General features: G+C 65.7%; 49 protein-coding genes and 5 pseudogenes (1 of these 54 cut by a window edge). 34 read left to right on the top strand and 20 right to left on the bottom strand.

Annotation, left to right across the window (positions count from 1 at the left end; all coding sequences use genetic code 11):
• Positions 1–1,265: the 5' portion of an MFS transporter gene (locus AB0M45_RS29965; RefSeq protein WP_364336092.1), read on the bottom strand. The gene continues 91 nt to the left of window position 1, outside the view; only the first 1,265 of its 1,356 coding nucleotides appear in the window; its start codon is at positions 1,263–1,265; its stop codon lies beyond the left edge, outside the window.
• Positions 1,266–1,530: 265 nt separating this feature from the next.
• Here AB0M45_RS29965 and AB0M45_RS29960 point away from each other — a divergent pair, with 265 nt between their 5' ends.
• The 3 genes from AB0M45_RS29960 to AB0M45_RS29950 all read left to right on the top strand — a co-directional run bounded on the left by AB0M45_RS29960 (position 1,531) and on the right by AB0M45_RS29950 (position 4,191).
• The gene (locus tag AB0M45_RS29960; protein ID WP_364336090.1) at positions 1,531–3,207 is read left to right on the top strand and encodes a cutinase family protein; all 1,677 of its coding nucleotides are present in this window, start codon (positions 1,531–1,533) and stop codon (positions 3,205–3,207) included.
• Between the two features lie 191 nt (positions 3,208–3,398).
• Positions 3,399–3,770, top strand: coding sequence for a hypothetical protein (locus AB0M45_RS29955; RefSeq protein ID WP_364336088.1), 372 nt, complete (start codon positions 3,399–3,401; stop codon positions 3,768–3,770).
• Positions 3,754–4,191, top strand: coding sequence for a MerR family transcriptional regulator (locus AB0M45_RS29950; protein WP_364336119.1), 438 nt, complete (start codon positions 3,754–3,756; stop codon positions 4,189–4,191). Before AB0M45_RS29955 ends, AB0M45_RS29950 begins: the two co-directional genes overlap by 17 nt.
• Before the next feature lie 126 nt (positions 4,192–4,317).
• Here AB0M45_RS29950 and AB0M45_RS29945 read toward each other — a convergent pair whose 3' ends face one another.
• Complete coding sequence (locus AB0M45_RS29945) at positions 4,318–5,412, bottom strand: lipase family protein (protein WP_364336086.1); 1,095 nt, start codon at positions 5,410–5,412, stop codon at positions 4,318–4,320.
• 370 nt (positions 5,413–5,782) lie between these two features.
• On the opposite strand from AB0M45_RS29945, the gene AB0M45_RS29940 reads away from it, so the two are divergent.
• The 3 genes from AB0M45_RS29940 (at position 5,783) to AB0M45_RS29930 (ending at position 8,683) form a co-directional block, all read left to right on the top strand.
• Positions 5,783–6,619: an SDR family oxidoreductase gene (locus AB0M45_RS29940; protein ID WP_364336084.1), complete on the top strand. Its 837-nt coding sequence runs from the start codon at positions 5,783–5,785 to the stop codon at positions 6,617–6,619.
• Between the two features lie 85 nt (positions 6,620–6,704).
• A complete protein-coding gene (locus tag AB0M45_RS29935; RefSeq protein ID WP_364336082.1) occupies positions 6,705–7,754 on the top strand; it encodes a 3-oxoacyl-[acyl-carrier-protein] synthase III C-terminal domain-containing protein in 1,050 nt (349 codons plus the stop codon).
• Positions 7,755–7,756: 2 nt separating this feature from the next.
• Positions 7,757–8,683 (top strand): hypothetical protein, encoded by a 927-nt coding sequence (locus AB0M45_RS29930; protein ID WP_364336080.1) that lies wholly within the window; start codon positions 7,757–7,759, stop codon positions 8,681–8,683.
• Positions 8,684–8,752: 69 nt separating this feature from the next.
• On the opposite strand, the gene AB0M45_RS29925 is transcribed toward AB0M45_RS29930, so the two are convergent.
• Complete coding sequence (locus AB0M45_RS29925; RefSeq protein WP_364336078.1) at positions 8,753–10,102, bottom strand: family 1 glycosylhydrolase; 1,350 nt, start codon at positions 10,100–10,102, stop codon at positions 8,753–8,755.
• A gap of 106 nt (positions 10,103–10,208) precedes the next feature.
• Positions 10,209–11,189 (bottom strand): AraC family transcriptional regulator, encoded by a 981-nt coding sequence (locus tag AB0M45_RS29920; RefSeq protein ID WP_364336076.1) that lies wholly within the window; start codon positions 11,187–11,189, stop codon positions 10,209–10,211.
• A 119-nt stretch (positions 11,190–11,308) separates the two neighbouring features.
• On the opposite strand from AB0M45_RS29920, the gene AB0M45_RS29915 reads away from it, so the two are divergent.
• Positions 11,309–12,085 (top strand): MBL fold metallo-hydrolase, encoded by a 777-nt coding sequence (locus AB0M45_RS29915; protein ID WP_364336074.1) that lies wholly within the window; start codon positions 11,309–11,311, stop codon positions 12,083–12,085.
• A gap of 208 nt (positions 12,086–12,293) precedes the next feature.
• Entirely contained in the window at positions 12,294–13,517 is a 1,224-nt protein-coding gene (locus AB0M45_RS29910) for a cytochrome P450 (RefSeq protein ID WP_364336072.1), read from the top strand.
• On the opposite strand, the gene AB0M45_RS29905 is transcribed toward AB0M45_RS29910, so the two are convergent.
• A complete protein-coding gene (locus tag AB0M45_RS29905) occupies positions 13,448–14,200 on the bottom strand; it encodes a TIGR02206 family membrane protein (RefSeq protein ID WP_364336070.1) in 753 nt (250 codons plus the stop codon). The two genes, AB0M45_RS29910 and AB0M45_RS29905, sit on opposite strands and share 70 nt — an antisense overlap.
• Before the next feature lie 263 nt (positions 14,201–14,463).
• Between AB0M45_RS29905 and AB0M45_RS29900 the strand changes: the two genes are divergently transcribed.
• Positions 14,464–15,525 (top strand): glycerophosphodiester phosphodiesterase family protein, encoded by a 1,062-nt coding sequence (locus tag AB0M45_RS29900; RefSeq protein ID WP_364336068.1) that lies wholly within the window; start codon positions 14,464–14,466, stop codon positions 15,523–15,525.
• A gap of 10 nt (positions 15,526–15,535) precedes the next feature.
• Here AB0M45_RS29900 and AB0M45_RS29895 read toward each other — a convergent pair whose 3' ends face one another.
• From AB0M45_RS29895 to AB0M45_RS29870, 6 genes and pseudogenes are all read right to left on the bottom strand, one after another.
• Positions 15,536–16,786, bottom strand: a complete 1,251-nt coding sequence (locus AB0M45_RS29895; RefSeq protein WP_364336066.1) for a cytochrome P450 — start codon at positions 16,784–16,786, stop codon at positions 15,536–15,538.
• Between the two features lie 216 nt (positions 16,787–17,002).
• Positions 17,003–18,772 (bottom strand): acyl-CoA dehydrogenase, encoded by a 1,770-nt coding sequence (locus AB0M45_RS29890; RefSeq protein WP_364336064.1) that lies wholly within the window; start codon positions 18,770–18,772, stop codon positions 17,003–17,005.
• A 946-nt stretch (positions 18,773–19,718) separates the two neighbouring features.
• Positions 19,719–20,123: pseudogene (locus AB0M45_RS29885) on the bottom strand (LLM class flavin-dependent oxidoreductase); the annotation flags it as partial.
• A gap of 11 nt (positions 20,124–20,134) precedes the next feature.
• Positions 20,135–21,348 (bottom strand): annotated as a pseudogene (locus AB0M45_RS29880) (LLM class flavin-dependent oxidoreductase).
• 629 nt (positions 21,349–21,977) lie between these two features.
• Positions 21,978–22,226 (bottom strand): annotated as a pseudogene (locus tag AB0M45_RS29875) (DUF4158 domain-containing protein); the annotation flags it as partial.
• A gap of 195 nt (positions 22,227–22,421) precedes the next feature.
• Positions 22,422–23,270, bottom strand: coding sequence for a helix-turn-helix transcriptional regulator (locus tag AB0M45_RS29870; RefSeq protein WP_364336062.1), 849 nt, complete (start codon positions 23,268–23,270; stop codon positions 22,422–22,424).
• Between the two features lie 138 nt (positions 23,271–23,408).
• Here AB0M45_RS29870 and AB0M45_RS29865 point away from each other — a divergent pair, with 138 nt between their 5' ends.
• From AB0M45_RS29865 to AB0M45_RS29850, 4 genes are all read left to right on the top strand, one after another.
• Positions 23,409–24,188, top strand: coding sequence for an NAD(P)H-dependent oxidoreductase (locus AB0M45_RS29865; protein WP_364336060.1), 780 nt, complete (start codon positions 23,409–23,411; stop codon positions 24,186–24,188).
• Between the two features lie 1,052 nt (positions 24,189–25,240).
• Positions 25,241–27,691 carry an excinuclease ABC subunit UvrA gene (locus AB0M45_RS29860; RefSeq protein WP_364336058.1) on the top strand — a complete coding sequence of 817 codons (2,451 nt, stop codon included), beginning with the start codon at positions 25,241–25,243 and terminating at the stop codon, positions 27,689–27,691.
• Positions 27,692–27,729: 38 nt separating this feature from the next.
• Positions 27,730–28,206 carry a helix-turn-helix transcriptional regulator gene (locus AB0M45_RS29855; protein ID WP_364336056.1) on the top strand — a complete coding sequence of 159 codons (477 nt, stop codon included), beginning with the start codon at positions 27,730–27,732 and terminating at the stop codon, positions 28,204–28,206.
• A 5-nt stretch (positions 28,207–28,211) separates the two neighbouring features.
• Positions 28,212–28,622 carry a VOC family protein gene (locus AB0M45_RS29850; protein ID WP_364336054.1) on the top strand — a complete coding sequence of 137 codons (411 nt, stop codon included), beginning with the start codon at positions 28,212–28,214 and terminating at the stop codon, positions 28,620–28,622.
• Between the two features lie 49 nt (positions 28,623–28,671).
• On the opposite strand, the gene AB0M45_RS29845 is transcribed toward AB0M45_RS29850, so the two are convergent.
• The gene (locus AB0M45_RS29845; protein ID WP_364336052.1) at positions 28,672–29,625 is read right to left on the bottom strand and encodes an AraC family transcriptional regulator; all 954 of its coding nucleotides are present in this window, start codon (positions 29,623–29,625) and stop codon (positions 28,672–28,674) included.
• A 129-nt stretch (positions 29,626–29,754) separates the two neighbouring features.
• Here AB0M45_RS29845 and AB0M45_RS29840 point away from each other — a divergent pair, with 129 nt between their 5' ends.
• Together AB0M45_RS29840 and AB0M45_RS29835 are read left to right on the top strand one after the other, a co-directional pair.
• Positions 29,755–30,825, top strand: a complete 1,071-nt coding sequence (locus tag AB0M45_RS29840) for a saccharopine dehydrogenase NADP-binding domain-containing protein (protein WP_364336050.1) — start codon at positions 29,755–29,757, stop codon at positions 30,823–30,825.
• Between the two features lie 32 nt (positions 30,826–30,857).
• Entirely contained in the window at positions 30,858–31,430 is a 573-nt protein-coding gene (locus AB0M45_RS29835) for a 3'-5' exonuclease (protein ID WP_364336048.1), read from the top strand.
• Positions 31,431–31,534: 104 nt separating this feature from the next.
• On the opposite strand, the gene AB0M45_RS29830 is transcribed toward AB0M45_RS29835, so the two are convergent.
• The gene (locus tag AB0M45_RS29830) at positions 31,535–32,155 is read right to left on the bottom strand and encodes a TetR/AcrR family transcriptional regulator (protein ID WP_364336046.1); all 621 of its coding nucleotides are present in this window, start codon (positions 32,153–32,155) and stop codon (positions 31,535–31,537) included.
• Between the two features lie 255 nt (positions 32,156–32,410).
• On the opposite strand from AB0M45_RS29830, the gene AB0M45_RS29825 reads away from it, so the two are divergent.
• From AB0M45_RS29825 to AB0M45_RS29815, 3 genes and pseudogenes are all read left to right on the top strand, one after another.
• Positions 32,411–33,337, top strand: a complete 927-nt coding sequence (locus AB0M45_RS29825) for a metal-dependent hydrolase (RefSeq protein ID WP_364336044.1) — start codon at positions 32,411–32,413, stop codon at positions 33,335–33,337.
• 8 nt (positions 33,338–33,345) lie between these two features.
• Positions 33,346–34,506: a hypothetical protein gene (locus AB0M45_RS29820; RefSeq protein ID WP_364336042.1), complete on the top strand. Its 1,161-nt coding sequence runs from the start codon at positions 33,346–33,348 to the stop codon at positions 34,504–34,506.
• A gap of 361 nt (positions 34,507–34,867) precedes the next feature.
• Positions 34,868–35,104, top strand: a pseudogene (locus tag AB0M45_RS29815) (class I SAM-dependent methyltransferase); the annotation flags it as partial.
• Between the two features lie 251 nt (positions 35,105–35,355).
• On the opposite strand, the gene AB0M45_RS29810 reads toward AB0M45_RS29815, so the two are convergent.
• From AB0M45_RS29810 to AB0M45_RS29800, 3 genes are read right to left on the bottom strand one after another with little or no spacing between them, the layout of a single operon-like run.
• A complete protein-coding gene (locus AB0M45_RS29810) occupies positions 35,356–35,706 on the bottom strand; it encodes a DUF3703 domain-containing protein (RefSeq protein WP_364336040.1) in 351 nt (116 codons plus the stop codon).
• Between the two features lie 25 nt (positions 35,707–35,731).
• The gene (locus AB0M45_RS29805; protein ID WP_364336038.1) at positions 35,732–36,442 is read right to left on the bottom strand and encodes a cation transporter; all 711 of its coding nucleotides are present in this window, start codon (positions 36,440–36,442) and stop codon (positions 35,732–35,734) included.
• Positions 36,442–36,777 carry a metalloregulator ArsR/SmtB family transcription factor gene (locus AB0M45_RS29800; RefSeq protein ID WP_364336036.1) on the bottom strand — a complete coding sequence of 112 codons (336 nt, stop codon included), beginning with the start codon at positions 36,775–36,777 and terminating at the stop codon, positions 36,442–36,444. The genes AB0M45_RS29805 and AB0M45_RS29800 overlap by 1 nt, the downstream gene beginning before the upstream one ends.
• 236 nt (positions 36,778–37,013) lie before the next feature.
• On the opposite strand from AB0M45_RS29800, the gene AB0M45_RS29795 reads away from it, so the two are divergent.
• The gene (locus tag AB0M45_RS29795) at positions 37,014–37,262 is read left to right on the top strand and encodes a hypothetical protein (RefSeq protein ID WP_364336034.1); all 249 of its coding nucleotides are present in this window, start codon (positions 37,014–37,016) and stop codon (positions 37,260–37,262) included.
• Positions 37,263–37,589: 327 nt separating this feature from the next.
• Positions 37,590–39,326, top strand: coding sequence for a polyprenyl synthetase family protein (locus tag AB0M45_RS29790; protein ID WP_364336032.1), 1,737 nt, complete (start codon positions 37,590–37,592; stop codon positions 39,324–39,326).
• 340 nt (positions 39,327–39,666) lie between these two features.
• Here AB0M45_RS29790 and AB0M45_RS29785 read toward each other — a convergent pair whose 3' ends face one another.
• Both AB0M45_RS29785 and AB0M45_RS29780 read right to left on the bottom strand, forming a co-directional pair.
• Positions 39,667–39,819: a hypothetical protein gene (locus tag AB0M45_RS29785; RefSeq protein ID WP_364336030.1), complete on the bottom strand. Its 153-nt coding sequence runs from the start codon at positions 39,817–39,819 to the stop codon at positions 39,667–39,669.
• 150 nt (positions 39,820–39,969) lie between these two features.
• Entirely contained in the window at positions 39,970–40,899 is a 930-nt protein-coding gene (locus AB0M45_RS29780) for a DUF5996 family protein (protein WP_364336117.1), read from the bottom strand.
• A gap of 495 nt (positions 40,900–41,394) precedes the next feature.
• Between AB0M45_RS29780 and AB0M45_RS29775 the strand changes: the two genes are divergently transcribed.
• Entirely contained in the window at positions 41,395–41,610 is a 216-nt protein-coding gene (locus AB0M45_RS29775; protein ID WP_364336028.1) for a hypothetical protein, read from the top strand.
• A 204-nt stretch (positions 41,611–41,814) separates the two neighbouring features.
• Complete coding sequence (locus AB0M45_RS29770; protein ID WP_364336026.1) at positions 41,815–42,630, top strand: SGNH/GDSL hydrolase family protein; 816 nt, start codon at positions 41,815–41,817, stop codon at positions 42,628–42,630.
• 33 nt (positions 42,631–42,663) lie between these two features.
• Here the strand turns inward: AB0M45_RS29770 and AB0M45_RS29765 are convergent, their stop codons facing one another.
• Entirely contained in the window at positions 42,664–43,398 is a 735-nt protein-coding gene (locus AB0M45_RS29765; protein WP_364336024.1) for a GntR family transcriptional regulator, read from the bottom strand.
• Positions 43,399–43,608: 210 nt separating this feature from the next.
• Here AB0M45_RS29765 and AB0M45_RS29760 point away from each other — a divergent pair, with 210 nt between their 5' ends.
• The 5 genes from AB0M45_RS29760 to AB0M45_RS29740 all read left to right on the top strand — a co-directional run bounded on the left by AB0M45_RS29760 (position 43,609) and on the right by AB0M45_RS29740 (position 48,354).
• A complete protein-coding gene (locus AB0M45_RS29760) occupies positions 43,609–44,532 on the top strand; it encodes an aldolase (protein ID WP_364336022.1) in 924 nt (307 codons plus the stop codon).
• A 5-nt stretch (positions 44,533–44,537) separates the two neighbouring features.
• Positions 44,538–45,449, top strand: a complete 912-nt coding sequence (iolB, locus tag AB0M45_RS29755) for a 5-deoxy-glucuronate isomerase (RefSeq protein ID WP_364336115.1) — start codon at positions 44,538–44,540, stop codon at positions 45,447–45,449.
• Positions 45,446–46,963, top strand: a complete 1,518-nt coding sequence (locus AB0M45_RS29750; RefSeq protein WP_364336020.1) for a CoA-acylating methylmalonate-semialdehyde dehydrogenase — start codon at positions 45,446–45,448, stop codon at positions 46,961–46,963. The genes iolB and AB0M45_RS29750 overlap by 4 nt, the downstream gene beginning before the upstream one ends.
• 407 nt (positions 46,964–47,370) lie before the next feature.
• Positions 47,371–47,544, top strand: a complete 174-nt coding sequence (locus AB0M45_RS29745) for a hypothetical protein (RefSeq protein ID WP_364336018.1) — start codon at positions 47,371–47,373, stop codon at positions 47,542–47,544.
• A 426-nt stretch (positions 47,545–47,970) separates the two neighbouring features.
• Positions 47,971–48,354, top strand: coding sequence for a hypothetical protein (locus AB0M45_RS29740; RefSeq protein WP_364336016.1), 384 nt, complete (start codon positions 47,971–47,973; stop codon positions 48,352–48,354).
• Here the strand turns inward: AB0M45_RS29740 and AB0M45_RS29735 are convergent.
• Positions 48,308–48,766 (bottom strand): MarR family transcriptional regulator, encoded by a 459-nt coding sequence (locus tag AB0M45_RS29735; protein ID WP_364336014.1) that lies wholly within the window; start codon positions 48,764–48,766, stop codon positions 48,308–48,310. The genes AB0M45_RS29740 and AB0M45_RS29735 overlap by 47 nt on opposite strands.
• 117 nt (positions 48,767–48,883) lie before the next feature.
• Here AB0M45_RS29735 and AB0M45_RS29730 point away from each other — a divergent pair, with 117 nt between their 5' ends.
• The 7 genes and pseudogenes from AB0M45_RS29730 to AB0M45_RS29700 all read left to right on the top strand — a co-directional run bounded on the left by AB0M45_RS29730 (position 48,884) and on the right by AB0M45_RS29700 (position 56,900).
• Complete coding sequence (locus AB0M45_RS29730; RefSeq protein WP_364336012.1) at positions 48,884–49,354, top strand: PPOX class F420-dependent oxidoreductase; 471 nt, start codon at positions 48,884–48,886, stop codon at positions 49,352–49,354.
• Between the two features lie 161 nt (positions 49,355–49,515).
• Positions 49,516–49,608 (top strand): annotated as a pseudogene (locus tag AB0M45_RS29725) (IS5/IS1182 family transposase); the annotation flags it as partial.
• Positions 49,609–50,412: 804 nt separating this feature from the next.
• Positions 50,413–52,875, top strand: a complete 2,463-nt coding sequence (locus AB0M45_RS29720; RefSeq protein WP_364336010.1) for a carbon starvation CstA family protein — start codon at positions 50,413–50,415, stop codon at positions 52,873–52,875.
• A 209-nt stretch (positions 52,876–53,084) separates the two neighbouring features.
• Positions 53,085–54,083: a histidine kinase gene (locus AB0M45_RS29715; RefSeq protein ID WP_364336008.1), complete on the top strand. Its 999-nt coding sequence runs from the start codon at positions 53,085–53,087 to the stop codon at positions 54,081–54,083.
• Positions 54,080–54,853: a LytTR family DNA-binding domain-containing protein gene (locus AB0M45_RS29710; RefSeq protein WP_364336006.1), complete on the top strand. Its 774-nt coding sequence runs from the start codon at positions 54,080–54,082 to the stop codon at positions 54,851–54,853. The genes AB0M45_RS29715 and AB0M45_RS29710 overlap by 4 nt, the downstream gene beginning before the upstream one ends.
• Positions 54,853–55,248 (top strand): hypothetical protein, encoded by a 396-nt coding sequence (locus AB0M45_RS29705; RefSeq protein ID WP_364336004.1) that lies wholly within the window; start codon positions 54,853–54,855, stop codon positions 55,246–55,248. Before AB0M45_RS29710 ends, AB0M45_RS29705 begins: the two co-directional genes overlap by 1 nt.
• Entirely contained in the window at positions 55,248–56,900 is a 1,653-nt protein-coding gene (locus AB0M45_RS29700; protein ID WP_364336002.1) for a cation acetate symporter, read from the top strand. The genes AB0M45_RS29705 and AB0M45_RS29700 overlap by 1 nt, the downstream gene beginning before the upstream one ends.
• The last annotated feature ends 350 nt before the right edge of the window (positions 56,901–57,250 follow it).

The following is a 57,250-nucleotide window of genomic DNA, read 5'->3' as shown; positions in this document are numbered from 1 at the left end:
GTGCACAGCGCCATGATCAAAAGGAAAGCGGAGACCGCTGCCGTTGATCCGGTAGCCGCCAGCAGCGCGGTCATGAGGAACGGGGTGCCGCCACTGACCAGGATCGCGGCCAACTGGTAGGCCAACGTGATACCCGAGTAGCGGATTCGGGGCTCGAACAGTTCGGTGAGGTATGCCGCGAGCGGGCCGTACACCAGCCCGGAGGCGATGCCGCTGCCAACCGTAGTCGCGATCAGGATCGCGACGAGCGAGCCGGTGTCCACCAGCCAGAAGAAGGGGAATGCCCACAGCGCCATGATCGCCGCGCCGGTGAGCATCACGGGGCGGCGGCCCACGCGGTCGGACAGCGAGCCGGCGAGATAGATGACAGGCACGCCGATAGCGGAGGCCGCCAGGGAGACCGCCAATACGCTATTGCGCGCCAGTCCGAGTTCCCGGACGCCATAGTCGAGCACACCGGCGATGCTGATGTAGAAAATGGCGTTGGTCCCGAACAGCAGACCGGCACCGAGCAGAACCTGCTTGGAGTGCTTGCGAAGGACTTCGAGAATCGGGGCCTGGGCGATTGTGGTGGAGGCTTTGTCGGCACGGGCTTGGAGTCGGCGGAACTCAGGCGAGTCCTCGATGCGGAGTTGGATGAAGAGCACCACAAGGAACAGCACGGCGCTGGCCAGGAAAGGGATGCGCCAACCCCAAGTCAGGAAGTCGGACTTGTCGACGAGTGCGCCGACCAGGAGAAACGCGCCCGTGCCCAGCAGCAGGCCGACGGGAACGCCCATCTGACCGAAGGTCCCCGCCTGACCTTTGCGGTCTGGCTTGGTGGTCTCGGTGAGCAGAAGGGTGACGCCGCCCCACTGACCGCCCACCGCGATGCCCTGCAGGAACCGCAGCACAACGAGCAGAATCGGCGCGGTCATCCCGAGCGACGCTGCCGTTGGCAGCATGCCGATCGCGCAGGTGGATGCCGCTACGAGGATCAAGCAGGAGACCAATGCGGGCTTGCGGCCGAAAGTGTCGCCGACGTGCCCGAACACCAGTCCGCCCAGCGGCCGGGCGATGAAACCCGCCCAGAATGTGCTGAAGGACAGCAACGTACCCATCAATGGCGAGGAATGGGGAAAGAACAGCTTGCCGAACACCAGGGCAGCAGCCGTTCCGTAGATGAAGAAGTCGTACCATTCGATCGAACTTCCCACCAGGGCAGCGGCCATGAGGCGCCGTAATTTCTTCTGATCCGGTGTGCCGGAATCCGTGTTCGGAGTCATACCTATCTCCAAGTCGAGAGCGAAGCCGATGTGACGCTGGTCACGATCGTGGGCGGCACGTTACTTGAAGGTGACTTCGAATTCAACTGCTCGCCGGTATCAGGGTGAACTACCCCCGGATAGAGCGGTTTGTTCGCTGGTGCCATCAAGATCGACAATTTGCCCTGGTAACGCTCGCCTGCTCAACCACGACGTCCTGGGTGGCACATGGCTTCGTCGGGGGGCCTGTCCGTCTGCTAATTGGTGATGGAATGGGGATCAGGACGTGGCTTTCCGCGAATTCTTCGCGCGACATCGAATCGCTTCGGCTGTTGTCGCGCCAGCAGTGTTGGGGATGACGGCGGTCGTCGCCGCCTCATGGGCACTGACATCGGCACCGCACTCTGAAGACACGCAACTCAAGGCCTCCGTCACGGAGTGCCACGACATGGTGACCATCTCGGTGGCCGGTCGCGGCGACACTCCGGTCGAGGGGACCACGAAGATGCTTGTCGATGCCAACGGCGAAGCATTGCCCGCCGCGCTGTCGGGTGACCACAGCAGCGAGTGGGTCGATCCGGTCGTCAACGCGCCGGCCGACGCGGTCGATCCGGGCTCGTATGCCGCTGTCTACATCGCGTACCCGGCGAACATGGCCAGCTACGAAGACGCCGTCACCGCCGGTGTCGCGAATACCGAACAGGTGATGCGGGAGATCTCCCAGGCCTGCCCCGACACCAAGTTCTCGATCGTCGGATACAGCGAGGGTGCCGACGTCGTCCGGCGCGTCGCGATGAAGATCGGACATCAGGAAGCCGGCCAGGACGGTGAATACGGGATCGTGGATCCGGCCGATGTCGTCGGTGTCGTTATCCTCGCCGATTCGGGTCGATCGGCGGGAGACGGGCCGTTCCCCGGCGCGAAGGACCCGTTCGGCAGTCCCGACGGCTTCGATCAGCAATACCAGAACGGCGCGAAGCCCGTACCGGGTCAGGGTGCGCTCCCGGGGACCAGCGGTGACTTCGGTGCGCTGAACGGCAAGATCGCGTCGTTCTGCTCCGACGGCGATCTCACCTGCGCGGCACCGGAGAATATTTCCCTGCTGCAGTTGGTGGTCAACGTGGGACGGCAGCTGAACGTCGACGCACTCGAAAAAGACGGGCTCACCCCGGCGACCGGGCAGGACGTCGCTGTTGTCCTCAGCCGTATCGCCCTCGCGGCGTTCGCGGACATCCAGTCGCAGCCGAACTGGATGCAAAGCGACGAGACGTTTCTCCAGGTACTGCTGAGGGTGTCGGATCCGGCATACAAGCCGGGTGAGCCGCCGAAAGCTCCGGCGAAGGCGGAGTCGATCGCGACCAACGAGATGTCGCCGCTGGCCTACCTACCGCAGAAGGTGCTGAACGAGATCATCGGTCTGATCCTGACGAACCAGAACACGATCCCCGTGATCATGAGCGACCCCTACCAGCTCACGCTGGGCCCGAACCACACCGGTCACCACTTCGACTACTGGCGGGACGCCGATCCCGCCGATGGCAAGCCGCTGACCTCCGCCGAGTATGCGGCGGCCTGGCTGACCCACTTGGCGCAGCGGGCGCAGGCGGGTGAGCCCGTCGACACGACAGCCAAGCCGGAAGCGGCGGACCTCGCCGCCGCGTACAAGGCGGCGGCGACCTCCTCGGCAGCGCCGACAAGTCAACCGACCAAGAACGCGACCGTGGCGCCGACCACCAGCGCTGCCCCCACGAAGGCCGACGTCAGCAGCGCGCCGGCCAGCCCGGCCCCGACGACGCCGGCGCCGTCGTCCCAGACACCGAGCACGACGGTCACAGCGCCGGTGGCAAGCTCACCGGCTTCCTCGTCGGTCGCGCCGCCCACGACGACCACGGAGCCGACCACCACGACAACGGAATCTGCGGCGCCGACCACCACGAGTGCCACCCAGAGGGCAACGAATTAACCGCCGGATCCATCGGATCGCGAGCGTAGCCGTGCGGCGCCGCTCGCGATCCGCGGCTGGCGAGAGTCTCTCCCACCACAAATAGCGCGGACGCGCGTCGGCAGCGCCTAGCGGGTCGAGTTGTATGTGGACCGGTTCCGGTGGAATTCGGGGTTGCATCCGGTATCCGGGTACAGGCTTACCGTGGCGTCATGACGATCAATCTTGGTTCTGATGACTGGGCGCCGGACGCGTGCACCCTGCCGGTCGCCGAGCGCCCGTTGCGGGTCGCGGAGTTCGATCGGTTCTTCGCCACGTCCGTCCGGCGCAGCGTGCGGCCGGAGCCGACTCGTCTGGAGTTGCTGCTGGCCGATGGCACCGAGGCGGCGGGCCGGGATCTGGCGGCCCTGGAGTCGAGCTGCTGCTCGTTCTTCTTCGCGTTCGGCTTCGATGCCGGCGAGTCCGGGACACTGATGCGCATCACGGTTCCCACCGAACATGTCGATGTGCTGGATGCACTCGAGGCGCGGGTGGATGCCGCACTCGATGCCGGGGTCGGTGAAGACGATGTTGCGCACCGGTGAGCTCGCCGCGGCGGCTGGGGTGAACCCGCAAACGTTGCGCTATTACGAGCGGCGTGGGCTGCTGGCCGAGCCGGGCCGGTCGTTGGGCGGGCATCGACTGTACCCGGAGCGCGCGGTGACGGTGCTGCGCGTGATCAAGGCCGCTCAGCGGTTGGGATTCACTCTCGAGGAGGTCGCCGAACTGCTCGGGGCCAGCCCGTTGGGCCGGCGCGGCGCGGATCAGGGGTTGCAGGCCCGCGCCAGCGCCAAGCTGGCCGGGATCGACGCCAAGGTCGCCGAGCTCACCGCGGTGCGTGACACGCTACGTGCCGCGCTGGAGGCCGGGTGCGACGATTTGACGGTGTGCAGCGAAAACCGGGGTTGCCCAGTTCCATTCGATTCCGATACCAACTCCGATCGGGTACGACGGACGTCGTCGTGACTGCCGAAGACCGCCCGGTGCGGCGCCGGTGGGCGCCGATCGGGATCGGGACGCTGATCTGCGTAGGCTGCTGCCTGGCCCCGATTCTGGTAGCGACCGGGCCGGCCGGCGGCGGGGCCGCATTGGTCAGCTCGGCGCGAATTGTTGCTGGAACCAGCTGAGGATCTCGGGCAGGGCGACCCGAGCCGTGCCCGAGTGGTCCACGTCGCCCAGGTTGTGCAGTGTGACGTTATTGCTGCGCAGGGCCAGGAGGCAGTGTTCGGCGTTGGTGTAGGGAACGGCGTGGTCACCGGTGGCGGCGTAGAGGTGGACGGGCACGTGGGGAGTCCAGTCACAGGTGCCATCGCTGTCGGCGAGCGCCCTCGCGGCAGCGCCGGTCGGGTCGGCCGCCCACTCGAGAAAGCGAGGAGTCAGCAGTCGCAGCGGGGTGATCGCCAACGAGGTCACGATCGTGATCTCGTTCTTGGTGCCGTCGAAGAGCTGCTCGACCCGGTCGGCGTAGGGCTGGTGGAAGGCCTCGACCGGATTGTCGTAGAGGTGGTGGATCCGATTCATCGATGTGATCCAGTAGGCGAGGAACAGGACCGCGGCGCCCGGGGTGACGCGCCCGTCGAGTGCGGCGGGGGTCTGAACGTGCCGCAGGTCGTATGGACCGCTGACCGGCGCCAGTGCGGCGATCCCGAAGCTCGGGACCGCGCCGGCCTGGAGCGCCTTGCCCAGCGCCATCGCGGCGTGACCGCCCTGCGAGAAGCCGGTCACCAGCACGTTCGGGTCCAGCTCGCGACGGTGCCGCGCGGCCAGTGCGGCAGCGGCGCCTAACAGGTCGGCGGAGGCACTGACTTCGGACGGCGCGTGGGTGTAGGGATGCCATCCTGGTCCGTTGCCGAGTCCCAAGTAGTCCGGTGCGACCGCCGCGTAGCCCGCGGCCGCGAACATCACCGTACGCAGCCGGTCGGGCAGGTTGCGGGTATCGACGGACGGTGCGTCGCTCTTCAGCACCATGGTCCCGTGCTCGTAGGTGACCACCCGCAATCGACGAGAATCGCTCCGGGGCAGCACCACCAACCCGCTGGCAGTGGTCGGGTCGCCTTGCGGCGTGATCGTTCGGTACTCGACGCGAAACGCGTCGACACCGTTACGGACCGGAGTATTGATTCCGCCGTCGTTCAACAGCGCCGCAGTTCGTTCGGCCGGCAGACTGAGCAGGGGAGTGGTCGACACTATCTCGCCCCGGTCCTGCGGCGGCATACGCTCGGGGCTCCCGCATCCGGCGACGGCACCCAATAGGACGAGGACCGCGACCAGACAACGCCTCGGACCGTCCATAGTCGATCCTCCCTATGCTCGTCTGTCGGTTCGACTCCATCATCGCGCCCGCGGCAGGGTCGGCGGGCCATGATCACGACACCGCTGCATTCAGCCACTTCGCGGGTCAGCAACCGGTCTGTGCGATGCGCGCCGCATTCGACCGACCTGAGCGGTCGTCCAATTATGTTCCGGGATCTCGCGTTCGGGTGCGATCGGGAGATTTTGGTCCCGGCGACTCGTGTCAGCAATCCGCGAGGAAACTTCTGTGGCAGGGTGGTCGGCTATGCAGACAATCCTGATCACGGGGGCAACATCGGGTATCGGTCTCGAATCCGCTCAGCAGTTGGCCGCGGACGGGAACCGGCTTGTCTTGGTCGGACGTAATCCAGAGAAGCTCGCCGATACGGCGGAGCTGGTTCGGTCCGCGGGGGCAGCGGGCGTCGACACGCTGGAGTGCGATTTCGCCTCGCAGTCGTCGGTCCGGCAGCTGGCGAAAGCGGTTCTGGCCGCGTATGACCGATTGGATGTGCTGGCCAACAACGCCGGCAGCTACCACAAGACTCGCACCGAAACCGAGGATGGCATCGAGGCCACGTTCGCGGTCAACTATCTCGGGGGTTTCCTCCTCACCGAACTGCTCACCGATTTGATGGTGCGCAGCGCCCCGTCGCGCATTGTGTTCACCTCGTCGGTCATGCATTTCGGTGCAACCATGGATTTCGCGGATCTCGGCTTCCGGCAGGGATATTCGGGGGAGAAGGCCTACAGCCGCTCCAAGCTGGCGAATGTGCTCTACGCCCGCGCGCTGGCGCGTCGCCTGGAGGGGACCGGGGTGACGGTCAACGCCTTTCACCCCGGTGCGGTGGCGACCGGAATCTGGGACTCGATGCCTTGGTTCGGACAGCCCTTGGTCGCGGTCGCCAAGCGTTTGTTCATGATCTCGGCCGCCGAGGGCGGCCGGGCGCTCACCTACCTGGCCACCGATCCTGAAGTCGCCACGGTCAGCGGCTGCTACTTCCAGAAGAACCGCATCAAGACTCCATCGCGCCTGGCGCAGGACGACGCGGTCGGACAGCGGCTGTGCGACCTGAGCGCGGCCTTGGTCGGGCTGTCCGGGTAGCGGCAGCAACCTCACAGTCCACGACACCGTTGTCGACGAGCATTACACAACCTTCGTCGCCGACTGAAGCAGAAAGCAGGGGACCATGCTTCGTACTCGTTTCGAGTCGATCGGCTCGTACACACCGACGACTGTCCGTTCTACCGAGGAACTGATCGCCGAGCTCGCGGTGCCGAGGTCATTGGACCTCGAGCGCATCACCGGGATCAGGAATCGGCGCGTCTACGACTCTGATCCGGACCGGTATGAGTCATCCTTCGAGCTGGCGTTGCGGGCGATCGAGGACTGTCTACAGCACTCCGACTACGCGGCCGACGAGCTGGACGTCGTCATCTCCGCCTCCATCACGCGCACCCGCGGTAGGGAGATCTTCTGTTACGCACCGTCTTTCGCGCTGATGCTGGGCAACGCGATCGGCGCGAACGCGGCATTGCATTTCGATGTGTCCAACGCCTGTGCGGGCATGATCACCGGGGTGATGGTCCTGGACCGCATGATCAAGGCCGGTGTGGTGCGCAACGGCCTGGTGGTCAGCGGCGAGCAGATCACGCCGATCGCCGAGACGGCTCTCCGTGAGATCAGCCAGCCCTACGACCCACAATTCGCGGCGTTGACGGTGGGGGACGCGGCGGTCGCGGTCGTGCTCGACAACCGCGGCGACGACCGCGACGAGATCCACTACGTCGAACTCATGACCGCAGCCGAGGGCGCCGAGCACTGCATCGGCATGCCCAGCGACCGTGGCAGCGGGATCGCGATGTACACCGACAACCGCGCCATGCAGAACGAAGCCCGCTACCAGCAGGCCATCGACCGCATGGCCGACTTTCTCGCCGAGACCGGGCGCACCTGGGAGAGCGAGAAGTACGACTACTGGATCCACCACCAATTCAGCGCGCCTGCCATCGAATACATATCGGATCTGACCGAACGGCATTTCGGCACGCCGATGCCGCAGGCTCTCAACGTGCTGCACGACTACGGAAATACGGCTTCGACCTCGCATTTCCTGGTACTGCACGAGCATCTGAGGCAACAAAAGATCCCCAAAGGGTCGAAGATTCTCATGATCCCGGCGGCGTCGGGGATCGTCTCCGGATATCTCGCCGCGACCATCTCCCGTTTGGAGGCATGAGCATGGCAACGACGATCATCTCGGCCGCGACGAGCTCCGACCCCGACACCGGCAGCTACTTCGAACTGGCTGCCCGGGCGGCGCGCACCTGCGTGGAGCGCTCCAATGTCGGCCTCGACGAGATCGGAATGCTGATCAACGCGGGGGTTTTCCGGGACAGCAACATCTCCGAGCCCGCGGTAGCGGCACTCATTCAGAAGCGGATCGGCCTGGGCCTCGCCTACGAGGCCGGGCGTGCGCCGACTTTCTCTTTCGACCTGATGCAGGGCGCCACCGGCTTGCTGCACGCCATCGTGACCGCCGAATCCTTTCTCGCTACCGGCGCGGTGGAGTACGCGTTGCTCGTCGCGGGCGACGCCCACCCCTCGACCATGCGCGACGTCGCCGGTTTCCCGTACAGCGCCGGCGGCGCCGCACTACTGCTCGGAAACTCGCCTACCGCAGGTGGTTTCGGACGGCTGCACACTTGCCACACCGCTGGCTCGGACGAGCCGATCGCCTGGGTGGCGCTGGGCGAAGCCGGGACCAACGGACGTTCGGTCATGTCCGTCCGTGCCGGTGCGGACGACCCGGTCGATCTGGCCGCGGCGGTGGTACGAGCCTGCCTGGACGAGGAAGGAATCGACGGCAGCGATTTCGCCGAGAGACATGCGGTGCTGCTGGCCCCAGCACAGGCACTCGGATTCCGCACCCGCTTGGCGGATGCACTCGTCATCCCGTCGCAGTCGGTCGTCGGCTTCGACTCCTCGACCGGAGATCCCTACACCGCCGCCCCGGTGCACGCTTACCTGAACGCACTCAATACGGGCCTGCTCGACACTGCGCGTACCGTGATCTTCCTGGCCGCGGATGGGGCATCGGCGGCCTGTCTGGCCTACCACCCGCGCGTGGCATCGCCGTCACACCCGACGATGCTGGCGTGTGGGTGAAGCGCGAACGCTGATCCCAGTGCTCTCGTCAGCCCGATCGGGTGGAGCACGCTCAGCGGCGGCTACGCGCTACGGGCTCGCGACCGGGCTCAGGCAGCTGGCCGGTGGATCGACGAGGAAGCAGATGGCCGGGCCGCGGGTGGGGCGGTAGTCAGTGGGGACTCCGCCCGCGGCCACGATCTGCGTGTACGTGCCTACGGCGTCGGTGGGATGGCGAGTCAGCGTCGGGTCAGTGCGCACGTTGACCGTGTAGAGGCCGAATCGCGGTGTGTAGCTGCCCCATTCGTAGTTGTCGGTGATACTCCAGTAGTTGTAGCCGATCACGTTGATGCCGTCGGCCTTGGCGCGCTGGATCCAGTAGACGGTGTCGCGGAGATGATCGCTGCGGATGTAGCCGTCGGCGCGGGGAAGGCCGTTTTCGGTGGGCATTCCGTTCTCGACGATGTAGATCGGTTTGTTCGGGAAGCGGCGCGAATAGTGCTGCAGCGCGTAGTAGATACCTTCCGTCCGCAACGGCAGCTCCCAAATGCGCGGCCCCGGCAGGTTCGGCATCGCTGACCCGCTGGCTCGCACGATGGAATCGAGCAGCGCTTGCGCCGGATCGTAGGCGAAGTAGTAGTCGACGCCCACATAGTCCAGACGGTCCGCGATGCGGTCGATGAGCGCGCCATTGACCTGGGCCTCCGAGCCGGCGACATAGCCGACGTTGCTGGTCACCTGGGCGCCGGGCTGGACCTGGTGGATGTAGTCGTAGATGGCGTTGTGCGCCTGCGCGATCCGCTCCTCCATCTGCGCCGCGTCGGCAGCGCCCCTGCGGATCTCGTGCACGATATAGGCGACCGGCTCGTTCACGGTGACCCACAGCGGGTCGCGGGATGCGTAGCGGTCGACCACCATTCGCATGTTGACCAGCCAGTCCCCAACCATGCCCGGACTACGCCAGCCACCGCGATCGACGGCCCAGCCGGGGTACACCCAGTGGTCCAGCGTGATCATCGGCCGCATCCCGGCCCGCACGATACTGGCGATGACCGCGTCGTAGAAACGGAACGCGCCGGCGTCCCAGACCCCCGGCGCGGGCTGCAGCCGGGCCCATTCGATTCCGATTCGGAACACCCGTACGCCCAGGTCGGCCGCCAGGCGGATGTCCGACTCGTAACGGTCGTAGAAGTCGACCGAATCGTGCAGTTCGTCGTATTCGGGGTTCGCGGCGATGTAACGCGTCCAATTGCTATCGGGCGCATGGCCTTCGGACTGGAATCCGGAGGCCGCGACACCCCAGAGGAATCCCGCGTCCAGCGGCGGCAAGGCGGCGGCCGGCCGTATCGGTGGAATTGCCGGGGAGTGTGTGCAGAGCAGTAGGGTCGACGCCGCGGCGGCGAGCGCGGCCAGGACGTACCGATGGAACCTGGATCGCATCGACTCAGGGTAACCGGATACTCGCTTCCAGATCGTCGAAATCCGCGTGTCGCGAGATCCGCTCCCACCGCAGCGCCGGATCACCTTCGATTGCTCTGGTCACGACCTATACCGCATTGACCGCCGGTCGCTGGTGTTCGTCGCTTCCGGCGGAGCGCGAGTCGCGGCGGAACCGGCCGGGCGCGACGCCGAATTCACGACGGAAGGCGTTGGCGAAGCCGAATTCGGAGGCGTATCCGACCTGGGTGGCAATGGCGGTGAGCGGCGCGTCGGTGTCGCGCAGCAGCCGGGCCGCGCTGCTGAGCCGCCACCACGTCAGGTATGTCATGGGTGGTTGTCCGACCATGGCGGCGAACTTGCGCGCGAAAGCGGTCTTCGACATACCGATCTCGGCACCGAGGTCGCGCACGGTCCACCGGCGAGCCGGATCGGTGTGGATGTGATTGAGCGCCGCGGCGAGCATCGGGTCGGTCAGTGCCGCGGGCCAGCCCCGATCGGGCCGGCGGGTCGACTCCTCGTCCAGCCAGGCGCGCAGTAGGAACACCAGCAGCAGGTCCATCCGAGCAGGTAATGCCGAGTGGGTGCCGGGCCGGGGATTGGCCAGTTCCGCTCCGAGAAGGTCGACCGCGGCCCGCAGATCGTGGTGGCCCGACGACGCACGCAGGTGCACGACGTCCGGCAGGGTGCGCAGAAACGGATGCGCTTGTCCGCGATGGAGTCGGTAGGCGCCGCAGAGTAGGTGCGCGCGAATGGCGGTCGGGTTGCCGGGGCCTTCATCCGATTCGCCGGGCGGCTCTGGCGGCAGTGCATCGATGCCTCGATCGGGGCGGTCACTCATGCCGTGCACCGAGCCGTGTGGCAGGAATACGACATCACCCCCGTGCAAAGGGATGGGTTCGCCCGCGGGCGGGGTGAGCCAGCACGAACCGTGCAGCAGCACATGGAATCCGGCACCGGGGTAGGGGCCGAACCGGTTACCCCACGCTCCGGTGCGTCGCGTGCGGGTGAATTTTGCCTGGCCGGTGCGCACGGTCGCGATCACCTCGCTGAAGACATCCACGATCCCGAGCTTACGAGAAGCGGTCATGCCGTGGTCTTTTCCCGTATTTTCCAGGTGCACCGAAGCATGGATGCGACTGTTCGGGGCTCATAGCGTGGGTGGCGCTGCACGACTTCGGGTGCGGCGCGAGGAAAGCGAGCAAGCGCATGAGTACCGCAAACACAGGCGAGAACATCGTGGTGGACACCATCGAGCTCGGGGACGTCCGGATCACCCGCGTCGTGGAATGGCATTCTCCGATCGCGCCGGCAGCGGTGGTGTTCCCCAGCAGCACCGAGCAGATGTGGCGGTCCAACCAGGACTGGTTGGCACCGCACTTCTGGGATCCGGAGACCACGTTTTTCAAGGCGTACACCCAAACCTGGGTGCTGCGCAGCGGGGGACGCACCATCCTCGTCGACACCGGTGTGGGCAACGACAAGGAACGCCCGTATATGCGCGTGTGGTCGCATCTGGACACCGACTTCCTGAGCCGTCTCGCGGCTGCCGGTGTCGAGCCGGAGGACGTGGACATCGTCGTCAACACCCACGTGCACGCCGACCACGTCGGCTGGAACACCCGTTTGGTGGATCGCGAATGGGTACCGACGTTCCCGAGCGCGAAATACCTGATCGCCCGGGCGGACTTCGAGTTCTGGAACCCGGTCAACGGGTACCCCAAGCGCGGTTCGCTGGGCGGTATCAGCGGCGCGCTCGGCAACCAGAACATGTTCCTGCAGTTCATGGAACCGGAGTGCGAGGCATGCCTGAGCGAAGACGAGCCGGCCGCCGCGCGGCAGCGACGCCGCTTTCTGGAACGAGCCGCCGACACGAACGCATTGGTGCTACCCGCTCACCTGCCCGGCCCAGGTGGTGCGCTGGTGCGCCGCGAAGGCAGCGCGTTCGCGATCGAACATTGGGCACCGTTCAGCCCTGTCGCGTAGGGGAGACAGCGCAGGACGACCTCGCGCCGATGCCTCGGCAGGTCGCGCCGTCCGCACCGAGTTCCTCGCCTTTTTGTTTTGTGACGCTCGGCTTGTGGTTGGCGGCAGGATTCGTCGATGCAATCGTCCCCCGGGCGGGCTCGCCGTGATACTCGTGCACGACCCGCCACAAGACGGCCCAGCGGGTTACGCGCAGAAGGGAATTCTCATGACAACCAGCCTGCCCGCATTCCCCGCCCCGAACGAGGATCTGCTCGATACCTGCATCCGGCTCCGGGAGATCGCGCCCGTGGTCGAGGTGGAGTTTCCCGGCGGCGTGCCCGCATATCTCGCCCTGACCTACGACGCCGTACGCGAGATCCTCGCCGGGGACAACAAGACGTTCGCCCGCGAACCGAAGAACTGGCCTGCCCTGTACGACGGCTCGATTCCGGAGGACTGGCCGCTGCGTGCCGTCGTCCAGGGCGACCACCTGTCCACCAAGGATGGCGACGACCATCGGCGGCTCCGTGGCCTGATCAGCAAGGCGTTCACGCCGGGCCGGGTGCAGGCCCTGGAGCCGCGGGTGCAACAGATCATCGACCGGCTGCTGGACGACGTGGTGGCCGCAGGCGACGGTGTCGATCTGGTTCCGACCTTCACCGAAGCGCTGCCGATGGCGGTAATCTGCGAACTGTTCGGCGTGCCCGAGCCGGAACGGGATCGGCTGCGGCGTTGGACCGCTGTTCTCCTGGCGCACACAACTCCTCCCGAGGAGGCGTTCTCGACGCAGAAAGCGCTCATGGCGTATTTGTACGAACTGGCGGAGCGCAAGCAGCGGGAGCCCGGCGACGACCTCACCACAGGCCTGGTGCAGGCCCGCGACGAGGACGACAAGCTCACGTCCGAAGAGCTGGTCGCCGTCCTGTGGATCATGCTGGTCGCCGGCCACGAGACCACGGTCCACATGCTCGGCCACGCCATCCTGGCGTTGGCGCAACACCCCGATCAGCTCGAGCTGGCCAAGGCCGACGACCTCTGGTCCGACGTGGTCGAAGAGACCGTGCGATACCGGCATTCGGTGATGATGACCAGCTGGCGGTTCACACTGACGGATGTCACGATCGCGGGCGTGGCCATCCCCAAGGGCAACGCGGTCGGCGTGGCCTACCAGGCGTGTGGCATCGACCCGGCCGAGTACGGCGAGACCGCGAACCAGTTCGATATCACCCGGAAGCAGCGGGCCGGACATCTCGGGTTCGGCCACGGACCGCGGTACTGCATCGGCGCCGGGCTGGCCCGCTTGGAGGGAAGGCTCGCGCTCGCCTCGCTGTACCGGCGGCTGCCGGAACTCACCCTCGCGATCGACCCGAAGGGCATCCCCTACTCGCCGTCCTTCTTCACGATCGGCCCGCTGTCGGTGCCGGTCAACCTCGGCACCGTGCGGCGATGACGAGTCCAAGGCCAGGTCATCACGGCCCACACGGCGAGTAGGAGCACGGCCACCGTAATCAGATACCAGGGCCAGGGGCCGAGCACGTCGAGCAGCGAGGGAGTCGAGGGTTTCCCGTTGACGAAGCCATAGTTCGTGTCGGCGATGGCGTTGAAGACAAAGGTCACCGCCGTCCACACCATGGTGACTGTCACGGCGATCCGGTAGCTGCGCCAGTCCGGGTGCATGCCGATGCCCCAGGTCAGGTAGATCGCGGTCCAGACCACGACCAGGTGAATCGCCCAGAAGGCCAGGAATTCGTAGTGTGGGAAGTCCGGACTGTGCAGCGCGGGTGATACCAGCGCCTGCGTGCTCAAGGTGAGGCACCAGTAATAGGTCAGGGCATACGCCCAGCGGCGGTGCGACCATAGCGCGTACGCGGCAACCATGGTCGCAAGATCGGTCAGTCGCAGCGGAACCGAGCGGCCGAACGTCGGGGGGACCATCGTGGAAAGGTAGATCGCCAGGTACAGCGCGATAATCGCGGCACCCGAGACGCGCCCGAATCGGCGTGCGCTCTCGGGGCTACGGTGCGTGCGCCCGATGTGGACGACCACCGCCGCCCCGGCCGCGAACACGGCCAGCACCACCCAGTGTGACGGCCCGTATGCGGAGAACTCCCGCTGCGCCGATAGCGGGTCCACCTATCTGATCTTATAGCGTGGGCACGCCCCGTCGAAGTCTCGCCGCCGCCCTGCGCCGTGAACTCGTCGCTGATGTGGGCTTCGTGCTGCGCACCGTGCCGTCGACGCTGATGGACCCGGTCTCCGCAGCGGCCGGACCCGGTGCCGGTCGTCGGCGGCGCCGTCATTGCCGAACGGCGCGGGGCAGGCGTCCTGTCGTGGGCAGTTGACCGATGTTTCACCCGGAGCCGGTCGGTGGGCGGCAGGATAGAACAGTGCAGCGGATGTGGGCAGCGGGTGCCGTGGTGACTCTTCTGTCGGCTGGTCTTCTGTCGTCCGGCGCGGGCCGGGTGTCGGCGGATGGTCCTGGACGGTTCGATCTGCAGGCGCATCGGGGCGGGTTGGGGCTGGTGGTGGAGAACACGCTGCCCGCGTTCGCGAATGCGCTCGAGCTCGGGGTGAGCACGCTGGAGTTGGACGTGCAGATCACCGCGGACGGGTACGCGGTGGTCACCCATGATCGGGATCCGAGTCCGGCGAAGTGTGTGGATACGGCTCCCGCCTTTCCGGGAGACCCGAAATTTCCGTATGTGCCCGAGACGACCTACATTCGGGATCTCACGCTGGCACAAGTACGCACGATCGATTGCGGCTCTTTACCATTGGCCGATCACCCCGAGCAGCGGACCGCTCCGGGAGCGCGAATGCCGTTGCTGTCGGATGTGTTCGATCTGGTGCGCGCGTATCGGGCCGATCAAGTGATGCTGAATATCGAGACCAAGGTCGAGGCGGCCGCGCCGGAGCAGACCGCGTCGCGGGAGCAGTTCGTGCACGTTGTGGCGGGGGAGGTGCACCGGGCGGGAGTGGGACAGCAGGTCACCATCCAGAGTTTCGACTGGGGCGCGCTGATGCGCATGCGGGAGGTGGCGCCCGACCTGCCGATCGTCGCGTTGACCAGCGGCCAGCAGAATTTGCGGGTCGGTGAGCCGGGCGCCTCGCCATGGCTGGGCGGGATCGAAATCGACGATTTCCCAGGGTCGCCGCAGGAGAAGTACGTCGCGGCCGCGGCATACATCGGCGCCGCAGCGGTATCGCCGGTGCACGGCAGCCCCCAGAACGGCACCGTCACCGACCCTGCCTATCGGCCGTTCACCACAGCCGAACTCATACGCGCGGCACACCGCTACGGGATGCGCGTGGTGCCCTGGACGGTAGACGACCGCGCCACGATGACAGCACTGCTCGACCTCGGCGTGGACGGCCTCATCACCAACCGCCCGGACCTGCTCCGCGCCGTGCTGGCCGACCGCGGCCACCAGCTACCCCAGGCATATCGCCGGCCTTGATCTTCGTCGGCTAGAGATAAAACGGAGAAGAAGGCGGGAACACGACCGGCAATGCTGCCAATGCTCGGTGAAATGGGCCAGGGCGCCACACGAGTTCCTCTTTGGGAACCGCTAGTTTCAGTTCCGGCAGGGTGTCCAGGAGTTGATCGATGACGTCCTGCGCGAGCAGAAGCCCGTACGGCCGCGCGTGCGCAGGACAGGCGTGCGGGCCGGTGCTGAACGCCAGATTCCATCCGTTGTCCAGGAATTCACCGGTGTTCATCTCCGGATCCGTATTACAGGCGGCCATGCTGATGATGACCGGCTGATTGGCAGGCAGCCATACGTCCTCGATCAGAATGGGCTGGCGAGGATAGGTAATGCAATAGTTCGCCATTGGCGGGTCGGTTGCGAGCCGCTCGTGGAGTGCGGTCTTGGTTGACAAGTGAAGGCTATTACCATCGTTGGTAAAGCGGGTATCGGTCAGCATCATCAGCAGGGTGTTACCGATGAGGTTCATTGGTGGTTCGACACCGGCCGCGAACAGCAGGACCAACTGATGCACCATCTCCTCGTCGGACAGCCCGGCGGGATGCTGGACCAGCCTCGTGGTGACGTCGTCAGCCGGGTGAGCGCGCTTCAGAGCGGTAAGGTCGAGCAACGCCTGACCCATCCTCGCGTTCACCGTTTCCGTATCCACACCGTCGAACATCGCGGCACTGGCCTCCGCGACCCGCTCACCGATATCCGGTGGACAGCCGAGTACCTGGCAGAAGACCGAGAAGACCAGCGGGAGGACGTACTGGCTCAACACGTCGGCGTTCCCGTCCTTGCAAAACGTGTTGATGATCGGGATGGCGGATCTCTCCACCATGGATCGCAGGTCGTTCAGGTCGATCCCGTCCAGGGCGTCGTTCAGAGCATGGCGGTAGCGAGCGTGCTCCGCACCGCTGGTACGTATTGCGTTGGGTCGGTACTCGATCATCGGCATGATCGGGATATCGCCAGGCACGGTCTTCTGCCAGGTACTCGGATCGGCTGGAAAACGGTCGGAGTCGTTGAGAATGCGCACGGCGGTGCGATATTTGATAACCAGGGTCGCAGGCACTCCTGGCCACATCTCGACCGGCACCAGCGGCCCGTAGTCTCTACGCATCCGGCGGTAGAACCCGTGCGGATCGGCCGCAAATTCTGCACTGTAGATCGGGATCCGAGGACCTATGACCTCGATCGACGACATTGGGTCGGCGGTAGCACCCTGATGCGTGTGCTGCGGATACACGTAGTCTCCTTGATGTCGGTTGCGGCAGCATAGTACCCAAGTCGCGGGCCGAGCGAAGGCCGTCGGGTCGCTAAGTTGTTCCCTGCCAACAGGTTTCTGTCACCAGAGCTGGTTTCGGCCGCACATCGCGCCAGGTCTTGTGGTCTACGAGTTCCGCTACGACGCCCTGGATAGGGCGCCCCGCGGGGCGCCCTATCCGGACTTGCCTTGGCAGGATCAGTGACGGCGCGGGTCGTGGCAGCGGGAGTCCCACGCGGCAGGCAGATCCTCGGACAGTACCGGTGCACCGAGGATTTCGTCGTCGAAGGCGAAGGCGTCCAGCAGTGTCGGCAGGTTGTCGGCGAGGCTGTCGATGGCGTGACGGAGCTGCTGCTTCGTCGTCTCGACAGCAGCGATGTCGAGTAGACCATGGGTGAGATACCACGCGGCATGTTGGTCGAGATAGTGCAGAGCGAAAACATCACGAACAGCAGCGATCTCAGCATGATCGGCATGCTCATGGAGCAACCGCAAGGCCTCTTCGGCGCAATAGGCCTCGGCGATGCTGAGCGCCTCCGGAATGACCGCCAACCGATCTGCGAGCGCTGGAGTCGCCAGATGCTGCTGTGCCTCTTGCACGATCGTCAGAGTGCGAGCGTTGAGCAATCGTGCGCGGTCGCTGGCGTCGGCGGGATCGTGCAGACCGGGTTCAGGTGGCAGCGTGCCGGCGAGTTGTTTGGCCAGTACGCGACCGGCGACGGAACCGAGGACATGACAGTCGCCCTCGCCAGTGATGGCTGCATGACAGACTCCGAGGTAGTCGGCTACCCGGTTAGCGCTGAACATGCCCTGCGCACCCATCTTCAGGCGACAGTGCGTCACCGTATCCAATGCATGCAGTTGGATGAAGTGCTTGGCCAACATCACCGACACGACGGTGTCGCGATCAGTGAGATCGCTGCCCGCGAGGAAGGTCTTGATCGCGTTACCGTAGATGGTCCGGGCGACAGTGCCGGCCAGGTCGGTGAGCAGTGTGTCGCGCACGTGTGGGATATCGACCATGAGTGGGCTGTCGACAGGCGTCAGTGGCACTACCCGCTTGGCGGCGTAGCGCAGCGCGATATAGAGCGCGGCGCGGGCCGTGGCGTTCAGGCATGATGAGAGCGCCAATCGCCCGACGGTCAGTTGGCTGATCGCCGATGCGAACCCCCGCTTCCGGCTTTGCTCGTCGCGCCAGGTCAGCACACCCTCATCATCGATGGTGGCCAAGTCGTTGCTCAGCCAGGCACTGCGCTCGACCCGGAGGTTATCGAAGCTGATGACCGAGTTGTCCATGATGACCAGCGGCTGATGGTCGAGCTGGGTGATCGTCACGCCGGGGCACGGGTCGCCGTTGGCGTCGCGTAGTCGCGCCGTGAACAGGTGCACGCCATGATCGACGCCCGCCGCGTCGATGAACCGTGCACCGATGACACAGACCCGGGCAACCGGGATGCCAACGCTGGGCATGAATTTCCGCGCCCGCGGGTTCGGGGTGTTGAGTACGAATCCGTTACCGTCCCATGTCGCGGTGGTCTGCATGAATCCGATGTTGGAGCCGCACCCGTATTCGGTCAGCAGCATGACGCCGATGCTGGACGCGTCATCCAGGTCCTGTAGGTACGGCGCGGCGGAGTCGGAATCGGTCAGGGTGGACAGGCTGCCCGAGGCCAAGTTGTAGTGGCCGGAGATCAGCGGGATCAGGTCCGTCGCGAGCACCGCGGACCAGTCGAACACCGCGAACAGCTCCGGTAGATTGGTCGCGACAGCGCGAGTACTGCCGATCTCCTTGACCAGATACCGCAACTGGTCATACGCGTTCTCTCGCCGCCGCTCCTGGCTCTGCTTCTCCGTGACGGCGAAGTCCGGGTTGCGCAGAACCTGCTGCAGCTGCTGGTGGAACTCCAGGTCGCCGTGCCGAAGAAGCCCGGCCAGCGATGTGCGTTCCGTATACCCGTGCGTAACCATAACCGACTCCTACTCATTTCCGATCCCAGCGGTTACTCATCCACCGTTGGGCATACATGGGCCATCGCTGCCGAACTTCCACGCATCGGAGCCAGCGGTTACCGCACGTTCACACGGACACCGCCGGGGACCGGGACAAGGGAGCCGGACGATCACCTGTCAAAAGCTCAATGCACCACGCACCTTCACGTAAGGTTTCGTTCCGCGACCCGGCCACCGGGTTTCGTGCACCGCGCCGCGGAGTCGACGCGCGCTGATCCCGGCCCTCGGGGAATCGCAGGAACACAGAGGGAAATTCCGAAAGCCGCGGTCGCCCGATCCGGTCTCGCCGGTGGGGCGGGCGGTCTGTTGGTATCGGCCGGGCAGCAGCGTGTGCACGCTGCCGAGCCGATTGCGGTCGCGTCGACCTGCGACATCACCGTTGCCGCAGAGTTGCCATTGACCGACCGAGACACGAAAAGTATTGTGCCACAAACAGTCTTGCGGCTCATGGCGAACGTAGCAAACATTTGGCTGGCGGATGACCTGGTGTTCTGCCGAACCCGGCTGACCAGGCAGTACCCGCGCCGATCGGGCGACAGATCTGTCTGCCGATTCGCCAGGATTCTTTATCTACGGAACGGCCGGTATCTTTTCGGAAGTTCAGTGATCGAGCCGTGCATCGAGCATTCGGGCGATCAAGTACTGCAACTGCCTTGCTGGCCTGTAGCCGTGCCGGCCGCTCCCATCTCGCTGTGCCTCTCATCGGCACGGCGGCGCATCGGCCATCACCACACGCGGTAAGGGACGCTCGTGGTGTAGCCGGTGGTGCGGTCGAGGACAACGGTCAGGCACAGCTGCCACCGGCAGTGGAGACCCGATATGCCCGGAGCGGCACGGGAACTCATGCGTCGGCCGATACCGTCGCAGCGCGCACGTTCGGGAGACCGAGGTTGTCACGCAGGGTGGTGAAGGTGTCGAAGGAGGTCACCACGTTCCAGGCGGCGCGTCCGCCGGAAAGGTGATCCAGGCTTGCGAACTGCCGGGCCAGCTCGTAGGGCTCGTTGAAGGTCGCCTTGATCGTGCCCGCGAGCCCGAGATGTTCGGTGACCGCGGCGATCGAGGCGAGCACGGTGAAGGTGTCGGGGCGGCCGATGATGTCCTGATCGAAGATCTTGCCCGCGCGTTCGCGCAGGATGAGACCTTCGGCGAGGAAGAAGAAGTCGAACTTGCCGCGTTCGGCGGTGCGCGCGGTGTGTTCGAAACTGCTGAAATCGATCTGGCTGCCCGCCTCGGGATGCCACCAGGCGGTGTGGTGGTTGACGCCGCCGAGATAGGCGCCCAGGATGACCTGCTTACGGAGTGTGCTCATGTTCGCCTCGCTCAGGCAGTCGCGTAACGGTTGGGGACGGTGGTGGGCAGCCCGAGCAGCGTGCGCAGCGAGCCGTCCGGGTAGTGGGTGCGGAACACGCCGCGGTGTTGCAAAGCGGGGACGAGCCGGTCCGCGACGGCGGCCAGATCGTCAACCGCGACACCGGGTCGCAACCGGAATCCATCGACCCCCTGCCCGCTCCATTCGGTGAGCAGTTCAGTGAGATCATCGGCGCTGCCCGCGAAAATCGGGGCGTCGGAGGAGAATTCGGCCCCCGGCGGCCTCGTTCAGCCGTGCTAGGCGCTGCGGACCGGTCGCCTCGTCGGTGTCGAGGAAGACGGCGATATCGGCGTAGACCCGCAGCGGTTCGCCAGCGCGGTCCGCTCGTGCCGCGGCGGACGCCACCTGCTCCAGGACTGCACCCTGACCGGCCTCGCGGGTCGGGGTGACGAAAACCAGATCCGCGCCTCCAGCGGCGAATTCGTACTCCAACGGGGGAGTGGGCCAGCGCTGCCACAACCGGCTGTCCCTGTGGCGGCCGGGGCGTGATGGAGGGTCCGCGAACGCTGAAGAAGCGGCCCTCGAAGTCGATGTAGTGCAGTTTGTCGCGATCGATGAAGCGACGGGTGGCCACGTCGCGGATCTCGGCGTCGTCCTCCCAGCTGTCCCACAGTCGCCGCACCACCTCGACGGCGTCGGCGGCTTCGTCGAACAGATCGTGCACGTGACCGGGATAGCTGCCCGATGCCACCGCCTCCACGATCTCGGCGGCGGTGAGGTCGCGCACTTCGCGGCGTCCGAAGTGACCGGCCTCCTCGGCCGTGCCGGACACCCGCACCTGCCAGCCGGCCCGGCCTCGCGACGTGTAGTCGAGCGTGGCGATCGACTTGGAGACGTGGAACGGTTCGCTGTGGGTGACGGTCACGGTCGGAATGAGCCCGATGTGCCGGGTGACGGGGACGCGCGCGGCGATGAGATGGGCATCGATCCTGGCCCGGACCCGGTCGACAACGTCGTCGGACGGCACGTGACGTTCACCCGGAATCGTCAGGCTGTCCTCGATGCTCACGAAATCGAGCAGTCCGCGTTGTGCGGTGGTGACCAGATCCGTCCAGTATCCGGGGCTGAACAGTTCGGCGGGCCGGGAGTTCGGCTCCCGCCACGCGGCCGGATGCCAGCCCGCTCCGTCGAGCGCGACGCCGAGATGCAATCGGTTCGGTGCCATCGTCTCCCGTTTCTGTGCATGCGTGCATGTCGTGTCCCTCAACGCACGAATCGCTGCCGGCCCACTCGACGCTCGCCCTGCCCGTGATTCGCCCAGCGGCGGCCGGGCAGCCCGGCCTAGCCGAACGATGTCGAAAATTGCCTGGCCACGTGATATCCGCGTCGGTGACCACCACCGCGATTCCGGTCGCAATGGATGGGTGTCAACGGTTGAGATCAGCTCGAGCCATGGGAAATACCTCTGGACAAGGCGACTTGCACGGTTCGACGCACTGTGCGCGAAAAGGTCGTGATCCGGAGATCCGGTGGCGTGACTGGAAAGGTGCCTGTTCCCTCTCCGGTCCGATCCAAGTGCCGCAACAGACCATCGAGACGGTGGAGCGCGAGGCGGAATTCGTCGCCGAGTGAATCGCGGGACAGTGGCCACCCGAGCGTCGCTGCGCGGGGCGTCTACTGCGCCGATGGCGCGGGGCACATCGCGGAGGATGAGGTCTCGGCCGTCCGGCCAATGCGCTCGGCCAACGTGGGGGCCAGGCCGGAGGTCATCATCATCGCCACGGCCATGGGCATCTGCGCCAGCGTGGCCAGCAGACCCGACCAGCCGAGCACCGCCTGGAAGAACGGGAACAGCTCCGCCAAACGTGCCACCGCCACCGGAGGCGCCGCGGCGACCTTGTCAGGTACGAAACCCAGCCACGGCAACGTGCACAATGCCACCGCAAGGCCGAGCTGGTCCTCCGGGCCACGCCCGCGCCCCGGTGCAACGAATGCGATATCGGCGGGAGTCAGCGTGAAGAACCGGAACAGCTCCTCGCGGCTGATCTGCGGAAACTCCCGCAGACGCGCCAACTCCTCGGCCGCGAACACCTGCGTCGTCACGAAACCTGACCTCCAGCACACCGACCAACCTCATCGGCAGCCAAGCCGAGCACCTACCGCAGCCCGAACCGATCACAACGCCATCGCTGCTGGTCCAGCCATATGTGTTGTTTTTCGCGCGGTTACTACCGGAACCCCGCGTGTCGGGAAGCCGTCAGTGTTGAGGCGTTCCGTCGGTGGGGTGGCGCCGGTGAGTTACTCGTGGACCTGAGCCTTCTTTGTGGGATGCGCGTCGCCATTGTCCGCGCCGAGGCCCGCGAGCAGGCGCAGCCCGTCTTCGGCGGGGCTGCCGGGGGCGGCGGACAGCACCAGCAGCTCCATACCTGTTTCGTCCGGGAGTGCGAAGTTCTCCTGGTGCAGTTCCAGCAGCCCGACCAGGGGATGCCGGTAAGCCTTGCGTCCATGTGTGCGGGCGCGCACGTCCGCGCGGGCCCAGAGGCGGCGGAAGCGCTCGCTGCCCATCGCCAATTCGCCGATGAGCGAGGCCAGGCGGGGGTCTTCGGGGTATTTGCCGGCAGCCAGGCGCAGATGCCCGACCACGTCGAGGGTGCATTTCTCCCAGTCCGCGTATAGGCCGCGCTCGGCCTCCTCGAGGAAGATGTGCCGGGCGGTGTTCAGGCCCGGCATCGACCGGCCATAGAGGAGTCCGGCGAGGCGGTTCCCGGCGACCACGTCCAGGCGGTGGTCCATGATCAGTGCGGGTGCGTCGGCGACCAGATCGAGGATGCGCAGCAGCTCCGGCCGGACGCGCCCGCCCGGTGCCTTCGCGCTCCGACGGCGCTGCCGGGCGAGCCGGTAGAGGTGCCCGCGTTCGGTCTCGTCGAGGCCGAGGACGCGGGCGAGTGCGTCGAGGACCTGCTCGGAGGGTTGAGTCGCGCGGCCCTGTTCCAGGCGTACGTAGTAGTCGACGCTGACTCCGGACAGGTGCGCGATCTCTTCGCGGCGCAACCCTTCGACCCGGCGGTGCCTGTCGGTGGGGATGCCGGCGGCCGCCGGGTCGACCCGGGAACGCCGGGTCCGCAGAAAGCCCGCGAGGTTGTCCATGCCCTCAGTATGGCGGCGTTGGTGCCCGCGAAGGTGGTCCTGCCATTACCAGGAAGTCCAGTCCGATGGAAGAGGCGTCCCTGAACGCCGGGTGGTGCGATGCCCAGGATCGAAAGCACCTGAATCGAAGGAGTTCTGATGAAGACGCTGATCGTTTATGCCCACCCGGAGCCGAAGTCGCTGAACAGCTCGCTGAAGGACCTCGCAGTGTCCACGCTGGAGGCTGCCGGGCATGAGGTACGGGTGAGCGATCTGTACGCGATGAACTGGAAGGCGGTCGTGGACGCCACGGACTATGGCCCCGATGCTTCGAGTCCGCTGAAGGTCGCCCTGGACTCGGGCCGGGCCTTCGACGCCGGGACGCTCACCGCGGACGTCCGCGCCGAGCAACAGAAGCTGCTGTGGGCCGACACGATCATCTTCCAGTTCCCACTGTGGTGGTACACGATGCCCGCGATCCTCAAGGGCTGGGTGGACCGAGTGTTCACCTACCACTTCGCGTACGGGGTCGGCGAGCACAGCGACACCAAGTATGGTGAGCGCTTCGGCGAAGGCACCCTCGCGGGCAGGAAGGCTCTGCTGTCGGTGACCGCCGGCGGCCCGGAGTCGCATTACGCGGCCCGAGGGATCAACGGTCCCATCGATGATCTGCTGTTCCCGATCCAGCACGGCATCCTCTACTACCCGGGTATCGAGGTGCTGCCGCCGTTCGTCCTGTACGGCACCGACCGGATGACCGACGATGCCTACCCGGACGTTGCCAAGGCATGGCAGCAGCGCCTGCGCACCCTGGAATCGACCGAGCCGATCGCGTTCCGGCAGCAGAACTTCGGTGACTACCAGATCCCCTCGCTGCACCTGAAGGAAGGACTGGAGCCCGCGGGCCGCACGGGTTTCGGACTGCACGTGCGCGGCTAACCGCAGGAAGCCAGCTCACAGACCGCCGAGGTTGAGCCGGGTGTTCATGTTGAGTTCGACCTCGCCGTATGGGAGCACGTGCGACCAGAACAGCGGGGTCAGGCCGCGCTCGTCCTCAGCGGTGAGCAAACCGTCCCATTCGGGGGTCGGCCAGAATGTCCTGGATCATTGCGGCGTCCGCTCAGGAACCCGTCGATCGCGCGACGGATGGCGTGCTCGGGCTGATCGAGCACGTCGGTCACGGTGAACCCGCCGATGCGCGGGTCGGCCAAACCCTGCGCAAGCTCACTACATCCTGCGCGGGAGCCCGCAGCGCCCTCAGATCGGGATCTTCGTAGCTGCCCATAGCCACCAGCAGCGCGACGCGGGCGCCGACCCGATCGGGTCCTGGAACCATGACGCGCCAGCAACACGGCGAGCAGCTGCTCCTGCTGCGCGGCGGTCGCGCCGGTCAGTTTGATGGTGTCGCCGTCGATGGTCAGCTCGACGCTGCAGTTGCGACCGAATCGCCGCAGTCAGCGCCGCCCGGTGCAGTACCCCTCAGGGGTGTACTGGCAGGGCCGCTCGTTGCGCCCCTTGTAGCCCCCGTGATTGCTGCTTCGGGCTCGCTCTCCCACGCCGGAGCCACGCCGATCGGCAGGGTCGTGCGAGTACCGGTCCGCGGTGACGGCCACGAATGGTTCGGGCGAGACGAGGGCAGGCGTCACCAGTGCGCCTCCGATCAGAGTGGCGGCTACCACTCGACGTACCGGGCGACGCTTCTTTGCGTTCTCCATGGCTTTTTCCCGTCGTATAACGTGCCGTTAGATAGCGATACGATAGATGACGGTGCACCAGTTGGGGAAGAGGTTTTGGATCTCAGACGGATCAGGAATCGAGAAGCGCCCACCCCGCCCCGCCTCTAGCGTGACTGCCACGGACATCACAAGCGGGACTCGCCGCGGCCGCGCGGCCGAAGGTGAGCCGGACGCCCTGCTCGAAGCTGGTTAGATCGAGCCAGGCGCCGCCCACGGAGACCGCGAAGGCGACCCCGCCCGACAGATGGAGACACGATGAGCACGGCATCGCGAAGCGATTCGACGAGGAGTGGTGGCCGGGTGACGGGTGGGCGTTCGGCCACGACGACGGACGCGCAGTCCCCGGTACTGTCCCTTGCCGACAGCCACGATTTGATCCGCGTGCACGGCGCGCGCGTGAACAACCTCCAGGACGTCAGCATCGAGATCCCGAAGCGCAGGCTGACGGTGTTCACCGGTGTCTCCGGCTCGGGCAAGAGCTCGCTGGTGTTCGACACGATCGCCGCGGAATCGCAGCGGCTGATCAACGAGACCTACAGCGCCTTCGTGCAGGGCTTCATGCCGACGCTGGCGCGGCCGGAGGTCGACGTACTCGATGGGCTGACGACCGCGATCATCGTCGACCAGCAACGGATGGGTGCCGACCCGCGCTCCACCGTCGGCACCGCCACCGACGCCAACGCGATGCTGCGCATCCTCTTCAGCCGGCTGGGCAAGCCGCACATCGGCCCGCCCAGCGCCTATGCCTTCAACGTCCCGTCGGTCCGAGCCACCGGTGCGATCACGGTCGAACGCGGTGCCGGCAAGACCAAGGCCGAGAAGGCGACCTTCACCCGCACCGGCGGCATGTGCACCCGCTGTGAAGGACGGGGAACGGTCTCCGATATCGACCTCACCCAGCTCTACGACGACACCAAGTCGATCGCGGAGGGCGCGTTCACCATCCCGGGCTGGAAGTCCGACAGCTGGTGGACAGTGCGGCTCTACGCCGAGTCGGGCTTCCTCGACCCGAACAAGCCGATCCGCAAGTACACCAAGAAGGAGATGCACGACTTCCTCTACCGGGAGCCGACCAAGGTGAAGGTCGAGGGCATCAATCTCACCTACGAGGGGCTGATCCCCAAGATCCAGAAGTCGTTCCTCGCCAAGGACCGGGAGGCCATGCAGCCGCACATCCGGGCGTTCGTCGACCGGGCGGTCACTTTCCAGACCTGCCCCGAGTGCGGCGGCACCCGGCTCAGCGAGGCGGCCAGGTCCTCGAAGATCAAGGGGATCAACATCGCCGACGCCTGCGCGATGCAGATCAGCGACTTGGCCGAATGGGTCGGCGGCCTCGAGGACCGGTCGGTGGCGCCGCTGCTCGCGGCGCTGCGGCATACCCTCGACTCGTTCGTGGAGATCGGGCTGGGCTACCTCTCGCTCGACCGGTCGTCGGGCACGCTGTCGGGCGGCGAGGCGCAGCGCGTCAAGATGATCCGCCACCTCGGCTCGTCGCTCACCGACGTCACCTACGTCTTCGACGAGCCGACCACGGGCATGCACCCGCACGACATCCAGCGGATGAACGACCTGCTGCTGCGGCTGCGGGACAAGGGCAACACGGTGCTCGTCGTGGAGCACAAGCCGGAGACGATCGCGATCGCCGACCACGTCGTCGACCTCGGCCCGGGCGCCGGTGCGGCGGGCGGCACCGTCTGCTTCGAGGGCACCCTCGAGGGGCTGCGGGCCAGTGGCACCATCACCGGCCACCATTTCGACGACCGAGCCACCCTCAAAAAGGCGGTGCGCAAGCCCACCGGCACGCTGGAGATCCGCGGCGCGAAGACCAACAACCTTCAGGACGTCGATGTCGACATCCCGCTCGGCGTGCTCTGCGTCGTCACCGGCGTCGCCGGCTCCGGCAAGAGCTCACTGATCCACGGATCTGTCCCCGCCTCGGCGGGCGTGGTGTCGGTCGACCAGGCGCCCATCCGCGGCTCGCGACGCAGCAACCCGGCGACGTACACCGGTCTGCTCGACCCGATCCGCAAGGCGTTCGCGAAGGCCAACGGCGTGAAACCGGCGCTGTTCAGCGCCAACTCCGAGGGTGCCTGCCCCACCTGCAACGGCGCCGGCGTCATCTACACCGACCTGGCGATGATGGCCGGCGTCAGCACCACCTGCGAGGACTGCGAGGGGAAGCGGTTCCAGGCGTCGGTGCTGGACTACCACCTCGGCGGCCGCGATATCAGCGAGGTGCTCGCGATGCCGGTGACCGAGGCCGAGGAATTCTTCGGTTCCGGCGAGGCGCGCACGCCGGCCGCGCACGCCGTCCTCGGCAGGCTCACCGACGTCGGGCTCGGCTACCTCAGCCTCGGCCAGCCGCTCACGACGCTGTCCGGCGGTGAGCGGCAGCGACTGAAGCTGGCCACCCATATGGCCGAGAAGGGCGGCGTCTACGTCCTCGACGAGCCGACCGCAGGCCTCCACCTCGCCGACGTCGAGCAGCTGCTCGGCCTGCTCGACCGGCTCGTCGACTCCGGCAAGTCGGTCATCGTCATCGAGCACCACCAAGCGGTGATGGCGCACGCCGACTGGATCATCGACCTCGGCCCAGGCGCAGGCCACGACGGTGGCCGGATCGTCTTCGACGGCACACCCGCCGACCTCGTCGCCGCCCGATCCACCCTCACCGCCGAGCACCTCGCGGCCTACGTCGGCGCCTGACCAGGTCCGCGAGAACACCTCGATGAGTTGCCTCGCTGATGGCGGAGCGACGTAGGATCCGCTATGTGACTCGGAGAGCCGACTCGGCGCAGCAGCTGCGCGACCTGGCGCTGTTGCGTCGCGTTCGCGATCGGATCGATCGCGAGTACGCGCAGCCGCTGGACGTCGAGGCGCTCGCCCGCGGCGTCCACATGTCGGCCGGGCACCTCAGCCGCCAATTCCGGCTCGCCTACGGCGAGTCGCCGTACTCCTATCTGATGACGCGGCGCATCGAGCGCGCGATGGCGCTGCTGCGTCGGGGTGACCTCAGCGTCACCGAGGTCTGTTTCGCGGTCGGCTGTCAGTCGCTGGGCACCTTCAGCACGCGGTTCACCGAGTTGGTCGGTGTGCCGCCCAGTGTCTATCAGCGCGAGGCGGCGAACGAGACGGCGGGGATGCCGTCGTGCGTGGCGAAACAGGTGACCAGACCGATCAGGAATCGAGAAGCGCGGGTCGGCGAGCCGCATCTAGCGTGATTGCCATGGACATCACCATTCACTCGAGTTTCCTCCCGCAGGACGACCCGGACGCGGCCTTGGCCTTCTATCGCGACACCCTCGGTTTCGAGGTGCGCAAAGACGTCGGTTACGGCGGGTTGCGCTGGATCACTGTCGGCCCCGTCGGCCAGCCCGAAACGTCTATCGTCCTGCATCCGCCGGGCGTCGACCCCGGCATCACCGACGACGAGCGCCGCACCATCACCGAGATGATGGCCAAGGGCACCTACGCCGCCATCCTCCTGGCCACCAAGGACCTCGACGGCGCCTTCGAGCGGGTGCAGGCCGCCGACGCCGAGGTGGTCCAGGAGCCGACCGAGCAGCCGTACGGAGTTCGTGACTGCGCCTTCCGCGATCCCGCGGGCAACCTGGTCCGGATCCAGGAGCTGCGCTGAGCCGTCCGGCAATGCGCCCGCGGTCGCGGATCGCGGGCGTGCCACCGGGTCACATCTGCTCGGCCGTCGAGTCGGAAACGGTATGGGGCACCGGGTTTCGGGCAGTTCGGCGGTAACCGCCCGGAGCGCTGCCGAACTCGCGCTTGAACGCTTTGGCAAAGGCGAACTCGGAGGTGTAGCCGGTGCGGGTGGCGATAGCGGCGAGCGGCTCGTCGGTGTCGCGCAATGCGCGGGCCGCCATGGTCATCCTCCACCAGGTCACGTACGCCAGCGGCGACCGACCGACCAGCTGGACGAACCGTTTGGCGAAGGCAGCGCGAGACAGCCGCGCCCGCCCGGCCAGCTGCTCGACCGTCCAGGGATGCGCCGGATCGTCGTGGATGTCCCGCAGCGCGACCGAAATCGATGAGTCGGCCAGCGCCGCCGCCCAGCCGGTCGACCCGTGGTGGGCCTGCTCGTCGTACCAGGCGCGCAAGAGGTACAGCAGCAACGTGTCCAGCAAGCTGGGCACGATGGCGTCGGTGCCATAACCCGGCCGCTCCAACTCGGCGCCGAGCAGCTCGGTCGCGGCCCGCAGATTCGGATGCCGCCCCACCCGGGCCGGCAAGTGGATGAACTCGGGCAACTCGGTGAGCAGCGGGTGCGGCATCGACTGGTCCATCAAGTAGGCACCGCACAGCATGACGACTTCTGCGTCCTCCGCAGCCGCGCCCACGGCGGCTGCGGTGAGCGTTTCCCGCCTCGTAAGCCGGGCCGCGGTCCTCGGCGAGTCGGCCATGACGTGCTCGGCGGCGCGCGGGCGGAGGAACACCACGTCCCCCACACCGAGCGGAATCGGCTCCGCCCCGGACCGCAGCAGCCAGCACGAACCCTGGAGCACCACGTGAAAACCGGCGCCGGGAGCGGACTCGAACCTCGTAGCCCACGGCGCTCGTTTGCGCGTCAGGTTGGAATGCGGTCGGCCGGTTCGCATCGCCGCGATCACGTCGCTGAGCACGTCCATGAGGGCACGCTATCGCAGAAGGCGTGATGTAGACGATCAGACATAAACACAGGATTCCTCGACATTGTTCGTATTCCGCAGTGGTCATACGGTCATTCATGTCAACCACCTGGAGACAAAGGAACCGACATGACAATCGCCGTCTACGGCGCCAGCGGGCACACCGGAAAGCTCATCCTCTCCGATCTTCGCCGGCGCGGCGTCAGTCCGGTGCTGGTCGGCAGGGACGCCGACCGGCTGCGCGCGGCCGCAGCCGAGTCCGGACTGCCGGACGCCGCCATCCGCGTCGCCCCGCTCGACGACCGGGCCCTCGCGGACGCGTTCCGCGACGTCGACGTCGTGATCAACGCTGTGGCACCGTTCGTCGAGTTCGGCGAGCCGGTGCTGCGCGCGGCAATCACGGCCGGTGCGCACTACGTCGACATCAGCGGGGAACAGGCACACGTCAGGCGGGTCTTCGACGCCTACGCCGAGCCGGCCCGGCAGGCGGGCGTGACGGTCGTGCCGATGGTCAACGACGGCGGCTTCCTCGGCGATCTGATCAGCTCGCTTACCGCCGCACGGGTCGAACGCCCTGAACAGGTGACGCTCGCGCACCGGATCACCGGCGGCACCGGGATATCCCGTGGCAGCGGCCGGACCGCGGCCGCCAACGCCGACGCATTCGCCTCCGGCGGTGAGATCTACACCAGGGGCGGCTGGCGGACGGAAACCCCGGCACGAACGACCAAGGTCACCTTCCCCGGCGACGCCCGGCCCTCCGAGGTGGTGAAATTCGCTCTGACCGAGGTGATCACCGTGCCCCGGCATGTACCAGCCGACCATGTCGAAGGGGTCGCCGACACCGAGATCGCGACGCTTTTCGTCAACATCACCCCCGAACTCGCCGAGGCCCTACCCGAGTTCCCCCAGGACGACCCGGACAACCCCGACCGCTTCCTGGTGCTGGCCGACATCACCGGGTCGGGCGGTGCCGCCCGCGGATACGTCGAGGGCACCAACACCTACCGATTCACGGCCATCGCCGCGGCCGAAGCGGCGGTCCGGCTCGCCACCGACGGCGCCGAGTCCGGCGTGCTCGCGCCGAGCCAGGCATTCGACCCATCGCGCATCCTGGAATCTCTTGCGCCCCATGGAATTAGCTGGTCGGTGCAGCCGATCGCAAGAAGTAGGTCGAATGGACACCAGAAAACCGATTGAGGGCCGGATGCTTCAATCCATAGGCTCGGCGCGTGAACGACAATCCGAGGCTACTGAATGTGGTCGATGTCGAGGCGACGTGCTGGGACGGCCCGGCGCCTGTGGGATCGGTCAGCGAAATCATCGAGATCGGCTTGACCGTTGTGGATCTCGATTCGTGCGCTCGGATTGCCAAGCACCGCATCCTGGTTCGGCCTGACCGCTCCACGGTCAGCGAGTTCTGCACCGAACTCACCGGACTCACCCAGGCCGAAGTCGACACCGGCATCGAGTTCGCCGACGCGTGCCGCCTGCTGGCGAGCGAGCATCAGGCCGGACTTCGGCCGTGGGCCAGCTGGGGTGACTACGACCGCAAACAGTTCGAATGGCAGTGCGCTGCCGCCGATGTCGAATATCCCTTCGGAAAACGCCATACGAATGCCAAGCAGGTATTTTCGGAGTCCTACGGATCGAACCGCCGCCAGGGCATGGCGAGCGCGCTCCGCATTGCCGAGCTGCCCTTGGAGGGGCGTCACCATCGCGGTGCGGACGACGCCTGGAATATCGCCGCTCTCGTCTTGGACCTCATCGGACGAAACAGCTGGCGAATCACCTCCGGCGGCTGACGCGCCGGTCGCATGGTGTGCCGCGACAGCTCTCGCGGGCGCACGGCGTGTACACGTCGAGGTGTTGGTCGCACCGGCTACACCTCGACGTGCCCGCGGCGGCCCTAAACCCTTGCGGATGGCTTGATTTGCGCGATGATCGCGGTTCCCATCCAGCGGCGCAGATATCGCCGTAGATCGTCGTCGCTGCGTGGTGGATTGCCCGGGGAGATGAAGAACGACTGCATCGTTCGCAGGACATACTCGACGAGCTCGTGCAGAGATGCGTCGTCGTACCCGTAGTGCTCCCAATCGACGTCGAAGCGTCTGATCATCGTCATTCCGAAGGTTCGCGCTTCTTGGGAGGTGAGGCCGTCGGGATGGGCGTTCGAGTACGTGCCCGTCAGCAGAATGCCCAGATGCGGCGTTCGGCGCACCTCGGTCAACGTGTAGACCACTCCCTCGGTCATCGCCTCGACCGGGTCTTCGATGCCGCGGACATGCCCTGTCAGTCGATCGAGAAATCCGTCGACCGACGCGATCGCCGCGGCCTTCATCAGAGCGTCCGCGCTGGGAAAGTAGCGGTACACCGTCTGACGGATGACGCCCAGGGACTCCGCGACGTCGGCGATGCTGATTTCCGAACCCGTTCGCCCGATCAGATCGACCGCGGCGGCGACAATCCGACGGGACGCTTCCTCGTCGTTATCGGGCGGACTCCCGCCCCACCCGCGCCTTCCTGCCACTGCCCGCTTCCTCGGCTCGAACCATCTCGGTCACACGCAGCCCTCCGTGTGGGAAAAGCCCGCCGACCATCCGGATCAGGGGGCCTGACGGTACCACAGGGCCGTCCGGTGGCTGGTCGCGCGATTGGCAAGCCGTAACGACGATTCTGATCATACACAATCTCGTCTGTGTGTATGATCAGCGCCATCATGGCCTCGGCGCCTCCCCGACAAGGACGCCGACCAGCCCACTTCCGTACGACGAGGTATCGAAAAGTGACCGATCTTCATGTCCGAAAGATGAGTTTCGCGTTCGCGGACTACGACGTGCCCTTCCTCTGGAACCGAGCGAATCCGGCCTTCTCGAGCATGGCCAACGCGGTCTCGTTCCTGGCGATCGGCTTCGAAAAGATGATCGTGAAGATGATTCTGCAAACCAAGCCGCTGATCACCGACGCCGCGGTCGCCGAGGAGGCGGACGCTTTCATGCGCCAGGAAGGACAGCACTCGGCAGCACACCGCCAACACGTCAAGGGCCTGATCAAGCGGTACCCAGGGCTGCAAGAGACGCTCGATGAAGTAATCGGAGAGTTCGACCGGCTCACCAGGGAGACCTCGCTGAACTACCGGCTCGCCTACACCGCCGACCTGGAAGCGACCTTCACTCCGGTGTTCAAGTTGATGCTGGACCACGACTCGACGCTGTTCCGTCCCGGAGACGACCGAGTCGCGTCACTGTTCATCTGGCACTTCGTCGAGGAAGTCGAGCATCGAAGTTCCGCGCTCATCATCTTCGATTCCGTTGTGGGCAGCGACGTCTACCGGATGCGCATGGCCCCGTCCATCTTCCGGCACGTCATGAAGGTCATCAGGATGGCTTGCGAAGGGTTCAACAAGCATGTCCCGCTGGAGGATCGGAAGATCGACGCGCTATCGATGTTCGCGTCGTACCGGCGTAAGCAGAACCTGCGCAAATGGTTACCGCTGTTCAGCGCGGAGGACAACGGTCCGATGGAGCGAGCGTTCGACCATCTACCGCTCGGCGAGCAACTGACCGCGTTGGCCGGAATTGTCCGTAGCCAGTTGCCGAAACACAATCCTGCCCACGAAAAGCTACCAGCACTCGCCGACGTATGGTTCGAGCGCTACGAGGCCGGCTACGACGTCACGCACTGGTACACGGCCGACGCGGCCGCATCGTAGGAGGACTGATGGCCGATCATTGCTCACCCACCTTCGAGCAGCTCGCGACGGCACTCGGCTTCTCCTGTACGGAGGCCGGGGGAGTCGTCGAGGTCCGTAACCCGCTGGCGTTGGAGAACTGGACCCTGCCGGTCCTCGAGTTCACCATCGTCCTGGGCTCCGTGCTCGCGCTCATATTCGCCATCGTGCGCCTGCGCCGCAACGGCGATCCCACCAACCTGGCGCTGTGGTTCGGCGCCACCGCATACCTGTTCATCATCGAACCACCGCTGTACTTTCCCGCGGCTTTCGGCATCGAAGAGCACGTGGACACGATGTTCGCGCACAACGTTTTCACCGTGGACTTCCTGTGGGGCCGGCTCCCGCTGTACATCGTCGCGATCTACCCGCTGATGGCCACGCTAGCCTTTGAAATTGTCAGAACGCTGGGCGTTTTCCGGCAGTACGGCGCGCTCGTAGGTGCAGTCTGCGTAGGCTTCGTGCACCACGCGTTCTACGAGATCTTCGACCATCTCGGACCACAGCTGAGATGGTGGGAATGGTCGACGACGAACCCGATCAACCAACCCATGTTCGATTCGGTCCCACTGCCGAGCGTGGTCGTTTTCGCCGCTTTGTGGCCGATGTCGCTGGCACTCTGTGTCCAGTATTTCGTCGGTCGCTACGTCGACGAGGGCCGGTACTTCTCCGGCCTCCAGTTGCTCTCGCGCACAATCGCGATCGGTATCCTCGCATCGCTGGGCACGTTCATCCTTCCGCTACCGGCCACAGTCTTCGGAATGGGGAGCACGACGGTCCGCGGAGTCCTCTACGCGGCGGAACTGGTCATCGTCACGCTGGTCGCGATTCCGATTCTGGCACGTCAATGGTTGCGGCTGCGCCGGGAAACATCGGATGTTCCGCGATACACGAACAGCTTTGTCCAGTGCTACAGCGTGGTGTATCTATGCGTCATGGCGGTGCTGTGGGTCACCGCGTTGCCCGGCTTCTTCGGCGCCGTCGACGGTCGCACAAGCGAGGGAGACCCCGTTGGGAACCTGTGGTACACCCTGGGGTGCTTCATTGTCGCAATTCTCTGTGCTATCGCCATATTCACAGTGCCGCAAAGAAGAGCAGAAGAGCGCAGGAACACTTCCACCGGAGAATACGCAGCGACCGACGCGGCATAGGCAACCGGCTCATCCGGGGAGACAGACCGCAGGGTGCCGCACGAGCCGGAGAATGTATCGGTGTCAGGGTTCGAAGTCGTTTGCGCGGGTGACCGAAGTGGTCTGCACGATGCGATTTGTCATCCGGATGTCCGGCCCGGTGCGGGCTGCGTAGCTGGCGTTTTCAGGGCTTTCCCGGATGTGACGAGGGCGTTGATGGTGGGTTGGGTAGGTGCATGTCGGGTGAGGCCGCGCGTGAGGAATTGGGGCACGTGGAGCGGGTGTTCGATCGCTCGCTGCCGGGTACGACCGGCAGATCGGTTGGTCGGAACGCTTCCTGCTGGGTGATGCCCGCCGGTGGGCGGTCGGGCAGGCCCGCGGGGTGGTGGTCGAGATCGGTGTGGGCAGCGGGTTGAACTTGCCGCTCTGCGGCGCCGGGGTGGCCCGCGTGGTCGGGGTGGATCTGTCCGAGCCGATGCTCGCGCTCGCGCGGTCGCGGGCGGCGGCGGTGCCGGTGGAGCTGCGCCAAGGTGATGTGCAGCAGCTCGACCTGCCCGAGTCCTCGGCGGATGCGGTGGTCTCCACCTACACCTTCTGCACGATCCCGAATCCGGCGGCCGCTGCGTGGCGGGTGCTGCGCCCGGGTGGGGTGTTCGTGGCGGTCGAGCACGGCCCGGCCCGGTCCCGGGCGCTGGCGGCGGTGATGCGGTGGGTCGAGCCGCTGGCGGTGCGGATGGCGGCGGACTATCTGACCCGTGAACCGGTCGGCTACCTCACCGATGCCGGGTTCGGCATCGACTACGCCGACCGCACGGGCCGCGGTGGTGTCGTGTTCCGGGTGCGAGCCGGAACCCGGATAGACCGGACCGATCAGGCCACGGCCGGGTGCAGCAGGGCGGCCAGTTCGGGTGGGGTGGACATGGTTTGGCGCAGGCCGACGTCGGCGCGGCCGGTGTTGCCTTCAGGGGCGATTCCGGCCAGGGAGCCGGGGGCGGCGACGATGATCCGGACGATCTGTCCGAGGGCTTCGCGGCGGTCACGTTGGCGCACGGCCAGGGCGAACATGGCGATGTGGTTGCGGGTGTGCAGCCAGGGGTCGGGCTGGGACAGGATGTGCGCGCGTTCGAGGTGAGTCCACCGCTGTTCGTCGTCGGCAGCGGTCTTCGCAGCCGCCATCTCCTGTTGGTAGCGGATGCGGGCGGCGTGCGGGATACGGGGCATGGCAGAACCTTCGGTACGGAGGTGGTTAGTCGCAGCAGTCGCAGTCGTGACCAGTGCTGCGGCCGGTGGCGGTGAGGGCGGCCGGTGCGGGGCAGCAGGTGTCGCCTTTCCAGGCGTTGGTGCCTTCTTTCACGGCGACGACGGCGATGACCAGCGCGGCGATCGGGTCGGCCCAGGACCAGCCGAACAGGCTGTTGAGCAGCAATCCGACCAGCAGCACCGCCGAGAGGTAAGTGCACAGCAAGGTCTGCTTGGAATCGGCAACCGCGGAAGCGGAGCCGAGTTCGCGTCCGGCGCGGCGCTGCGCCCACGACAGCACGGGCATGATCACCAGGCTCGCGGCGGCGAGCCCGATGCCGATCGGGGAATGCTGGGCCTCGCCGATGCCGAGCAGGGCGCGGATGGAGTCGATGGTGACGTAGGCGGCGAGGGTGAAGAAGGAGAACGCGATGATCCGCAGAGCGATCTTCTCTCGCTGCTCCGGATCGCGGCCGGCGAACTGCCACGCCACCGCCGCCGCGGAGGACACCTCGATGACCGAGTCCAGGCCGAACCCGATCAGCGCGGTGGAGGACACGCGCGTGCCTTCGGTCAGGGCGATGATCGCCTCGATGACGTTGTAGGAGATGGTCGCGGCGACCAGCCAGCGGATCCGCCGCGCCAGCACCGCTTTGCGGTCCGCGCTGGGACCGACCGTTACCGCCGACGGCATCGAGGGCATCCCGAGCGAGGCCATCAGCAGCACCCCTCGGTGTCGGAGTCCGGGCAGCAGGCCGGATCGACCGCGAGCACCAATCCGAGCAGATCCTCGAGCACGACCGCGATACGGGTGTCGGCCAGCTCGTAGCGGGCGCGGCGGCCCTCGGGGACCGCGACGACCAGTCCGCACCCGCGCAAGCACGCCAGGTGGTTGGACAGGATCTGGCGCGTCACCCCGATCTGCTCGGCCAGGTCCGAGGGATACCCCGGTGCTCGGCGCAGGTTCAGCAGGATCTGGGTGCGGGTCGGGTCCGACAGCGCGTGCCCGAACCGGGCCAGGGCGTCGGTGTGCAGCACCGGCAATGTCTCCATGAACCTGACATTACACCCGAATCTGTATTCATAAAAGGATGAATCATTTCGAGCGGAGAGCTATGACTGGTAAAGACCTGTATTCAACTGGTCTGCATTCCCCCGAATCACCTCGTCGAGTCGCGGCCGGTTTCCCTGGTGGAGTAGGTCGTCCAGCTCCCACCAGCGTCGCCCCATACCCGGGTCAAGTGCTTGGCGGAGAAACCGAGTGCACCCGGGGACTGGCCGAGAGCCGCGTGGAGACGGACACGAAGACCGCAGTGCCTTGCGAAATCTTCTCCCGGCTCCCGCATCCGCACCCTTTCGTAGCCTTCCCTACCCCGCTTCCAGCGTCGATCGCGAAAGGCGGGCACCTGATCATCAGCGAGCCGCTGATGATCGTGGGGATGCTCATCGCTGGCGCCAACGAGTACGAGCAGATCTGCTCGACCGCCGACCCCCAGGCGCGGCGGCTGAACATAGCTCTGGCCCCCAGGGTCCGCTGAACGTCGAAAATTGGTCGAGACCAACATCTTCCGTGGGATGGCGGTGCCAAAGTGTCATGATCAACGGTGGTTATGGGTGCCCGATGTACCCAGTCAGGAGTGCTTGCGTGCCACGTGAAATCGATTCCGCGGTCTTCCCGCATCTGGAGGCGGACCTTGACCGTGTCCGTGACGTTCTGGGCCCCCTACAGCTGGAGGGGAGGCCGGAGCTGACCGCGCTCACCGACGAAGGGCCCGACGCCTCACGCCGCCTGGTCCGGCCCACCTTGAGCTTGCTGTCGTACTACCTGCTCACCGAATCCCGCGATCCCGGCCGACGAGCGGGCGGTGCGCGCCGCGGCCGCTGTGGAGTTGCTGCATCTGGGTTCGCTGTATCACGACGACGTCATCGATCACGCCTACCAGCGTCGCGGCCGCCCCAACGCCAACGCGGTGTGGGGTTCGCACATGGCCGTACTGGGTGGAGACTCGGTGACGTTCGCGGGCATGCGTATGCTGGCCGAACTTGGACAGCGCGAAGTTCTTGCGGCGACGACCGCGGGCGAGCAGATGTGCGCGGGCATGGCGCTCGAGGGCGCTGACCAGTATGTGGCCTCCCGCAGTGAGCAGGCCTACCTGGATGCGGTCGACGGTAAAACGGCGGCGGTGCTGTCGCTGGCCTGCCGGGTGGGCGCGATGCAGGCCGGCCGCCCCGAGGAGGACGAAGAGGCGTTGGCGGGGTTCGGTCGACAGTTCGGGTTGGCCTACCAGTTGTATGACGACATCCTCGATCTGACCTCGACCGCCGAGGAAATGGGCAAACCCGTCAACGCGGATCTGCCCGAGGGTATCTACACCCTTCCGGTGATCCGCGCCGCGGCCCGCGACCGGGACCTTGCTCGCCTGCTGCGCAGCAGAATGACCGGTGAGCAAGCCGCACATGCTCGCGAGCTCGTCCTCGCCTCCGGTGCCGTGGACGAGGCCCGGGCGGTGGCCGAGCAATTCCTGGACCAGGCTGCCGGTCGGCTCGCCGCCGTGCCCGTCGATCCGCGCGCCCGCCACGCGATGAGCGCCTACGCCCGGTCCATACTCGACCGGCTAACTCCGCTGCCTGCGATTCCCCTGGAGTCGATGCAGCCACCCGACACCGACAGTGATGCGCTCGTGCAGTGGTTGCGGAGCTGGGTGGTGGACACCGGCCTGGCGCGCACCCCCGCCGAGGCCGATTATCACCGATGGACAGGAGCGATCCCGGTTGTGGCACAAAGCTTGGCCCCAGCAGCGGACCCGGCCCGTGAACAGACCTTTGCCGCCGTGTTCACGCTGGCTCTTGTGTTGGACGACCTGTTCGAGGATCCGCAGCTGACCGACCCGCAAGCCGTCACCTCACTGCGGCGGGGTCTGGTGGCTGTGCTGCGCCAGGACCCGCAGACACCGTGGCGGCACGGCGCCATCGCGACTGCGTGGGCGAGTTTGTGGCCGCGGCTGCGGGAAGGCCGCTCGATCGGTTGGCAGGAGCGGTTCCTCGACGGCTTCGTGCAGTGGTGCGAGGCCGCCGAACGCGAAGCGCACCATCGCATCAACGGCTACATCCCGCCCTCGGCCGACTACCTGCCGTTGCGGATGTCGACCGGTGGGCTCGCCCTCCTCGTCGCATGCATGGAGGTGTACCAGGACCGAGAACTGCCGGCGACGCTGCGTAGCCACCCCGTCATCCGCCGTCTCGAGGAATTGCTGTCCTTTGTGGCGTTCGTGGAGAACGACGTGGTGGGGTTGGACCAGGACGAGGCCGATCGCGTCCCCTACAACCTGGTTCGCATGATCCGTCACGAGACCGGCTGCACCCGTAGTGAAGCCGCCGAACAGGTACAGCGCCAAGCAGCCGAGCACCGCGCCCAGCTCGAAGCGGTGACCCGCTACCTCCCTGCGCTGCTGCGAATGATTCCCGGCCTGTCCGGCCGGAGGAAAGACTATGCGCAGATATACGAGAAGATGACAACCTCCACCTCCGCAGCGCCGGACCTGGAACGCTTGCGCCGCGAGCTCTACTACCCGGCCGCCGAACCAGCTCAGGTTGCGCGGTAAACCCGCGCAGCCGGTCCGGGATGCGAATTCCGGGCAGGCCGGTCCGTGAGTATCACGTGCCGTTCAGTCTGCGGTGGACTCGGCTCGCAGGTAGCTGTAGACGGTTTCGCGGCTGATTCCGAACTCGATGGCCAGCACGGACTTTCGTTCCCCAGGGGGTTCCAGACTGTATCGGCCGAATTTCGGGCGGATATGGCGTAGTGGGTTGGTAGAGCAGAAAACGACCGTAGTGCAAACGACTTCGACACGCAGACCAACCTGCACCCGCCTGCGCGGGCCACCGAACCGCCAGGTCATCTATGCACACGACTTCGGACATTCACAATCGGCGCGCGGACCATCACGAAAGGCCCTCGACCGCAAGGAAATCAGCGAGCAGCGGCACGACCGTTGTCGGTGCATCGAGCGGAATGATGTGCGCACAGCCGGGAACCACATGATGGACCAGGTCGTCGGTGATGGGGGCCAATTGCCGGGCTAGCGCGTCGCCCACGGGATGGGCGCCGACGGCCTTGAAGGTGCGCTCGCGGCGCTACGCGCGTGGGCCGAGGAACACATGGCCGAGATCGACCGTGCCGACTCCGAAAGCACCGCATGACTGGGATACGCTGTACCCTAATAGTTTTGGCTGGTAGCCGGTCGATCAGGGTCCCAGCTGGGATGTGTTGGTTCGGCGCTTATGGCTCCAGCGGCCGGGGTCTGCTTCCAGGGCCGCGCGGTCCCAGTGGCCGAGTTCGGCTGCGGCCGCATATGTTGTGTCGAGGAACTCGAGTAGCGCCCGCTCCGGCTCGGCGGCACTACGCACCGCCTCGTATGGCAGCAGAAACTGGCGGTTGTCTCTGCTGTAGAACGCTTCGCGCGGTTCGACGCTAGATTCGGCGAATCCGTCGGGTTCCGGATATGCGTAGGCGTAGAAGGCGCCCTCCGCACCACCGCCCGGCCAGAATCCGCAGCTGCTCAATTCGTGCGAGTAGCCCTCGACCATCACCCAGTCGCCGCAGTTGGGAGCACCACCCGGGTGTTGCGGCGCGGTCCGCCCGGAGAACCGGGTACATGCGAGATCCATCGCTCCCCAAAAGAAGTGCACGGGGCTCACCTTGCCGATGAAACGTGATCGGAACTCGTGCAGGACGCGGTCGGCGGCGACCAATTGCCGCCAGAACGTGGTGGCGGCCGCCGCATCATAGGACCGATGCTCGTAGTCGTCGGCAAAGGGAATCGCCGGATCGACCTCGTTGGGTCTGGCTTGGATCCGCACGGTAATTCCGAGTTCATCGAGGGCGGTGATGGTTTCGGCGTAGAAGACCGCGACCGGTTTGGGTGCGAGCGCAACCCGCCGGGTGCGACCATCGCTGGACCGGACGTGAAGCTGATGGTCGGCGAAGTCGAACTCGATGTCGAACGAACCCGCCGCATGCGGAATAGCAGAGGTGGTCAGACCACGCGGGCTGACGTAGAGCGTGACCTGCCACCAGTGGTTGACCAACGGAGCGTGGGAGAGCCTGATTTTGCCGACAATCTGGGTCCACATATGCAAGGTTTCGCGTGTCGGAGTCCAGTCATCAACTCGCAATGCCGGCCACGCCCGCAGACGGGGAGTGAAATCTGTGTCCTTCACTGCTCCACGCACCTCCTTGTTCTTCGGAAAACTTCCCTTCGATCATCGGGCGGCCCGCACGCCGCCAGTCACAATTTGGTCGCCGCATCTCCTGTACAGCGCTCTTTCACATGAACGTACCTTTGGGCGGTTGCTTCGGACGCCGAACCTCCAATACCGGAACCACCGGCACCCGCCCGGGGTCGGCAACCGTCCGCCTGGCACTCACTACCGCCATCACCGGGTACCCGGTTCGGGTCGGCGCACCCTTTCCACCTACCGGCGCCGGGCGGGCAGCGCGCGTTGCGGGTCCCGCCGCGTAGCGGCACGAAGTGGCGGCCGCCATGGACGCGACCGGCAGACCGTATCGGCGCGAGGGAAATGTAACGGCACGCAATAGGCATCGAAGTTGCGGGCGTGTCGCCGGTTGGGACGGATACTCGGCTCATCCACGCAAGAAGGACCGGAACGATGCACGTGAAGAACATGAGCCTCGGCAGTCTGCTGATCCTGGCCTGGTTGATCGTCGGGGTGATCGCGGCGGGCCAGCGCGACTACTTCGACAGCGGCCCGATCAACTGCGCAAGCTTCGGCTCGATCGCGCTGACGGTCGTCGCCGGTCCACTGAATTACCTGGGACTGAATCCCAAGATCACGGATTGCAATGTGCCCCAGCCGAGTCCGTAGCGAACCAGCTAGGGCGCGTCCGCTGTCGCGGTCGACCAGGTCTTCGGCCGACGATTCGCGGAACGCTTCCAGCACGCATTCGACCGTATGCCGACGGGCATCGGAGGCGAGCGGCGTCGATCTACCCATATAGACAAATAGTTTAATATGTGCTTATTTTAGTTACATGTCAGCCGATCATCAGCGCCCAATGGCCCCTGCCGCATGACCAACGGCATGTACTCGCGATACGTTGCTCTCGGTGACAGCCAGACCGAAGGCGTCGGTGACGGCGACGACCGAACCGGGTTGCGCGGCGTGGCCGACCGCCTGGCGGACCGTCTCGCGGCGTCTAATCCCGAGCTGCGGTATGCCAACCTCGCCGTGCGCGGCAAGCTCGCCGGACAGGTCCGTTCCGAGCAGCTCGAAGCCGCACTGCGGTTGCGCCCGGATCTGGTCACCGTGGCCGCCGGCGTCAACGACCTCTTGCGCCCCGGTTTCGATGCCGACGAGGTCGCCGGCCATCTGGACGCGATGTTCGCCGAACTCACCTCCCACGGTGCGGTCGTGGCCACCGTGACCTTCCCGGAGGTCGTGCGGATCACCCCGCTCGCCCGCCCGATCAGCGGCCGCGTCAGGGCACTCAACCAGCGCATTCGAGCATCTGCCGAACGCCACCGCGTCATCGTCGCCGACACCGCCCGCCATGCGGTGGTCACCGATCCACGACTGTGGAGCCCCGACCGGCTGCACGCCGGCCCGCTGGGCCATCAGCGCATCGCCGACGCGCTCGCCCACGCCCTGCAACTGCCCGGCAGCGATGACAGCTGGAGCAGGCCCCTGATGCCGCCACTACCCGTGAGCGGCTCGTTGACCGACGAACTCCGCTGGGCAGCGACCTTTCTCGGACCGTGGATAGGACGCCGCCTCACCGGAAGATCCTCCGGCGACGGCCGCACCGCTAAGCGGCCCGACCTACTGCCGGTTCGCGACCGGGAGGGCACCCAGTGCGATCCGATCGCCGATCTGCCTCGAGGGTGACCACCGGCGCGGAGCTTTGTCCGGACAAATTCGTCAGTGCCGCACCGTGGTGTCGAAAAAGTGCCGGGAGGCTCGATAGACGTGGCGACCCAGCTCGACAGGCCGCCCCGAGTCGTCGAAGGCGACGCGCTGCATCGTGAGCAACGGCGCATTGGTGCGCTCGTCCAGCAGCTGCGCCTCCGCGCGGGTAGCGCTGCGTGCGCCGATCCGCTGCCGCGCGAGCGCGATGTGGATCCCCTTGGCGCGCAGACATTCATAGAATCCGTTCGCTTCGAGCTGGTCGGGCGCCGGTGCGTATTCCGCGGGCACGTGATTGGTCATGATTGCCAGTGGTTCACTGCCCGCCCGACGCAGTCGGCGAAACGTCACGAAACGTGCGTCCGCGGGCACGCCCAGCTCCTTGGCGATATCGGCGTCCGGCGTACCGAGCTGGTAATCGAGCAATTCGGTGGTCGGCCCTTGGCCTGCGGTGAGCAGGTCGTCGTAGAGGCTGGTCAGCTCGACAGGGCGGCGAACTTGGCTCTGCACCACTTGGGTGCCAACCCCTCGCCTGCGCGCCAGCAGCCCCTTGTCGACGAGGGCCTGAATCGCCTGGCGGACCGTCGGGCGGGATACATTCAGGCGTTTGGCCAGTGCGACCTCGTTTTCGATCCGGTCGCCCGGCGTCAGTCGCCCCTCTATGATCGCTTGCTCGACGGCTTGCTCGAGTTGGAAGTACATCGGCACCGGGCTGTTCCGGTCGATGGGGATATCCAAGGGCGCGGACATCGGTGGCTCCTCGGGAAAGGGTCGGCTCCGGCGCGTTCATCGTAGGCCTTTTCAGGCCGCTCGGATGCCGAGTTGTCATTAAGTCAGTATGTCACGACAAAGTCTTGACAACCAGAATGTCGTGGCGCACAGTCGGAGCAGCGGAAACGCAGTCCTCGTGTGCCCCGAACCCGAAATTCGCGCCGTCGCTGACTGGAAAGGCCTGATCCGATGACCGAAGCCACGCTGACCGCCCCTCCCACGATCACGCCGCCGATCCGATCGTATGCCGAACTGTCCGAGGTCCGCGCCGCCGATCCCGCGGCGATCGCACGGGCGTTCGAGGCGCGCAAGAGCCGGGAGCTGGTGCGCGGTAACGGCCGGTTGATGATCATCGCCGCCGACCATCCCGCGCGCGGAGCACTGTCTGCCTCCGGCGACCCACATGCGATGAACGATCGCAAAGAACTGCTGGACCGGTTGGTCATGGCCTTGAACCGGCCAGGCGTGGACGGCGTGCTCGGCACCGCCGACGTCATCGAGGACCTGCTGCTGCTCGGAGCGCTGGAAGACAAGGTCGTGTTCGGCTCGATGAACCGGGGTGGCCTGGCGGGCGCGGACTTCGAACTCGATGACCGGATGACCGCCTACACCGCCGCCGCCACCGCGGCGGCGGGCCTCAACGGCGCGAAGATGCTCAACCGGTTCGATCTCACCGACCCCGGCACCCTGTCGATGATGACCGCGAGCGCGGCCGCCATCGATGAACTCGCCGCGCACGGATTGGTCGCGATGCTGGAACCGTTCATGTCGCACCGCCCGGCAGGTCCGGGCACCGGGGTCGTCAACGACCTGTCGCCGGATGCGGTGATCAAGAGCATGCACCTGGCGCAGGGCCTGGGCTCCACTTCGGCCTACACCTGGTTGAAGCTGCCCGTCGTCGAGCAGATGGAACGCGTCATGGACGCGACCACCTTGCCCACGCTGCTGTTGGGCGGTGACTCGCAGACCGCACCCGAGACGACCTACGCCCGTTGGGCGAAAGCCCTTGCCCTGCCGGGTGTTCGGGGGCTGGTCGTCGGTCGCGCACTGCTGTATCCACGCGACGGCGACGTCGCCGGGGCCGTCGACACAGCCGTGTCCTTGGTGCGGTGACCGCGATGCGCAGCAAGCACTACCTACCGGCCCGCAGTGCCGTGAGCGACCCGTGTCTTGTCGCGGTGACACCCGAGTCCGCGGGGTGGGACCACACCAGCCTGCACGTCATCGAGCTCGGCGCTGGAGGGGCGTATCGAGCGGACACCGACCACGACGAGGTGGTCGTGGTGCCACTCGCCGGCTCGTGCACAGTGACCTGCGGTAGCGATACATTCGAATTATCCGGCCGTGCAAGCGTTTTCGACGGACCGACCGATTTCGCCTATGTCGGTTGCGGCAGCTCCTACACGGTCTCCAGCACGGCAGGGGGGCGTTTCGCACTCGGCGGCGCCCGCGCACACCGGCAATTGCCGTTCCGGTACGTGGCGGCGGCGGATGTGGCGGTGGAACTGCGCGGCGCCGGGAACTGCAGCCGTCAGGTGCACAACTTCGCCACCGCCGACACCTTCGAAGCCGAGTCGATCATCGCCTGCGAGGTGATCACCCCTGGCGGGAACTGGTCGTCGTATCCGCCGCACAAGCACGATGAATTCACCGAGACCGAGACCGCGCTGGAAGAGATCTACTACTTCGAATTCGCCCGCGGCGCCGGCGACTCACCAGGGTTCGGCTACCACCGGGTCTACGGCACGCGCGAGCGTCCCATCGATGTGCTCGAGGAGGTCCGCGACGGCGACGTAGTGCTGGTGCCGCACGGCTATCACGGACCGTCGATCGCCGCTCCCGGCCACCACATGTACTACCTGAACATCATGGCCGGTCCTGGACCGGAGCGGGCCTGGCGGATCAGTCATGACGCGGCCCACGCGTGGTTGCGCGACACCTGGGCGGATATGGTCGTCGACCCGCGGCTTCCCATGCACACGACCGACTACAGCGCTACCGCGCCTGATCGCCTCGAGGAGGAACCATGACCAATACCCGCGAGATCGGCCACTGGGTCGACGGAAAGCCTTTCACCGGAACCGCGTCGGTGACCGCGCCGGTCACGAACCCGGCCACCGGACAGATCACCGGACGGGTCCGGATGGCCGACGTCGCGGACGTCCGCACCGCCATCGACGCGGCCACGGCAGCATTCCCCAGCTGGCGCGACACCTCGCTGGCCAAGCGCACCGCCATACTGTTCCGCTTCCGCGAGCTGCTCAACGCACGCAAACCGGAACTGGCCGCAATCATCACCGCCGAACACGGCAAGGTCCTCTCCGACGCGCTCGGCGAGGTAACCCGCGGCCAGGAAGTCGTCGAATTCGCCTGCGGCATACCACATCTGCTACAGGGCGGATACACCGAGAACGCCTCCACCGGAATCGACGCCTACACGGTGCTCGCGCCACTCGGCCCGGTCGCGATCATCTCTCCGTTCAACTTTCCTGCCATGGTGCCGATGTGGTTCTTCCCGATCGCGATCGCCGCCGGGAACACCGTGGTGCTGAAGCCGAGCGAGAAGGATCCGTCGGCGTCGCTGTGGCTGGCGCAGCTGTGGGCCGAAGCGGGTCTGCCGCCCGGGGTTTTCAATGTCGTCCAAGGCGACAAGACCGCTGTCGACGAACTGCTCACCAACCCGGCCGTCAAGGCAGTGTCCTTCGTCGGTTCCACCCCGGTCGCGCAGTACGTCTACTCGACCGCGACCGCCGCGGGCAAACGAGTCCAGGCCCTCGGCGGCGCGAAGAACCACGCGGTGATCCTGCCCGACGCCGACCTAGATCTGGCCGCGGATGCCATGGTCAACGCTGGATTCGGCTCCGCGGGCGAACGCTGCATGGCGATCTCGGTCGCTGTGGCCGTCGGCGAAATCGCCGACGAGCTCGTCGCCAAGATCGCTACACGCACCCGCACCCTGCGTATCGGCGACGGGCTCACCGACGCCGATATGGGTCCCCTGGTCACCGCCGCCCACCGCGACAAGGTCCGCGGCTACGTGGCCTCCGCCGAAGCCGACGGCGCCACTCTCGTCGTCGACGGCCGCGCCGTCGACGCTGATGACGGCGGCACCGATATCGACATCTCCCAAGGCTTCTGGCTCGGCCCCACCCTCATCGACCACGTCACCCCGGACATGAGCGTCTACCGCGACGAAATCTTCGGCCCGGTGCTGTCGGTCGTGCGGGTCCAGACCTACGACCAGGCACTGGAACTCCTCAACGCCAACCCCTACGGCAACGGCACCGCCATCTTCACCAACAACGGCGGCGCAGCCCGCCGCTTCCAGAACGAGGTCGAAGTCGGCATGGTCGGCATCAACGTCCCGATCCCGGTTCCCATGGCCTACTACAGCTTCGGCGGCTGGAAAAACTCCCTGTTCGGCGACACCCACGCCCACGGCACCGAAGGGGTGCGGTTCTTCACCCGCACCAAAGCGATCACCAGCCGCTGGCTCGACCCCAGCCACGGCGGAGTGAATCTCGGCTTTCCCCAGAACGCCTGACACTCTGATGCCAGCGTCTCCCGGGCCACTGTCGGGCCTGGGGCACTTCGCCGTCCCCGGTCGCATCCTGGGCGATCGGGGACGCCTTCACTTTCATCCCGCGCCAACTGGACCTGGATCGAACAGGTGAGGCAGGTGGGATGAGCGAGTTTGTACGGGTGGGTGACGCAACGTGCCCGCGCAGTACTCGATGTCGAGCCACGAAGAACAGAACGTAATCGACAGGATTATTGTGCATATTCATGACGTTCATTGTGAACATTCACCAAGGACCTTTTACTGTCTGCATATAACGATCTGAAAAACACCGAATGATCCAAATGGGGGAGCCACGGTCCACGGCCCTGTGATGTGATTGGCTCGTTCCGAATCCGGGACGCGTCACATAGTACAACCGAGGATATTGTATGACCTCCAGAATTATTCGTCCGCTCGCTGTCGCGGCGCTCGCACTATCCGCCACGGCTCTCAGCGGCGGTATCGCCTCCGCGGATGCCACCACGGCCACTCCCGTCTCAGGCTCGGTGGAAGTGTGCCTCCCCATCCCGGTCGGCCAAATCGAGCTCAGCTTCTGCCTGTAACCAGCTGACCCGATTTGCACGCGGCGGTGGAGAGATCGTTCGTGGTACGCAGGATTCCGCGTTTCCAGTCCGGTGTCGCCACCCCGCGTGCAACCCTCCGATGCCACGGCTTTCTAATTCGCGCTCCAGGTTGCGTCTCCGACTGTTCGGCAATGTCACCGCTCCCGTCGGTTAACCGGGTAACTGCCTTCGCCGCTGAGCACGCGTATTTCACGCTGACCACGGCTACCGCGCTTGGTGGGAGAGTGGCTGAGACCGGCGGCGCCCGCGCGGAGCAGCGCTCGCGTCGGTTTCGTCCAAGACGGCAGCGCCGCCCGTCCTCAGGCTGGCGAGCGGCGGCCCGAGACGGGGCGTCGAGCTGACGCCCGGGCCGCCTGTATCAGCTGGACACCGGCAGTTTCCGCCGTCCATTCGCAGGAGGATTCTTTGACACGTGAACTGGTCTACACGGGCTTCATGTCGCTCGATGGAGTGGTGGACTCGCCGGGCGGCAAGGTCGAAGAGCACCGCAGCGGCGGCTGGGTGTTGGACACCGAGTTCGTGCCCGAGGCTTTCTCGCTCAAGGCGGAGGAACTCGCTGAGACGACAGCGCTGATGTTCGGCCGCCGCAGCTACGAGGCGTTCGCTGCGATCTGGCCCGATTCGGAGGATCACATCGCGTACAAGGAGCTCCCTGAGGCCGCATCTCACGTCGTCGATTTCGCTGGTCTTTTTGTACGGGGCCAATGCGGCGGCGCGGGTGATGACGTAATGGCGGGGCCTATTACTGCTTGGGTGTGGCCGGGGGAATGGCGGCAATACAGACCGTAAGGTCGTTGCACAGCCGACGTTGTTCTTGTGCGGACAGCGGGGAGAACATTTGCCGTTCGATGGCGCGCACGGCCACGCTGGCGGCGTGCAGTTTTTCCTGCCCGAAGCTCGTGAGCTGGGTGGGCAGCACGCGACCGTGGGAGGCTCGCTCGGGTCGGGTGAGCAGTCCGCGATCTTGTAACCCGCGGAGGACGAGGTTCATCGATTGGCGGGTGACGAACGCGCCACGGGCGAGTTCGGCGTTGGATATCCCGGGGTACTGGCCGAGCAGTTCGAGGCAGGCGTATTGCGACACGGTCAGTTCCAGCGGGCGCAGCACCGCGTGCATCGCGGAGTGCAGCGCGGCCTGGGCCTGTTTGAGGACATAGCCCACTGACTGCTCTAGTTCGCCCACTGTCTCCTCTTGACTCATGTCAGTATGTTGACACAGACTCTGTGTGTCAACATGTTGACATGCTGGGGTGCGATCCTCCCGAAAGGGTGCGGTCGCCCGGCTTTGGCTCGATATTCACGACGGCAGGGAGCAACGATGGCTGAGACCCGTAACGAGGCGGACGATATCGACGACATCAACCGGCGAACACGCAGCAGGAAGACACGGCCTGCCACCATCTGCAGCAGCCACGCCGATATCCTGGACAAGAAGGGCTACGCGCACCTCGCGTCTCTGGGGCCCGACGGTGAGCCGCAGTCACACCCGGTGTGGTTCGACTTCGACGCCGCCCACGGGCGGCTACTGGTGTCGACCGGCACCGACCGGCAAAAATACCGCAACATCGAGCGGGATCCGCGGGTGTCGGTCTCGATCCTCGATCCTGACGACCCTTATCGCTATCTGGAAGTTCGCGGCCGTGTCGTCGAGATAGAGCCAGATCCCGAGAAGGCATTCCTGGACCGGTTGGCGCGCAAGTACCTGGATCTGGATACCTACCCCTACGAGCAGAGACGGAATGTCGAGCGGGTGATCCTCCACATCCAGCCGGATCACGTCGTAGCCTGACCTTGCGCCCAGGCTTCGCAGAAACGCTTCTGGGGCGCCGCCGCGCGGCACGATGATCCGATCGATTCGGCCTGGCGTCCCGAGCTGAAGTTGCCCATGATCCCGTTGAAACCGTTGAGTGCCAAGCGAACTGATCGGTTGTGCCGCATGATGTTCGATTCGTGACCGATGAGTTGTCGAAACGCCTTGTGCCGGACGAGTTGTGGGCGCTGGCCGAGCCGTTGTTGCCCGAGTTCGCCCCGCGCCCGCACGGTGTGCGATCGGTGACCGCTGGACGGCGGCCCCGGAGAACTTCAGCGACCAAGCGATCGTGGACCACGACTCCGTCTCGGAAGAATCGGTCGACGAGCGCCTCGGCGTCGTCCGGGTGAGGCGTCTCCCAGCGGGCACCATCCAGCCAGAACGTCCGGCGGGTCACGTCGGGCAAGACGATCCCCCTGTCGACCAGGGAGGGAGCGGCCACCGCCCGAAGGGACGTGCCGACCGCGAACTGGATGCCGACGAAGGTCGCGCCTTCCGGAAATCGTAGAACGATCCCCGCTGTCCCTTGCACGATCCTCTTGCGCGGGGTCCAGCCGTATCAGAGCGGGAGACCTGCCCGGATGCGCACGACGTGACGGTAGGCGGCATCGCATGTTGTGTCCTGGCGGCGCATCCGGACCGTTCGTTCGGTCAGGGCTCGGCGCTTGGAGCTGCAAGCGGCGGCGCTCGGCCGGCGCAGGCTGGTGGGCGATTACTTCGAGGCTCTGCCTCCGTTCGTGCACCCGGCGGACGAGTTCGCTCCGGTCGAGGATGGTTGATGCACAACACATCTCGGGTTCCACAGGATTCGAGTCGACTGCCTCCGCGCGCGTGAAACAGGCCGGGCGAAATGCCGCTTGTGGACCGTTCGTCGCAGATGCTGACCGGCTGCACGGAGAACGCTTCTCCGCCTCGCGCGCGGATCTAGCCTAGTCCGCGCTGCACAGACACGATCGACCAACTCGCCGGACATCGCCGGGTCGACCACCGTGACGTGCTCGGCACGAAACTCTGCGCGTTATAGGAGATTTGCACGGATGGCGGCAATCGAGTACCTACGGACGGATGGCAATCTGCCGCCCGTCGGTGTGGTTGATCGGTCCCCGATCACCCCAGCGAAAAAGGTGGTATTCGCGGCGATAGCAGTGGTCGGTGCAATCGCCTGGGCCGTTCTCGCCATCGCACGCGGGGAGAACGTCAATGCGGTGTGGATCGTGATCGCGGCGGTGTGCACTTACGTGACGGCCTACCAGTTCTACGCCAGGCTGATCGAACACAAGATCACCAAACCACGGGACGACCTGGCCACACCCGCCGAGGCCATGGAAAACGGCAAGGATTACTTGCCGATGGATCGGTGGGTCCTGTTCGGGCACCACTTCGCGGCGATAGCGGGCGCCGGCCCCCTTGTGGGCCCGGTGCTCGCCGCGCAAATGGGTTACCTGCCCGGGACCATCTGGATCATTGTCGGAGTCGTCCTCGCCGGTGCCGTCCAGGACTATCTGGTGATGTGGGCATCGACCCGGCGCCGCGGCCGCAGCTTGGGGCAGATGGCCCGCGAGGAACTCGGGGTGGTTGCCGGCGTCGCCGCGACCATCGCGGTCCTCATGATCATGATTATCCTGCTCGCGGTGCTCAGCATCGTCGTGGTGAACGCGTTGGCGGCCACCGAAGGCCCCGACGGACGACTGCACGGCGGGAGCCCATGGGGCGTGTTCAGCATCGCCATGACCATCCCGATCGCCTTGTTCATGGGTGTCTATCTGCGATTCTTGCGGCCCGGCAAGGTCGGTGAGGTCTCGGTCATCGGATTTGTCATGTTGCTCTGGGCGATCGCATCCGGCAACTGGGTGGCCGGATCCCATTGGGGGCAAACAGCATTCACACTGCCGGGCACAACTATTGCCTGGTTCCTGATCGCCTATGGTTTCACCGCAGCGGTTCTGCCCGTGTGGATACTGCTCGCCCCACGCGACTACCTCTCTACGTTCATGAAGCTCGGCACCGTCGGCTTGCTCGCCGTCGGCGTGGTTGTCACGATGCCGGTGCTCAAATCGCCCGCGGTCTCGGAATTCGCGCACAACAGCGAGGGTCCCGTCTTCGCCGGTGGCTTGTTCCCGTTTCTGTTCATCACGATCGCATGCGGTGCGCTGTCGGGATTCCATTCACTGGTCTCCTCCGGCACTACACCCAAACTGCTGGAAAAGCATTCCCATATGAGGATGATCGGCTACGGCGGCATGTTGATGGAGTCTTTCGTCGCGGTCGTTGCTCTGATCACCGCGAGCATCCTCGATCAGCACGTGTACTACGCGATGAACACCGCTGGATTGCCCACCGCGCATGCCGCCGCCACCCATGTCAACAGCCTCCTTCCGGGGGAGACCCCGATCACCGAAGCAGCGCTGACGCAAGCGGCGCACGATGTCGGCGAGGACCGGATCTACTCGCGTGTCGGCGGCGCGCCGACACTGGCGATCGGCATGTCCGAAGTGCTGCACAAGTTCATCGGCGGCACGGGGTTGAAGGCGTTCTGGTACCACTTCGCGATCATGTTCGAGGCCCTCTTCATCCTCACCACCGTCGACGCGGGCACCCGCGTCGCTCGATTCATGCTCTCGGACTCGCTCGGGAATCTCGGTGGGCCGATGTGCAAGTTCAAGGACCCGTCTTGGCTACCTGGCGCCTGGTTGTGCGCAGCGATCGTGGTCGCCGCGTGGGGCTCGGTGCTCCTCTTGGGCGTCACCGATCCGCTCGGCGGAATCTATACGCTGTACCCGCTGTTCGGCATCTCCAATCAATTACTCGCCGCTATCGCGCTAACTGTTGTCGTGGTCATCCTGGCGAAAAAGGCGCTGTTCAAGTGGATTTGGATCCCAGCTATTCCGCTGGTCTGGACTCTCGCCGTGACGACGACCGCGTCGTGGCACAAGATATTCTCCTCGAATCCCGAACTGGGGTACTGGAGTTTGCACAATGACACCAAGGTATGGCGACGCAGTCTCGAAGTGGCGCGGGACGCACAGACTGTGGTGCCGCCGGCCACGGATCTCGCAGGCATGGACAAAGCTATATCCGACGCCGACAAAATAATGCGCAACACCTTCATTCAGGGCACCTTGGCGATCGTTCTCGCGGAGCTCACATTGGTCGTCGCCGGAGTCGGCATTCTGGTCTGCGTGCGGGCGTGGCGTGCAGGCGGTGGGCCGAGCAGTGAGTCGTCGGACGTCCCATCCAAGATCTTCGCGCCGCGCGGGTTCGTCGCGACGCCGGTGGAAAAAGAAATTCAGGACAGGTGGGATGACCTGCGGTCGGGTAGTCGGTTCTGGCCGTCGCGGACAGGTGCGCAGAGTGCGGGGCCAGCGCAACCGCACACCCCGCCGATGGCTTCGACACCGCATGCCGGTCGGCTACGGCCGGACTCACCGATCCGGCACGCCGGTGGACGACCACCTGAAGACGCCCGTCGACGGCCACGCGGAACAGATCCAGCCGCGTAGCGCGCAGAATATTTCGCTCGCGTGCAGAGACGGCTGTCGCATGCGATACCCGATCGACTCAGATTTTGTGCTTCGACACAGAATTTTCGCCACTACCAGCTTACGCTCCTTCCCTATATAGTATTGTTGCTCGATCGTTACGCAAGGAAGGCTCGCTGGAAATGCGGGATTGGAGTCGAGAACGACGCGATAACGCCGATGCAATTGTCATGCTGACATTGACGCGGCTAATTGCGAGCGATCTGGACGCGGGTTTGGACGGTCCCGGCGCGCGTCCTGCCGCCAGACGATTGCGGCGGATGCTGGGAGCGCAGGCAGTCGGACTGGCGGACCTGTCCGGTGTGGTGGCCTGGTCTGGCGTCCCCCCGCCGGCCGATGCGGTCGCCGAGCTGACGGCGAAGGCGCTGCACACGGTCAAGCCGGCTGGCGACGCCTACCTGTCCGCCGTGCCGCTCACGGTCGAAGAAGAACCGGTGGGGGTATTACTGGTATCCCGGGCAACGACCCCGAAGGGCACGCGGGTCGCGGCCTGGCTGGTCGAATACGTGCTCGAGCATGTGCGTTTGCAGGCGTCCGCCGAGCGGGCGGCTCAGTCCGAGATGCGCGCGCTTCGTGCGGAAATGTCGCCACATTTCGTCTACAACGCTCTGACCGTGATCGCCGCGCTGGTGCGCTCGGATCCGGACCGGTCCCGGGAGATGATCCTCGACTTCGCCGACTACGCCCGTTACAGCCTGGCTCAGCACGGCGCATTCACCACCGTGGCAGATGAATTCCAGGCGGTCGAAACATATCTGGCGCTGCAACGCGCCGTAATGGGCGATCGGCTCCGGGTTCAGGTCCGTGTGGTGCCGGACGTCCTCGCGGTGCCATTGCCGTATCTGGTGCTGCAACCACTGGTGGAGAACGCGATTCGGCACGGAGTCGAGCCACGAGGACGCGGCGGCGCCGTGCACGTGCACGGTGAAATCGACGACGGCGACTGCCTCATCAGTGTCGAAGACGACGGGGTCGGGATGGATCCCGCTCGCGCCCAGTCGATTCTGGCTGGAACCAATTCCGGGAGCGTGGGATTGAGCAATGTGGATCGTCGGTTACGCACCGCGTACGGCCCCTGGTACGGCCTGGTGGTGGAATGCGAACGCGATGCCGGGACAAGGGTGCTCGTCCGAGTGCCCCTGTCACAGCCAGGGGTGACGCCGTCATGACAGATTCCGTGCGCGGTTTGAACGTGCTCGCAGTGGACGATTCGCCGTCAGCGCTGGACGATCTCGTGCGGCTGCTGCGCGAGGCAGGCGGGATGGGCGAGGTACTCGCGGCGGGCGATCCGATGATCGCGCTCAAGATGATCCAGGCCGGTGAGTTCGACGCGATCTTCCTGGACGTCTTCATGCCTGGACTGAACGGATTGGAGTTGGCCAACCTCCTCGTCAGGCTGAGTCACCCCCCGGCGATCGTCTTCGTCACCGCCCACGATAGTCACGCGGTCACCGCCTACGGCATCGGCGCGGTCGACTACCTTCTCAAACCCGTTCGCCCGGAACGGCTCTCGGCAGCGCTCGGCAAGATCCGGAGAATCCTCCCGGGCTCAGCGGCCGGCCCAGCTGAGCCGAGGCTCGTCGACGCGCTCTCCGCCCTGCGCGTGGAGAGCGCCGGCTCCACACGCTACATACGGCGCAGCGAAGTTCTATTCGTAGAGGCGCACGGCGACTACGTTCGGTTGCACACCCGCTCCGGGGTCCACCCGTACCGAATGCCGATCTCGCGCCTCGCCGAATACTGGGAGGACAAGGGCTTCATACGGACGCACCGCGGATTTCTCATAGCGCTCGACGCCATACGCGAACTGCGCAGCGATTCCGTCGGCCTACTCGCCCACACGGAACTCGGCGATGTCCCCGTCAGTCGTCGGCAGGCCCGCGACCTGCGTGATCGCCTGCTGCAGGCCGCGCGGAATCGCGAGGTGGGCGGTCGCTGATGACGCGCCGGGTCACCGTGATGAGCCCGCAAACGCGGCTGGCACGCGCTCGCGGCCACCGTCACCACCGGGTACCCGCTCCCGCGCCACTACTCGAGGCCGACCGGGCAAGGCGCAACTACCATGCGCAGCGTCGACGCGCCGTGCCGACATTGACCGCGCTGTTCCTCGTGCTGTTCGGCATCCCCATGTTGGTCTACTTGTGGCCGGGTCTGGGCGACGTGCGGGTCTGGGACATCCCAGTGTCGTGGCTGGCTCTGTGGCTCGTGCCCTATCCCACGTTCGCACTGCTCGGCTTCTGGCACCTGAGGCGCGCGGAGGCGGTCGAGTCGAGACCGGATGGCGCAGCACGTAGTGCAACGGTGTCGGCCTTCGGCGAAACCGAGGACTGTTGATGTTCGGATTGATCGCGGTGGCGCTCGTGACTGCGACGACCCTCCTCATCGGACTACGCGGGGTCGCCGCCATGCGAACCACGTCCGACTTCCTGGTCGCCTCGCGCCGGGCCAATCCGATGCTCAATTCGGCCGCGTTGGCGGGTGAGTACATTTCCGCGGCATCGTACTTGGGAGCGGCGGGATTGGTGGTCAAGGCCGGTGTCGGATCGCTGTGGTATCTGGTGGGTTTCGCTGCCGGCTACGTCGCCATGCTGGTGCTGGTCGCGGCCCCCATACGCCGCTCGGGCGCGCTGACGGTACCGGATTTCGTGGAGGCCCGGCTCGCTTCGCCGGTTCTACGCAAGCTTTCGGCGGTGGTAGTGCTGGTCATCTGTGTCCTGTACCTGGTGCCGCAGTTCCACACTTCCGGACTGATACTCGGTGTAGTCAGCGGAACCCCGTACTGGTTCGGCGTTGCGCTGGCCGCGCTGGCGGTAGGTAGTACGCTAGCGCTCGGCGGTATGCGAGCCGCGACTTACGTGCAGGCTTTCCAGTTCGTGCTCAAGACTGTCCTTTTCGCGGTGCCTGCCGTCTGGCTACTGGTCAGCGTGGGTGCCGCCGTCCGTGCGGAGGCAGTTCGACCAGCCGAGTTCACACACTTCGAGCAGCAGACCACGGTCGTCTTTCGCGACGATGTGACCCTCCACCTCGTGGAGGCCGTGCCTTCGGCAGGGCTCACCGCGGGAGCACACCACTTCTCGGTTGGGCAGACCGTGATCTTCCCCGCCGGCGCGCCCGCGCCCGAGCTAGGCGGGCACACGGCTTTGGGTAGTTCAGACTGGCAACGGCCGCTTTTCGACCTGGGTAATTTCGGATATCCACTGCTGAGCACGCTGAGCGTTCTGTTTGCGACCGCTCTGGGCACGATGGGGCTGCCGCATGTGATCATGCGTTTCCACACCAGTCCGGACGGCCGATCGGCCCGCCGGGCGGCAGCCCTGACGGTCCCGCTGGTCGGACTGTTCTATATCTTCCCCGGAATCTACGGTGTGCTCGGCGGGGTCTTCCTGCCACACCTCTACTTCTCCGGCGGCACCGATACGGTCGTGGTCGCTCTGCCGATGCGTGTGAACACCGGATGGCAGGGGATCGCACAGACCGGACTGCTCACTGCGGGAGCATTCGCGGCCATCCTGACCAGTTCACTCGGGCTGTTGCTGGCCGCATCCGGCGCGATCTCACACGACCTCTCCCGAGGTGGACTCGACAGAATGCGCATCACTGCAATGCTGTCGGTAGTCCCTGTGCTCTTCCTGGCTCTTCCGGTCGCGAACCTGGATGCGGGCATCCTCGTCACGTGGGCGTTCGCTGTCGCCGCGTCGACCTTCTCCCCGCTACTCGTCCTCGGCATCTGGTGGCCGAGGCTGACCGCTCGTGGCGCGATCGCCGGCGTGGTCGTCGGCCTGTTCATCTCGTCGGGTGCGATCGCGCTGACACTGTTCGCTCCGTCGCTGTCCGGATGGCCTGCTGTGCTGGTGACGCAGCCCGCACCCCTTTCGGTGACGTCGGCCTTCCTCACCATGATCGTTGTCTCGCTGCGGGGGCGACCTCCGGTGTGGTCGGAGACTTCCATGCTGGGCCTGCATCTCGACGAGCCCGACCGTTGGTAATTGCTCGGCGTCCGTTCGTCGACCGTTCGTCGTAGAGATTTGCGGTTTGTCCGACATCGACGCGTTACTTCAATTCCTCGCCCTAGTGTGATCGCCGTCATCGAGACCTACGGTGCAACCCCTCGGTACTTGCCGTCGCCATCCTCGAAATGGCATGTGCCGACGTATGAACTGGCAGATCAAGTCTGCCGACCATCGGTATAGGCGCTGCCGCGTTCAACCGGAATGAGGCGCGCTGTTCGGAAGAGAAGGAAAATGGCGACAATCGAATATCTGCGGACCGATCCCGATCTGCCGCCTGTCGGCGTGGTCGACAAGTCCCCGATCACTCCGGCCAAGAAATTGGTCTT

Origin of the sequence: Nocardia sp. NPDC051787 (assembly GCF_040681325.1) — a bacterium.
Lineage (GTDB): Bacteria > Actinomycetota > Actinomycetes > Mycobacteriales > Mycobacteriaceae > Nocardia.
Note: the sequence above shows the minus strand (reverse complement) of the source record. Positions and strands in the feature narration are given on the sequence as shown.

Excerpts from the sequence above, each read along its gene's own strand:
- AB0M45_RS29955 (WP_364336088.1), top strand. The coding sequence starts at position 3,399 with ATGACGATCAATCTTGGTTCTGATGACTGGGCGCCGGACGCGTGCACC.
- AB0M45_RS29950 (WP_364336119.1), top strand. The coding sequence starts at position 3,754 with ATGTTGCGCACCGGTGAGCTCGCCGCGGCGGCTGGGGTGAACCCGCAA.
- AB0M45_RS29940 (WP_364336084.1), top strand. The coding sequence starts at position 5,783 with ATGCAGACAATCCTGATCACGGGGGCAACATCGGGTATCGGTCTCGAA.
- AB0M45_RS29935 (WP_364336082.1), top strand. The coding sequence starts at position 6,705 with ATGCTTCGTACTCGTTTCGAGTCGATCGGCTCGTACACACCGACGACT.
- AB0M45_RS29930 (WP_364336080.1), top strand. The coding sequence starts at position 7,757 with ATGGCAACGACGATCATCTCGGCCGCGACGAGCTCCGACCCCGACACC.
- AB0M45_RS29925 (WP_364336078.1), bottom strand. The coding sequence starts at position 10,102 with ATGCGATCCAGGTTCCATCGGTACGTCCTGGCCGCGCTCGCCGCCGCG.
- AB0M45_RS29920 (WP_364336076.1), bottom strand. The coding sequence starts at position 11,189 with ATGACCGCTTCTCGTAAGCTCGGGATCGTGGATGTCTTCAGCGAGGTG.
- AB0M45_RS29915 (WP_364336074.1), top strand. The coding sequence starts at position 11,309 with ATGAGTACCGCAAACACAGGCGAGAACATCGTGGTGGACACCATCGAG.
- AB0M45_RS29910 (WP_364336072.1), top strand. The coding sequence starts at position 12,294 with ATGACAACCAGCCTGCCCGCATTCCCCGCCCCGAACGAGGATCTGCTC.
- AB0M45_RS29900 (WP_364336068.1), top strand. The coding sequence starts at position 14,464 with ATGTGGGCAGCGGGTGCCGTGGTGACTCTTCTGTCGGCTGGTCTTCTG.
- AB0M45_RS29890 (WP_364336064.1), bottom strand. The coding sequence starts at position 18,772 with ATGGTTACGCACGGGTATACGGAACGCACATCGCTGGCCGGGCTTCTT.
- AB0M45_RS29870 (WP_364336062.1), bottom strand. The coding sequence starts at position 23,270 with ATGGACAACCTCGCGGGCTTTCTGCGGACCCGGCGTTCCCGGGTCGAC.
- AB0M45_RS29865 (WP_364336060.1), top strand. The coding sequence starts at position 23,409 with ATGAAGACGCTGATCGTTTATGCCCACCCGGAGCCGAAGTCGCTGAAC.
- AB0M45_RS29860 (WP_364336058.1), top strand. The coding sequence starts at position 25,241 with ATGAGCACGGCATCGCGAAGCGATTCGACGAGGAGTGGTGGCCGGGTG.
- AB0M45_RS29855 (WP_364336056.1), top strand. The coding sequence starts at position 27,730 with ATGGCGGAGCGACGTAGGATCCGCTATGTGACTCGGAGAGCCGACTCG.
- AB0M45_RS29850 (WP_364336054.1), top strand. The coding sequence starts at position 28,212 with ATGGACATCACCATTCACTCGAGTTTCCTCCCGCAGGACGACCCGGAC.
- AB0M45_RS29845 (WP_364336052.1), bottom strand. The coding sequence starts at position 29,625 with ATGGACGTGCTCAGCGACGTGATCGCGGCGATGCGAACCGGCCGACCG.
- AB0M45_RS29840 (WP_364336050.1), top strand. The coding sequence starts at position 29,755 with ATGACAATCGCCGTCTACGGCGCCAGCGGGCACACCGGAAAGCTCATC.
- AB0M45_RS29820 (WP_364336042.1), top strand. The coding sequence starts at position 33,346 with ATGGCCGATCATTGCTCACCCACCTTCGAGCAGCTCGCGACGGCACTC.
- AB0M45_RS29810 (WP_364336040.1), bottom strand. The coding sequence starts at position 35,706 with ATGCCCCGTATCCCGCACGCCGCCCGCATCCGCTACCAACAGGAGATG.
- AB0M45_RS29805 (WP_364336038.1), bottom strand. The coding sequence starts at position 36,442 with ATGGCCTCGCTCGGGATGCCCTCGATGCCGTCGGCGGTAACGGTCGGT.
- AB0M45_RS29800 (WP_364336036.1), bottom strand. The coding sequence starts at position 36,777 with ATGGAGACATTGCCGGTGCTGCACACCGACGCCCTGGCCCGGTTCGGG.
- AB0M45_RS29775 (WP_364336028.1), top strand. The coding sequence starts at position 41,395 with ATGCACGTGAAGAACATGAGCCTCGGCAGTCTGCTGATCCTGGCCTGG.
- AB0M45_RS29770 (WP_364336026.1), top strand. The coding sequence starts at position 41,815 with ATGACCAACGGCATGTACTCGCGATACGTTGCTCTCGGTGACAGCCAG.
- AB0M45_RS29765 (WP_364336024.1), bottom strand. The coding sequence starts at position 43,398 with ATGTCCGCGCCCTTGGATATCCCCATCGACCGGAACAGCCCGGTGCCG.
- AB0M45_RS29760 (WP_364336022.1), top strand. The coding sequence starts at position 43,609 with ATGACCGAAGCCACGCTGACCGCCCCTCCCACGATCACGCCGCCGATC.
- iolB (WP_364336115.1), top strand. The coding sequence starts at position 44,538 with ATGCGCAGCAAGCACTACCTACCGGCCCGCAGTGCCGTGAGCGACCCG.
- AB0M45_RS29750 (WP_364336020.1), top strand. The coding sequence starts at position 45,446 with ATGACCAATACCCGCGAGATCGGCCACTGGGTCGACGGAAAGCCTTTC.
- AB0M45_RS29745 (WP_364336018.1), top strand. The coding sequence starts at position 47,371 with ATGACCTCCAGAATTATTCGTCCGCTCGCTGTCGCGGCGCTCGCACTA.
- AB0M45_RS29735 (WP_364336014.1), bottom strand. The coding sequence starts at position 48,766 with ATGAGTCAAGAGGAGACAGTGGGCGAACTAGAGCAGTCAGTGGGCTAT.
- AB0M45_RS29730 (WP_364336012.1), top strand. The coding sequence starts at position 48,884 with ATGGCTGAGACCCGTAACGAGGCGGACGATATCGACGACATCAACCGG.
- AB0M45_RS29720 (WP_364336010.1), top strand. The coding sequence starts at position 50,413 with ATGGCGGCAATCGAGTACCTACGGACGGATGGCAATCTGCCGCCCGTC.
- AB0M45_RS29715 (WP_364336008.1), top strand. The coding sequence starts at position 53,085 with ATGCTGACATTGACGCGGCTAATTGCGAGCGATCTGGACGCGGGTTTG.
- AB0M45_RS29710 (WP_364336006.1), top strand. The coding sequence starts at position 54,080 with ATGACAGATTCCGTGCGCGGTTTGAACGTGCTCGCAGTGGACGATTCG.
- AB0M45_RS29705 (WP_364336004.1), top strand. The coding sequence starts at position 54,853 with ATGACGCGCCGGGTCACCGTGATGAGCCCGCAAACGCGGCTGGCACGC.
- AB0M45_RS29700 (WP_364336002.1), top strand. The coding sequence starts at position 55,248 with ATGTTCGGATTGATCGCGGTGGCGCTCGTGACTGCGACGACCCTCCTC.